This window comes from Sulfitobacter sp. HI0027, from assembly GCF_001634775.1.
In the GTDB taxonomy this organism is placed as follows: domain Bacteria; phylum Pseudomonadota; class Alphaproteobacteria; order Rhodobacterales; family Rhodobacteraceae; genus Sulfitobacter.
In genome coordinates, this window is the sequence record NZ_LWER01000149.1 from 57,672 (window position 1) to 101,409 (window position 43,738).

42 protein-coding genes and 1 pseudogene (1 of these 43 running past the window's edge) are annotated in these 43,738 nt (G+C 61.4%); 23 read left to right on the plus strand and 20 right to left on the minus strand.

Annotated features, from left to right (window positions below; translation table 11 throughout):
• The 5 genes from A3722_RS09220 to A3722_RS09240 all read left to right on the plus strand — a co-directional run.
• Positions 1-842: the 3' portion of a phosphoadenosine phosphosulfate reductase gene (locus A3722_RS09220; protein ID WP_067629110.1), read on the plus strand. It extends 118 nt beyond the left edge of the window; only the last 842 of its 960 coding nucleotides appear in the window; its start codon lies off the left edge, out of view; it ends in the stop codon at positions 840-842.
• A gap of 46 nt (positions 843-888) precedes the next feature.
• Complete coding sequence (gene pyrC / locus A3722_RS09225) at positions 889-1,920, plus strand: dihydroorotase (RefSeq protein ID WP_067629112.1); 1,032 nt, start codon at positions 889-891, stop codon at positions 1,918-1,920.
• 55 nt (positions 1,921-1,975) lie between these two features.
• Positions 1,976-2,653: an orotate phosphoribosyltransferase gene (locus tag A3722_RS09230; RefSeq protein WP_067629114.1), complete on the plus strand. Its 678-nt coding sequence runs from the start codon at positions 1,976-1,978 to the stop codon at positions 2,651-2,653.
• 151 nt (positions 2,654-2,804) lie between these two features.
• Positions 2,805-4,304 carry a replicative DNA helicase gene (locus tag A3722_RS09235; protein ID WP_067629172.1) on the plus strand — a complete coding sequence of 500 codons (1,500 nt, stop codon included), beginning with the start codon at positions 2,805-2,807 and terminating at the stop codon, positions 4,302-4,304.
• A gap of 175 nt (positions 4,305-4,479) precedes the next feature.
• Positions 4,480-4,935, plus strand: coding sequence for a DsrE family protein (locus tag A3722_RS09240; RefSeq protein WP_067629116.1), 456 nt, complete (start codon positions 4,480-4,482; stop codon positions 4,933-4,935).
• A gap of 48 nt (positions 4,936-4,983) precedes the next feature.
• Here A3722_RS09240 and A3722_RS09245 read toward each other — a convergent pair whose 3' ends face one another.
• Both A3722_RS09245 and A3722_RS09250 read right to left on the minus strand, forming a co-directional pair.
• Positions 4,984-6,291: an alpha/beta hydrolase family protein gene (locus tag A3722_RS09245; protein WP_067629118.1), complete on the minus strand. Its 1,308-nt coding sequence runs from the start codon at positions 6,289-6,291 to the stop codon at positions 4,984-4,986.
• Between the two features lie 100 nt (positions 6,292-6,391).
• Entirely contained in the window at positions 6,392-7,117 is a 726-nt protein-coding gene (locus tag A3722_RS09250) for a sterol desaturase family protein (protein ID WP_067629121.1), read from the minus strand.
• 129 nt (positions 7,118-7,246) lie between these two features.
• Here A3722_RS09250 and alr point away from each other — a divergent pair, with 129 nt between their 5' ends.
• The 5 genes from alr (at position 7,247) to purF (ending at position 13,150) form a co-directional block, all read left to right on the plus strand.
• Complete coding sequence (gene alr / locus A3722_RS09255; RefSeq protein ID WP_067629123.1) at positions 7,247-8,290, plus strand: alanine racemase; 1,044 nt, start codon at positions 7,247-7,249, stop codon at positions 8,288-8,290.
• Between the two features lie 280 nt (positions 8,291-8,570).
• Positions 8,571-9,368, plus strand: a complete 798-nt coding sequence (locus A3722_RS09260) for a DNA repair protein (RefSeq protein ID WP_067629125.1) — start codon at positions 8,571-8,573, stop codon at positions 9,366-9,368.
• A gap of 104 nt (positions 9,369-9,472) precedes the next feature.
• A complete protein-coding gene (gene radA / locus A3722_RS09265; protein ID WP_067629128.1) occupies positions 9,473-10,840 on the plus strand; it encodes a DNA repair protein RadA in 1,368 nt (455 codons plus the stop codon).
• Positions 10,841-10,869: 29 nt separating this feature from the next.
• Positions 10,870-11,424 carry a CvpA family protein gene (locus A3722_RS09270; protein WP_067629130.1) on the plus strand — a complete coding sequence of 185 codons (555 nt, stop codon included), beginning with the start codon at positions 10,870-10,872 and terminating at the stop codon, positions 11,422-11,424.
• A gap of 241 nt (positions 11,425-11,665) precedes the next feature.
• On the plus strand, positions 11,666-13,150 hold the full coding sequence (gene purF, locus A3722_RS09275; protein WP_067629132.1) for an amidophosphoribosyltransferase: 1,485 nt from the start codon (positions 11,666-11,668) through the stop codon (positions 13,148-13,150).
• 88 nt (positions 13,151-13,238) lie between these two features.
• Here purF and A3722_RS09280 read toward each other — a convergent pair whose 3' ends face one another.
• Positions 13,239-13,508 (minus strand): hypothetical protein, encoded by a 270-nt coding sequence (locus tag A3722_RS09280; RefSeq protein ID WP_067629134.1) that lies wholly within the window; start codon positions 13,506-13,508, stop codon positions 13,239-13,241.
• 286 nt (positions 13,509-13,794) lie between these two features.
• On the opposite strand from A3722_RS09280, the gene infC reads away from it, so the two are divergent.
• The gene (gene infC / locus A3722_RS09285; RefSeq protein ID WP_236627379.1) at positions 13,795-14,256 is read left to right on the plus strand and encodes a translation initiation factor IF-3; all 462 of its coding nucleotides are present in this window, start codon (positions 13,795-13,797) and stop codon (positions 14,254-14,256) included.
• A 111-nt stretch (positions 14,257-14,367) separates the two neighbouring features.
• Here infC and A3722_RS09290 read toward each other — a convergent pair whose 3' ends face one another.
• The 6 genes from A3722_RS09290 to A3722_RS09315 all read right to left on the minus strand — a co-directional run bounded on the left by A3722_RS09290 (position 14,368) and on the right by A3722_RS09315 (position 22,341).
• Positions 14,368-16,296, minus strand: coding sequence for an OmpA family protein (locus A3722_RS09290; protein WP_067629138.1), 1,929 nt, complete (start codon positions 16,294-16,296; stop codon positions 14,368-14,370).
• A 162-nt stretch (positions 16,297-16,458) separates the two neighbouring features.
• Positions 16,459-17,247 carry an FAD binding domain-containing protein gene (locus tag A3722_RS09295; RefSeq protein ID WP_067629140.1) on the minus strand — a complete coding sequence of 263 codons (789 nt, stop codon included), beginning with the start codon at positions 17,245-17,247 and terminating at the stop codon, positions 16,459-16,461.
• A 70-nt stretch (positions 17,248-17,317) separates the two neighbouring features.
• Positions 17,318-19,693 carry a xanthine dehydrogenase family protein molybdopterin-binding subunit gene (locus A3722_RS09300; protein WP_067629142.1) on the minus strand — a complete coding sequence of 792 codons (2,376 nt, stop codon included), beginning with the start codon at positions 19,691-19,693 and terminating at the stop codon, positions 17,318-17,320.
• A 118-nt stretch (positions 19,694-19,811) separates the two neighbouring features.
• Entirely contained in the window at positions 19,812-20,297 is a 486-nt protein-coding gene (locus tag A3722_RS09305; RefSeq protein WP_067629144.1) for a (2Fe-2S)-binding protein, read from the minus strand.
• An 86-nt stretch (positions 20,298-20,383) separates the two neighbouring features.
• A complete protein-coding gene (locus A3722_RS09310) occupies positions 20,384-21,385 on the minus strand; it encodes a molybdopterin-binding protein (protein WP_067629146.1) in 1,002 nt (333 codons plus the stop codon).
• Positions 21,382-22,341, minus strand: a complete 960-nt coding sequence (locus tag A3722_RS09315) for an XdhC family protein (RefSeq protein ID WP_067629148.1) — start codon at positions 22,339-22,341, stop codon at positions 21,382-21,384. Before A3722_RS09315 ends, A3722_RS09310 begins: the two co-directional genes overlap by 4 nt.
• A 144-nt stretch (positions 22,342-22,485) precedes the next feature.
• On the opposite strand from A3722_RS09315, the gene A3722_RS09320 reads away from it, so the two are divergent.
• Genes A3722_RS09320 through grxD form a run of 3 tightly spaced genes read left to right on the plus strand, consistent with a single transcriptional unit; the run spans position 22,486 to position 23,433 of the window.
• The gene (locus A3722_RS09320) at positions 22,486-22,722 is read left to right on the plus strand and encodes a BolA family protein (RefSeq protein ID WP_067629149.1); all 237 of its coding nucleotides are present in this window, start codon (positions 22,486-22,488) and stop codon (positions 22,720-22,722) included.
• A 2-nt stretch (positions 22,723-22,724) separates the two neighbouring features.
• Complete coding sequence (locus tag A3722_RS09325) at positions 22,725-23,069, plus strand: hypothetical protein (protein ID WP_082849428.1); 345 nt, start codon at positions 22,725-22,727, stop codon at positions 23,067-23,069.
• A gap of 1 nt (position 23,070) precedes the next feature.
• Positions 23,071-23,433, plus strand: coding sequence for a Grx4 family monothiol glutaredoxin (gene grxD / locus A3722_RS09330; protein ID WP_067629150.1), 363 nt, complete (start codon positions 23,071-23,073; stop codon positions 23,431-23,433).
• Positions 23,434-23,608: 175 nt separating this feature from the next.
• Here the strand turns inward: grxD and rpiB are convergent, their stop codons facing one another.
• The 4 genes from rpiB to A3722_RS09350 all read right to left on the minus strand — a co-directional run bounded on the left by rpiB (position 23,609) and on the right by A3722_RS09350 (position 25,415).
• On the minus strand, positions 23,609-24,058 hold the full coding sequence (rpiB, locus tag A3722_RS09335; RefSeq protein ID WP_067629151.1) for a ribose 5-phosphate isomerase B: 450 nt from the start codon (positions 24,056-24,058) through the stop codon (positions 23,609-23,611).
• A 102-nt stretch (positions 24,059-24,160) separates the two neighbouring features.
• On the minus strand, positions 24,161-24,496 hold the full coding sequence (locus A3722_RS09340; RefSeq protein ID WP_082849429.1) for an MliC family protein: 336 nt from the start codon (positions 24,494-24,496) through the stop codon (positions 24,161-24,163).
• A complete protein-coding gene (locus A3722_RS09345) occupies positions 24,493-24,885 on the minus strand; it encodes a cell division protein ZapA (protein WP_067629152.1) in 393 nt (130 codons plus the stop codon). Before A3722_RS09345 ends, A3722_RS09340 begins: the two co-directional genes overlap by 4 nt.
• Entirely contained in the window at positions 24,885-25,415 is a 531-nt protein-coding gene (locus A3722_RS09350) for a hypothetical protein (RefSeq protein WP_067629153.1), read from the minus strand. The genes A3722_RS09345 and A3722_RS09350 overlap by 1 nt, the downstream gene beginning before the upstream one ends.
• A 329-nt stretch (positions 25,416-25,744) precedes the next feature.
• Between A3722_RS09350 and tkt the strand changes: the two genes are divergently transcribed.
• Positions 25,745-27,760, plus strand: coding sequence for a transketolase (tkt, locus tag A3722_RS09355; RefSeq protein WP_067629154.1), 2,016 nt, complete (start codon positions 25,745-25,747; stop codon positions 27,758-27,760).
• 83 nt (positions 27,761-27,843) lie between these two features.
• On the opposite strand, the gene A3722_RS09360 is transcribed toward tkt, so the two are convergent.
• Entirely contained in the window at positions 27,844-28,818 is a 975-nt protein-coding gene (locus A3722_RS09360) for a DUF808 domain-containing protein (protein ID WP_067629156.1), read from the minus strand.
• 217 nt (positions 28,819-29,035) lie between these two features.
• On the opposite strand from A3722_RS09360, the gene gap reads away from it, so the two are divergent.
• Positions 29,036-30,037, plus strand: coding sequence for a type I glyceraldehyde-3-phosphate dehydrogenase (gene gap / locus A3722_RS09365; RefSeq protein ID WP_067629158.1), 1,002 nt, complete (start codon positions 29,036-29,038; stop codon positions 30,035-30,037).
• Positions 30,038-30,095: 58 nt separating this feature from the next.
• The gene (locus A3722_RS24550) at positions 30,096-30,239 is read left to right on the plus strand and encodes a hypothetical protein (protein ID WP_201721995.1); all 144 of its coding nucleotides are present in this window, start codon (positions 30,096-30,098) and stop codon (positions 30,237-30,239) included.
• Between the two features lie 326 nt (positions 30,240-30,565).
• Here A3722_RS24550 and coaD read toward each other — a convergent pair whose 3' ends face one another.
• The 3 genes from coaD to A3722_RS09380 form a co-directional block, all read right to left on the minus strand.
• Positions 30,566-31,063 (minus strand): pantetheine-phosphate adenylyltransferase, encoded by a 498-nt coding sequence (gene coaD / locus A3722_RS09370; RefSeq protein WP_067629160.1) that lies wholly within the window; start codon positions 31,061-31,063, stop codon positions 30,566-30,568.
• Between the two features lie 132 nt (positions 31,064-31,195).
• Positions 31,196-31,630 carry a CBS domain-containing protein gene (locus A3722_RS09375; RefSeq protein ID WP_067629162.1) on the minus strand — a complete coding sequence of 145 codons (435 nt, stop codon included), beginning with the start codon at positions 31,628-31,630 and terminating at the stop codon, positions 31,196-31,198.
• A gap of 61 nt (positions 31,631-31,691) precedes the next feature.
• A complete protein-coding gene (locus A3722_RS09380) occupies positions 31,692-32,612 on the minus strand; it encodes a LysR family transcriptional regulator (protein WP_067629178.1) in 921 nt (306 codons plus the stop codon).
• A gap of 110 nt (positions 32,613-32,722) precedes the next feature.
• On the opposite strand from A3722_RS09380, the gene A3722_RS09385 reads away from it, so the two are divergent.
• From A3722_RS09385 to A3722_RS09410, 6 genes are all read left to right on the plus strand, one after another.
• Positions 32,723-34,222: a CoA-acylating methylmalonate-semialdehyde dehydrogenase gene (locus tag A3722_RS09385; protein ID WP_067629164.1), complete on the plus strand. Its 1,500-nt coding sequence runs from the start codon at positions 32,723-32,725 to the stop codon at positions 34,220-34,222.
• A 54-nt stretch (positions 34,223-34,276) separates the two neighbouring features.
• Positions 34,277-35,386, plus strand: coding sequence for a carboxylate-amine ligase (locus A3722_RS09390; RefSeq protein ID WP_067629166.1), 1,110 nt, complete (start codon positions 34,277-34,279; stop codon positions 35,384-35,386).
• An 81-nt stretch (positions 35,387-35,467) separates the two neighbouring features.
• Entirely contained in the window at positions 35,468-36,610 is a 1,143-nt protein-coding gene (locus A3722_RS09395; RefSeq protein WP_067629167.1) for an acyl-CoA dehydrogenase family protein, read from the plus strand.
• Between the two features lie 7 nt (positions 36,611-36,617).
• The gene (locus tag A3722_RS09400; RefSeq protein ID WP_067916084.1) at positions 36,618-37,661 is read left to right on the plus strand and encodes an enoyl-CoA hydratase/isomerase family protein; all 1,044 of its coding nucleotides are present in this window, start codon (positions 36,618-36,620) and stop codon (positions 37,659-37,661) included.
• Positions 37,565-38,542 (plus strand): 3-hydroxyisobutyrate dehydrogenase, encoded by a 978-nt coding sequence (mmsB, locus tag A3722_RS09405; protein ID WP_236627378.1) that lies wholly within the window; start codon positions 37,565-37,567, stop codon positions 38,540-38,542. Before A3722_RS09400 ends, mmsB begins: the two co-directional genes overlap by 97 nt.
• An 80-nt stretch (positions 38,543-38,622) precedes the next feature.
• A complete protein-coding gene (locus A3722_RS09410; protein ID WP_201721996.1) occupies positions 38,623-39,696 on the plus strand; it encodes a transketolase in 1,074 nt (357 codons plus the stop codon).
• Positions 39,697-39,733: 37 nt separating this feature from the next.
• Here the strand turns inward: A3722_RS09410 and uvrA are convergent, their stop codons facing one another.
• The 3 genes and pseudogenes from uvrA to A3722_RS23270 form a co-directional block, all read right to left on the minus strand.
• Positions 39,734-42,619 (minus strand): excinuclease ABC subunit UvrA, encoded by a 2,886-nt coding sequence (gene uvrA, locus A3722_RS09415; RefSeq protein WP_067623199.1) that lies wholly within the window; start codon positions 42,617-42,619, stop codon positions 39,734-39,736.
• Positions 42,620-42,685: 66 nt separating this feature from the next.
• Positions 42,686-43,273, minus strand: coding sequence for a hypothetical protein (locus A3722_RS09420; protein WP_201721997.1), 588 nt, complete (start codon positions 43,271-43,273; stop codon positions 42,686-42,688).
• Between the two features lie 266 nt (positions 43,274-43,539).
• Positions 43,540-43,738, minus strand: a pseudogene (locus A3722_RS23270) (IS110 family transposase); the annotation flags it as partial.

Consider the following 43,738-nt stretch of genomic DNA (forward strand, 5'->3'; position numbering starts at 1 on the left):
GCCATTTCTCTGCCTTCATTGAGCGTGAGACCACCCTGCTGGTCACGTTTGAGACCTATCAAGGCATGCACGCCCTTTCCGACAAGGCGCAGCCCTTGGGCTGGGACATGGTTCGCAATCACGACTGGTCGCATCTCTGCCTTGCCAGCGATGGCGACACGTGGTTCCGCGCCGAAGAGGTCTATGCCTATTTCGACAGGTTAATCGACGACGGATTCTTTGATGAATTTGATCAAGTGTTGTTCTACGGCGCTGGCCCCTGCGCCTATGCCGCCGCCGCCTACTCCGTCGCCTCCCCCGGTGCGGCAGTCGTAGCGATCCAACCACAGGCCACGCTGAACCCGCGCATCACCGATTGGGACGACCGTTTCACCGATATGCGGATCCTCGATTTCACTTCCCGCTATGGTTATGCGCCCGATATGCTTGACGCCGCAGAACGGGTCTTTGTGCTCTACGACCCGCGAGAAAAACTCGACGCGATGCATGCCGCGCTATTTACCCGCGCCAATGTCACCAAACTGCGCATGCCCTTCATGGGCGATGCGCTGCAAACCGACCTGCTGGAGATCGACCAGCTTGACCCGCTGCTGCAAGCCGCCGCCGACGGCACGCTGGATGCGGCCCGTTTCGCCGCCCTCTTCCGCGCGCGACGCGACTACCTGCCCTACCTGCGCAACCTCAGCCAAGCGGTCAACGCCCAAGGCCGCGAGAGACTGCTCGAAGCGGTCTGCGCCAATGTCAGCGCGCGGATGAGCGCCCCACGCTTTGCCCGCCGCCTTGAACGCATTCGCGCCCGCCGAGAAGCCGCCGTGACAGAGGTGGCGACCGCCACCGGATAGGTTTTCAATCTGGCGCGCGCCCCCGCTCTGTGCTAGCCCCGCGGCCATGACACAAAGCTTCACGATCCGCCGTCCCGACGACTGGCACCTGCACCTGCGCGACGGCGACATGCTGCGCGCCGTGTTGCCCCATAGCGCCCGCGACTTTGCCCGCGCCATCATCATGCCAAATCTCGTGCCCCCGGTGGTCACCGGCGCACAAGCCGCCGCCTACCGCGACCGCATCATGGCGGCCCTGCCCGAAGGCGCGGATTTCACCCCGCTGATGACCCTCTACCTGACCGAGGACACAGACCCAGACGATGTAGCCCGCGCGCATGCGGATGGACTGATCCACGCGGTCAAACTCTACCCTGCGGGCGCTACCACCAACTCCGCCAGCGGCGTGTCCAACTTCGACAATGTCGCCCCGGTACTCGACCGAATGGCCGAAATCGGCCTGCCGCTTTGCACCCACGGCGAGGTCACCGACAGCGAGATCGACATCTTCGACCGCGAGGCCGTCTTCATCGACCGCGTGCTCGACCCAATTCGCCGCGCGCATCCTGCGCTGCGCGTGATCATGGAACATATCACCACCGCAGATGCGGCCGACTACGTGCGCAGCAACGACAGCGGCCTTGCGGCCACGATCACCACGCATCACCTCGTGATCAACCGCAACCACATCCTCGCTGGCGGCATCCGCCCGCATTACTACTGCCTGCCCGTGGCCAAACGCGAGACCCACCGCCGCGCCCTGCGCCAAGCGGCCACCTCTGGCGATCCGCGCTTCTTCCTCGGCACCGACAGCGCGCCCCATACCGATGGCGCCAAGCTGCAGCCCTGCGGCTGCGCCGGCTGCTTCACCGCGCCCAACACAATGTCGATCCTCGCACAGGTTTTCGAAGAGGACGGCGCCCTCGACAAGCTCGAAGCCTTCACCTCGCTCAACGGTCCCGCCTTCTACAGCCTGTCGCCAAACGAAACGCAGATCACCCTGCGCCGCGAAACACCGACACACCCAGCCAGCATCGACACCCCCGACGGCCCGGTCACGGTCTTCGACCCCGGCTTCGATCTGCACTGGACCACCTAATCTTCATCCTTTCTTAAATACCGATCCGACCTCTCCCCAGCCAAGGACGCCTGCCATGATCCCCACCAGCCACCCCAGCCCCGAAGAAATGGCCCGCCTAACCGCGCGCATGTTGCTGGAGATCGGCGCGGTGCATTTCAACGCGGATGACCCCTTCACGCTGGCCTCCGGCCTGCCCAGCCCGACTTACATCGACTGCCGCAAGCTGATCTCCCACCCGCGCATCCGTTCGACGCTGATGGATTTCTTGACCGTCACCGTGATGCGCAACGCGGGGTTTGAGGCCTTTGACAACATCGCCGGTGGCGAGACGGCGGGCATCCCTTTCGCCGCGATGGTCGCCGAGCGTATGGCGCTGCCGATGACCTATGTCCGCAAAAAGCCCAAAGGCTACGGTCGCAACGCGCGGATCGAAGGTGACATGACCGAAGGCCAGCGCGTGCTGCTGGTTGAGGATCTGACCACGGATGGCGGCTCAAAGCTCAGCTTTGTCGACGCGATTCGGGAAACCGGGGCGACTTGCGCCCACACGGCAGTGATCTTTCACTACGGCATTTTCCCGCAGACTGAAAAGACCCTTGGCGACCATGGCGTTACGCTCCACGCGCTTTGTACTTGGTGGGATGTACTGGCTGAAGCCCGCGCCCAAAACGCCTTCGATACGGCCACGCTGACAGAAGTCGAAGCCTTCTTGAACGCCCCGCGTGAGTGGCAGGAATCCCGCAAAAGATAAGCGTTTTTCCGCAAGATGTTGACCCAAAGCCCCACCACAAGGCAAAATGTGGTGGGGCCTTTTTGTTGATAAAGATATCCACAAAAGATACAATTTGCGCCGGACGACCCCACTGGCTATGACGACCATCTGGGTAGAAATGGGTGAGGTCATGAACGAAATTACATCGCTGAACGCGAACCAATTGGCCGTGCAGGCACCGGAATCGATGCCGCATTCGATCGAGGCCGAGCAGCAGTTGCTGGGCGCGATCCTCACCAACAACGACGTATATGACCGCGTGGCCTCTGTCATTGGCCCCAAGCATTTCTACGAGCCAGTCCACGCGCGCATCTTCGACATCGCCTCCCAGCGGATCGCCAAGAACAACCTCGCCTCTCCGGTCACGCTCAAAGCCTTTATGGAGGACGATGAGGGGCTGAAAGAACTCGGCGGCCCGGCCTATCTCGCCCGTCTTGCGGGGGCTGCGATCAGCGCTTTTGCGGTGCGCGACTACGCGCAGATGATCTATGACCTCGCCGTACGCCGCGACCTGATCCAACTTGGCCGCGACATTTCTGCTAAGGCCGCGCAGGTCGATGTCGCCTCCGAGCCGCGCGAGCAGATCGTCGAGGCCGAGCAAGAACTCTACAAGCTGGCCGAACAGGGTCAGGTCGAAAGCGGTTTCCAGTCTTTTCTCAAGGCCGTGACAGATGCGGTCAACGTGGCCAATGCCGCCTACCAGCGCGACGGGGGTCTTTCAGGCGTCTCCACCGGGCTGATCGACATGGACAAGAAACTGGGCGGTCTGCACCGCTCTGACCTTCTGATCCTTGCGGGCCGTCCGTCGATGGGGAAAACCTCGCTTGCGACCAACATCGCCTTCAACGTGGCCAAAGCCTACAAACGCGGGATGAAGCCCGACGGCACCGAAGGCGCGGTCGACGGCGGCGTGGTGGGCTTCTACAGCCTTGAGATGAGCGCCGAACAGCTTGCCGCGCGGATCCTGTCGGAAGCCGCCGAGATCCCCAGCCAACAGATCCGTTCGGGCGACATGACCGAGACAGAGTTCCGCCGCTTCGTCGATGCCGCCAAGGCATTGGAAGCCTGCCCGCTGTTCATCGACGACACGCCCGCCCTGCCGATCAGCCAGCTTGCCGCCCGCGCGCGGCGCCTCAAGCGGACGCACGGGCTTGATGTATTGATAATCGACTACCTGCAGCTGGTGCGCGGCACCGGCAAATCCGAAAACCGGGTGAACGAGATTTCGGAAATCACCATGGGTCTCAAGGCCATCGCCAAGGAACTCGACATTCCGGTGATCGCCCTGTCCCAGCTTTCTCGTCAGGTGGAAAGCCGCGACGATAAACGCCCCCAGCTGTCGGACCTGCGTGAATCGGGCTCGATCGAGCAGGACGCCGATGTGGTGATGTTCGTCTACCGCGAGGAATACTACAAAGAACGCGAAAAACCGGGCGATCATGAGCTCGACAAAATGGCGGTCTGGCAAGAAGAGATGGAGCGCCTGCACGGCCGCGCCGAGGTGGTCATCGGCAAGCAGCGTCACGGGCCGATCGGCACGGTGGACCTCAGCTTTGAGGGCCGGTTTACCCGTTTTGGCAACCTTGTGCAGCCTTGGCAGCAGGGTGGCGGCGACGAACAGGAATTTTGATCCTCCTCGGCTGAAGGCATCGCTTTTTGCGGGCGGTGACCCTCAGCCGATCGCGCCCATCCCCATCGAATTCACAGTCTTGAATAAATGATTTGGATTGCCCCCCATTGCCGTTAGGCTAGATGGGCGGTTCTGCGCATCGCGCCAGTACCGTCACTCACCTTGGGAGGACCAAATGACCAATATCATCCGCGCGATCTGTCTGATGCTCGCCACCAGCTTTGCCTTCGCGCTCCACGCCGAAGAGACCGAGCGTTTCGGCAAGCAGAAAGTCGTCTATCACATCAACTATAACGGCGGCGAAGGCTCCAAAGCGCATCTGGGGGCCATGCGCAACATTCAGAACCACATCAATGCCGTCGGGGCCGAGAATATCGACGTGAAGGTCGTGCTGCATGGCAATGGGCTGAGCCTCTTGGCCGATGCCAAGGGCAACGACAAGATGCAGACAACCGTATCATCGCTCAAAGGGCAGAACGTCAGCTTTCACGTCTGCAACAACACCCTGCGCGGCCGCGAGATCAGCTATGAGGATGATCTCTATGATGTGTGGGAGGAAGACATCGTGCCCTCCGGCGTGGCGGAACTGTCGCGCCTGCAACAGATGGGCTACACCTACATCAAACCTTGAACCCTACCGCCCGGGAGGGGGGAACACTCCCCCCGGGCGTTCGTTTTGTCACTCTCCCGCTGCGCGGGTCTCATACATCAGCCCCTTGGCGCTGCCTTGGGCGAAACCCTTCCAATAGCTGTGGTCGTCCTTTTTGGTCCCGTCGTCTTCGACAGACCAGACGCCAGCGTTGGAATCCTCTACCAGATCAAGGTAGCCCCCCTTCTCGGCATCATTCTTCAGATGGCTATCCATCCATGCGGTCACGAAATGCTGGGCGATATTGTTCATCCGCGCCGTGTCCCAAACCGCATCGGTGTAATGTTCTGAAATGTTGAACCCTTTGTCCTCGCTGAAGTAATAGGACTCCGTGGGCGCGGGCATCGGCGCGCCGGCGTTATGGCCTGCGTTCATATAGGTCAGCAGCGCACGGTCGACGTTTGAGGTGTTTTGCCAGATGGCGCGAATGCCGTCTTCGTAAAGCGATGTGTCATCCTGCGATCCGGCGATAAAGAGCATCGGGATCTGCACACCCGCCAGACCTTCGGCATCCCAAAAGCCCCGGTTCATGCCCCAAGGGCCAAAGGCCACGGCCGTCTTGATGCGCGGATCAGGCAGCGCGTCGTGGGTGTCTGACCCGGCCTGATGAATGCCCAATGTGCCATGCGGCCCACCCCATGTGTAGCCTACAGAAGCCTCGGTCACGCCGCCGCCTGCGGTGATAATCGCGCCATAGCCGCCCATGGAATAGCCGATCAACCCGGTGTTCTCGGCGTCATAAAGCCCTGCAAAATCGCCACCCTCCGCGGCTTTTTGCGCCATCTGCTCCAGCACAAAGAGTTGGTCCAGCGAGCGGTTCACCAGCGTCGAGCCAAAGGCCGCCTGCGTGCGGTAGGTGCTGTCGGTGTGGTCGATGGAGGCCACGACATAGCCCTTGGAGGCGAGGTTCTCGGCCAGATGCGACAGCAGATAGCGGTTGCCCGGATAGCCGTGGCTGATCAGGACCAGCGGAAAGGTCTCGCCCGAGGCCGGATCGACATCGCGCATCGCCTGTCCCTGCAACGTGACCTCGGTGGTGCCGTCGCGCAGATAGGCTTTGAAGGCGGTTTCGCCCTGCGCGCCCTCGGCGGCAGGGTAATACATCTCAACGGTCAAAGGCCGGTCATAGCGCGGCATCTCATCGGGCTTATCGGCGGCCGGGTCGATGGCGAGTATGTCGATCTGATCGGGGTTGACCATCTCAAGCGTGCGCACGCCCACCGCGTGGTCGCCATAGGCCGCGAGCTCGGGCGCGTTCGGCAATTGTCGGTCGATCCGATTCTCCGCCTGCGCCGCCCCTGCGGTAAGGCTGGCGGCAAGCAGGGCCGTGGTGGTCATATGTCTATGCATGGTTCGTCCTCCCTTGGATAGGCCCGAGCCTACCTGCGTTGCGGAGGCAAGCAAGCGCCCTACCCGTGACGTTACGGAAGTTTCACATTCACCCCCGCGCGGCGCGGGCCACTTCGACCTCGGAAAGCCCATGTTTCCCGGCGAATTTAGCGCGGGCGGCCAACAGCCTTGGGTCATCGGGTTTCATGCCCAAGGTGCGGATAAAGGCGATGCGCTGCTGCTGTTTCAAGGCTTCGGTGTCGATATCCGTGCCCATGGCGCGGTCGATAATCTCTCCGCCGGGGCTGACATGGAACCACTTGTTGAAGTCGCGGAAATGATGCTGGTTGTGCAGCCGCGTGACATGTCGCTCGACCGCCGTTTTGGGGACCGTCAGATGCGCCGTCATGTGGAACCACTCATAGCCCAGAAAGGTCAGTACCCCGCCAAGGGGCACAATTGCCGTGGCGATCCAAACAGCCGCTTCAAACCCCAGCAGCGCCGCAAAGCTCCAAACCAAAAGAAAATTCCCCACCAGCATCGGCAAAGCGACCCAAAGCGGCACAAAGAACAGCCCGTGATTGGTGGGAAAATCATGGTGCCCGTAATGCGCGCGGTAGAGCAGATCAAAGGCCCATTGCCGTTTCGGCGGATCAAGGTGAAAGACATGCCGGTGCAGGTTGTATTCATTGAGCATCTGCGCCGCGATCCCCAGCGGCACCAGCGCCCAGCACCACAGCGGCGCCCCCCAGAGCATCGCGCCAACGGCAACCACACAGGCCAGCGCCATGAGCATTACCCCCGCGTGGCCAAACATGATCCTGATCCGTGACATCCGCCTGACCTCCCCATCCTGCGCATCCGGTAGGCAAAAGTGTAACAAATCCCCCTCGCCCCTGTCGCGCATGACGTTAGGTGCGCTTGGCCGCTTGACCTCCCCCCGCATTCTGGCCCACATCCGCGCATGAGCAAAGCAACCCTGACCATCGACCTGCAAGCCATCGCCGACAACTGGCGCGCCCTTGACCGCATGACGGAGGCCGAGACCGGCGCGGTCGTCAAAGCCGACTGTTATGGGTTGGGCGCAGCCCGCGTGGCGACAGCCTTGGCCGAGGCTGGCGCGCGGCAGTTCTTTGTGGCCTTGGCCGAAGAAGGCGTAGCACTGCGGCAGGCTTTGGGCGAAGGCCCGGTGATCAACGTCTTTTCCGGCCACATGGCAGGCGACGCCGAGGCAATTGCCGGTGCCGCCTTGACGCCGATGGTCAACTCGACCGAGCAGCTTTTGCGCCAGCTTGAGACCCTGCCCGGCCATGGCTTTGGCATCCAACTCGACAGCGGCATGAACCGGCTGGGGATGGAGCCTGCGGAATGGGCGGCCCTGCGCGACATCGCACTCAGCCAGAACCCCTCGCTGATCATGTCGCATCTGGCCTGCTCAGACGAACCGGGACACGAGATGAACGACGCGCAGCTGCGCAGCTTTCACGAGATGACCCAAGGGATCGACGTGCCCCGCTCGCTCTCTGCCACGGGGGGCATCCTGCTGGGCTCCGATTATCACTTCGATGTGACGCGGCCCGGGATTGGCCTTTATGGCGGGCGGCCCTTCACCGATGCGCGGCCTGTGGTCACCCTCGATGTGCCGGTGATCCAAACCCGCAACGTCACCCCGGGAGAGACTGTGGGATATGGCAACACATGGACGGCAGAGAGCACGGTGAAGCTCGCCACCGTCGCTGCGGGCTACGCCGACGGGCTCCAGCGCGCCATGGGAAATGCAGTCGGCGCGGCCTCATTCCAACATGACGGCATTTCGCTGCCGATTGTCGGGCGCGTGTCGATGGATCTGATCACGGTGGATGTCTCTACGTTGGATGAAGTCCCCGCGACTTTGCAATTGCTGGGGCCAAAGCAGGGTGTCGATGATCTGGCGGATTGGGCCGGGACGATCGGCTACGAAATGCTCACCTCGCTCGGGGCGAGATACGCGCGGACCTACGCCGAATAGATCGGCGATTTTCCCCCATCTCTTATTGGCTGGGCACCAAGGCGGCGCCGTTTAGCGTGGCTATTTTCCCACAGGTCTATCCCCGCCCGTCTCGGCCTTTCACGCGATAAATCCCCCCAATCACTGCAAAAAGTTTACGAAAAACCTGAGGTTGTGCCATAATGTCGGCAAAACTGCGTTAAATCCTCAGCATAATTCCGCACTGAATGGGAACCAAGAAGGATAAAGAGGCGTTGGTCGGCAGAAACTTGCTTAGTAGCTCTTCCAGGGGGGAGAAAGTATGTCCCAGCTTCGTTCATTCGCCTACCTCATCCAATTCGCCTTTCAAAGGCTTGCCGTTGTGGTCTTTGCCCTCGCGGCCCTTGCCCTCACCGTAGCCAGCATCATGGCCGGGATCGGCCTTTGGGATTGGATCAGCCTTGACCTTCGATATGGCGGTGAGCCTGTTGAAAACGCCGGGATGTACGCCCAGCTAACCTTGACCGCTCTTGCCGTGGGCCTGTGTTTTTTCCTGCCCACCAACCGTCGCGTCATGCAGCTTGAAACCTCGCACCGCCAGTTCAATGTTGGCATGCAGGACGTGGCCCGCGCCTATGGCGCCGTGCACGCCGCCGACCGTGCGGAAACCTTTCAGATGAGTTCGGAATTTGATTCGGTGCGCGAACGTCTGGCCTATCTGCGCGATCACCCCGACCTCAGCACGCTGGAACCCGCTGTGCTGGAAATGGCCGCACAGATGAGCCACGTGGCCCGCGATCTGGCCGAAGTTTACTCGGATGAGAAACTGGCCCGTGCACGCAGCTTCTTGAAACAGCGCCAAGAAGAGGTCGAGTTGTTCAACAGCCGTCTGGATCAGGCCAAAGCCATCTCGACAGAGATGAAACATTGGCTGCACGAGGTCGAACTCGAAGAGAGCGTCGCCGTGGCCCAGCTTGAGCGCTTGCGTGACGAGATGCGTGAGATCATGCCGGAACTTGGCCTTGAGCGTGTGGTGCAGACTGAAGCCCCCGAGCGCCAGCCGGAGCCGACATCGCTCGACAATATCGTGATCGATCTGCCTCCCAAAGCTGCCGAATAGCACCGGCGGCAGCATCCGGCCCATTGGGTTCCCCCCCGGGATCATCACCCAAGGGCCGGATGCTTTTCCTTTGACGCCATCCGGCACCTGCGCGAAAAGGGCCCATGGCTAAAACCTCCTCAAGTTTTTCTTGCACCGAATGCGGCGCAAAACATTCCAAATGGTCCGGGCGCTGTGACGCCTGTGGCGCTTGGAATTCGATCGTCGAAGACAAGGGCATCTCCGCAGGCCCGCCCAGCAAATCCTTGGGCGCACGGCGCGGCTCTGCCATTGAACTCACCGACCTTGCCACCCAAGAAACCCCGCCACCGCGCGCGCAATCCGGTATTGCCGAGTTGGACCGCGTTCTGGGCGGCGGCTTGGTGCCCGCCTCGGCGATCCTTGTTGGCGGCGATCCGGGCATCGGCAAATCTACCCTTCTGCTTCAAGCTGCCGCGCATTTTGCGAATTCGGGTCTAAAGACGATTTACGTCAGTGGAGAGGAAGCCAGCGCGCAGGTCCGCATGCGCGCCCAACGGCTGGGCCTTTCCGAAGCGCCGGTCAAACTGGCCGCGGAAACCAATCTGCGCGATATCCTCACCACACTGGAAGCCGAACGGCCACAGCTTGCCATCATCGATTCCATTCAAACCATGTGGGCCGATAACGTTGAAAGCGCGCCGGGCTCGGTCAGTCAGGTGCGCGCCGCGGCGCATGAGTTGACCAGTTTCGCCAAACGGCGCGGGGTTGCCGTGATCCTCGTTGGCCACGTCACCAAAGAAGGCCAGATCGCAGGCCCGCGGGTGGTGGAGCATATGGTCGACACCGTGCTTTATTTCGAAGGCGAACGGGGCCACCAATTCCGCATCCTGCGCGCGGTCAAAAACCGTTTTGGCCCGGCGGATGAAATCGGCGTGTTCGAGATGACGGGCGGCGGTCTGTCTGAGGTCCTAAACCCCTCGGCGTTGTTTTTGTCGGAGCGCGGCCAACCCTCCCCCGGGTCGGTGGTCTTTGCGGGCATCGAAGGCACGCGCCCTGTCTTGGTCGAGCTTCAGGCGCTCGTTGCCCCCTCGCCCCATTCCCAAGCGCGCCGCACCGTGGTGGGGTGGGATTCGGGCCGCTTGGCGATGATCCTCGCGGTGTTGGAGGCGCGCTGCGGGATTCCTTTTGCGGGGCTGGATGTCTATCTCAATGTGGCCGGCGGCATGAAAATCTCAGAGCCTGCCGCCGATCTGGCCGTGGCAGCCGCGATCCTTTCGGCCCGAGAAGACGCGGCCCTGCCCGCCGAAACCGTTGTTTTCGGGGAAATCAGCCTGTCCGGTGCGCTGCGCCCCGCCAGCCAGACGGAAAACAGGTTGAAAGAGGCGCAAAAACTTGGTTTTACGAGCGCTATTGCACCGCGCGGCGGGAAAGCCGTGGGTGCGACCGGAATTGCGCTGAATACGATGAGCGATCTGACCGGATTTGTTGGCGAAATTTTCGGGGCGGGCTGATCCCCCGTTAGACGAGGGCGAGAACGCGCATGGACGGTTTTACCATTATTGACGGGGTGGTCGCGGTGGTCATCGTGCTATCGGCACTGCTGGCCTATGGCCGCGGGCTGGTGCGCGAGCTGATGGCGATTGTCGGCTGGATTGCAGCGGCAGTACTGGCCTTTCTCTTTGCGCCGCAGGTTGAGCCGCTGGTGCGTGAGCTGCCCTATGTTGGCGAATTCCTTGCCGACAGTTGCGAATTGTCGGTGATCGGTGCATTCGCATTGGTCTTTGCCGCCGCGTTGATCGTGGTCTCACTTTTCACCCCGCTGTTCTCTTCGTTGGTGCATCGTTCGATGCTGGGCGGCCTTGATCAAGGGCTTGGTTTTATTTTCGGCGTCGTGCGCGGCGTGCTTTTGGTGGCGATTGCCTTCTTCGTTTACGACACCGTGATCACGGGTGAGCGCACGACAATGGTCGAAAACAGCCGCTCCGCTGCTGTATTCTCGCGCTTTACCGGCCAGATCGAAGAAAAAGACCCGCAAGAAGCGCTTGGTTGGATCACCAACCGTTATGAGGCGCTCGTCGGGAAATGTAGCGCCTAAAGCCTTCACAAACTTTTAACACTATCGTTTTAGACAGGCGGCCAGAACAACGGGCCGCCTGTTTTGCGTTTGGCATATCCGAGACTGGCAGGTGCACCCGCTGCCCAGTTCTCGACCCCTTGGCACGCTTTATCGCGCCTGTCGCTCCTCGCGGGCGACATGCGGGGTGACAGTCGGGTGCGAAGCCCCTACATAGGCACCGACCCCACCCGGATTCGGAGTTGCCCCGTTGTCCAAGCTCATGCCACCCGCCCATCCCTTTGACACATCCTACCTGCGCGACAGCGGAGATGAGGATAAACTGAAGGAGGAATGCGGCGTTTTCGGCGTGGTTGGCGTTGCTGATGCCGCCACTTTCGTGGCCCTTGGCCTCCACGCCCTCCAGCACCGCGGACAAGAAGCAGGCGGCATCGTCAGCTATGATCCCGAAGCTGGTTTCCAATCGGCCCGCCGCTTTGGCTATGTCCGTGATAACTTCACCTCGCAGGATATCATGCAGACCCTGCCCGGCGAATTGTCCATCGGCCATGTGCGCTATTCCACGTCCGGCAACAAAGGCCCCACCGCGATCCGCGATGTGCAGCCTTTCTTTGGCGAGTTTGCCATGGGCGGTGCCGCAATTGCGCATAACGGCAACATCACCAATGCCAACGCGCTGCGCCGCGAGTTGATCGAGCGCGGTTCGATCTTTCAGTCTTCCTCGGACAGTGAGTGCATCATTCACCTGATGGCGCGGTCGTTGCAGCGCAACATCCCCGAACGCATGGAAGATGCCCTGCGCCGGGTCGAAGGGGCCTTTTCTGTCGTGGCAATGACGCGCACCAAGTTGATTGGCGTGCGCGATCCGCTGGGGGTTCGCCCGCTGGTTCTGGGCCGTGTCGGCGATGGCTGGGCGCTGAGCTCTGAAACCTGCGCGCTTGACATCATCGGCGCCGAATTCGTGCGCGAGATCGAGCCGGGCGAGATGGTCGTGATCACTGAGAAAGGCGTCGAAAGCCACTTCCCCTTCCGGCGCGTCGCCTCGCGTTTCTGCATTTTTGAGCACGTGTATTTCAGCCGCCCCGACAGCATCCTCGGCGGTCGCTCGGTCTATGAAACACGCGAGAATATTGGCCGTGAACTGGCCAAGGAAAGCCCGGTTGACGCCGATCTCGTCTGCCCCGTGCCCGACAGTGGCACCCCGGCAGCGATTGGTTTCAGTCTTGAATCCGGCATTCCCTACGCGATGGGCATCATCCGCAACCAATATATGGGCCGGACCTTCATCGAGCCGACAGAGCAGATCCGCAACATGGGTGTGCGTCTCAAGCTCAACGTCAACCGTGCGCTTATCAAGGGCAAGCGGGTGATCTTGGTCGACGACTCCGTGGTGCGCGGCACGACCTCGCGCAAGATCAAAGAGATGATCCTCGACGCTGGCGCCGCCGAGGTTCACTTCCGCATCGCCTCCCCGCCCACGGCTTGGCCTTGTTTCTACGGCGTCGACACCCCGCAGCGCGAAAAGCTGCTGGCGGCGACCATGTCCGAGGATGAGATGCGCGATCACCTACAGGTCGACAGCCTCAAGTTCATCTCGCTCGACGGTCTGTACCGCGCGGTGGGCGAAGCCGAAGGCCGCAAGGCCGAGTGCCCGCAGTATTGCGACGCCTGCTTCTCGGGCGACTACCCGGTTACCCCTGCCGATCAGGTCAAGGAAGGGTTCCAGATGAAGCCCGCCGCCGAATAACCTGCCAAGCGGACTGCACCAAAGCAAAGGCCGCGCCCGGAACCCCGGGCGCGGCCTTGTTTTTTGCCACCCTCGCGGGATCGCTTGATTAGTTCTGCGCCGCAGGCTCGGCCGCATCATTGGCGCTGTCCGTCGCATCATCCACGGCGTCGCTGATCGCCTCTCCGGCGGCGTCGACCGTGTCGGTGATCGCCTCTGCCGCGTCTTCGGCGGCGTTGGTCACATCCTCGGCCACCTCTGGCGCATTGATCGCCTCAGAGGCTTCGATGGCCACTTCCTGCGGCCCTTTGCCGGTGAAAAGCATATAGCCCGCCAGCGCAATCAACGCCGCCACGACCAACCAGACCAGATTCTTCATTCCATTCCCCTTAATCTACGCCCCGCGACGTTAGAGATTACCCCCGGGGCCGCATAGCCGTCAATTGCGCCACATTCGCCCCAGATCAAGGGTAAATCGCCGCAAAGCCCACGCATAGCGCGATTTTGCGGCTTGAAGATGCCCCCCTGCGGGTTTACCTTGCATTCTCGAATTAGGTAACAATCAAAGGACCATCACCATCGCTCGCAGACCTCATAACGCGCCGCCCCAACGTGACACCGGCCCGCGCGTCAACGACAAGATCCGCTCCAATGAAATCCGCCTGATCGGGGCGGACGGCGAAAACGTCGGCGTTGTGACGCCTCAGCGTGCCATGGAAATGGCCGATGAAGCTGGGCTCGACCTTGTCGAAATTTCGCCCAATGCCAAGCCGCCCGTGTGCAAGATCATGGATTTCGGCAAGTTCAAATATGAACAGCAAAAGCGCGAGAGCGAAGCCCGCAAGAAACAGAAGATCATCGAGATCAAAGAGGTAAAGTTCCGTCCCAATACGGATACGAACGACTACGATGTGAAGATGCGTAACGTCTTCAAGTTTCTCGAAAATGGCGACAAGGTGAAGGTCACCCTACGGTTCCGTGGCCGTGAGATGGCGCACCAGAACCTGGGTCGTGAGCTTTTGGAGCGCGTTGCTGCGGATACCAAAGACATCGGCCGGGTTGAGAACTTCCCCAAGATGGAAGGCCGCCAGATGGTCATGGTGATCGGGCCCCTGCCCAACAAGTGATCCGCTCTATGTCGGGTCCGCACGGCGGGCCCGATTGATCAACTTACAGCCCATAACGCAAAACGCCCCCGGATCGCTCTGGGGGCGTTTTCATTTTAGGGGTAGGTCTGCTTAACGCAGCAGACCGGTAATATTCCTCACGACCGCACGGCGGTTCGCAGGTTCCGCTGACGTCGTCGGCACGCGCAGCTGGCTTTCGCCGTAGCCCTGCGTGATCAGGTTGGCAGGCGGTACATCGAAGTACTCCGTTAGAGCCAGTGCAACGGTCTCTGCACGGCGGTCCGACAGGGCGAGGTTGTAGCTCGCATCGCCAACCGCATCCGTATGCCCTTCGACAAGGATCACGGTGCGCGGATCCTTTTGGATCAGGTCACGCAGTGTGGTGCCGATATTGGCAAGCGAACGGGCCTGCTCGGGCTGGATCGCAGCAGAGCCTGTGGGGAAGCGCACAGCGTCCAGTTCCAACTGCGGCGCGAGAGAGCGCACCTCACGGATTTCGCGCACCTGACGCAGGGAGAATGTCCGCCCCTGGTCGTTGCGCAATTCCGTTTGCAGTGCCTGACGCAGCGCCGCTTCGTCTTGCGTGCTGGCGCGCTGAGCCTGCTGGGTTTCCTGAACCTGCGGCAGGTCGTTCACCACAACTTCGCGCTCTTCGACAAGGTCATCAACGAGCACGTACTCGCGGCCCTGTGCGTCAAAGTTGGTGCGGCGCAGCACGGTACCATCGCGCGAACGAATGGTCTCGACCCGGCTGCCATCGTTCTTGGTCACGATGGTACGGGTGGAGCCGTCGTCAAAGGTCTGCGTTTGCACTTCATCGCCGGGGCGACGCAGCAGCGCATTGTCGTCCTTCAGAACACGCAACTCACCAGTATCGTCCTGAACAACCACACGGTCACCGGAACGGCTGACGATCTTTTCACCGTTGTTCAGCACCGACCCCACGGCCACGGCGCCAAGGCCAAGCAGCAAGGCTTTCTCGAAGTCCGACAGACCGCTGTCGTCATCGTTTGAGGCCGCTGCTTCGGCTTCGCCAGCGGCGGTCACTTTGGTGTCGAAATCTTCGTCCGAGGTACGCACGTCCTCTTCGGTGACTTCTTCGGTTACTACTTCTGCTTCCGCATCGCTTTCGGCAGCAGCGGCAGCCGCAGCTGCGGCGGCCTCACGCTCGGCACGGCGTTCCTCGCGACGCTCTTCGCGGCGCTCGGCACGGCGGGCTTCGCGGCGCTCTTCACGGGCTTGGATCTGCTCTTCGGTCAGACCAGCGTTGTCTTCTTCGCCCACCGCTTCGCCGCTCATTTCGGCTTCGGTTTCGGCATCCTGCGCGGTAGTGGCAGTAGCATCGTCATTCTGGACCGCTTCTGCTTCGGTCGCAGTTTCGGCCTCCAACTCGCTTTCGGTGGTTTCTACGGGCTCGGTGGTCTCGGCCGCTGTATCAGCAGTTGCTTCGGCTTCTGCAGTGGTTTCGGCCTCAACTTCCGCGTCCTGCATGGTCTCGGCTTCGACTTCAGCCTCTTGCTCGACGACGGGTTCGGCTTCGACCTCTTGCTCAACCTCTGCTTCTGCTTCCGCTTCGGCCTCTACCTCTTCGTCAACTTCGGCTTCAGCAGTCGCCTCGGCCTCGGCTTCCGACGCAGCTTCGGCGGCAGCTTCAGCTTGCGCCTCTTCGGCATCAGCCGCTTCGTCGGCCTGTTCAACCGCGCTGTCTACAGCGGCAGCGGCGGCATCGCCAGTGGACTCAACCGCATCGGCAGCTTGGTCCAAGACAGAACCGGGTTCCGCTTCGGCCTCGGTTTCAACTTCAGCTTCCGCTTCGGCTTCCACTTCCGCCGAAGCTTCCGCATCAGCGCTCAGCCCGGCGATGACGCGCAACTCTTCGGCGTTCTCTACCGTTTGATCGTCAAATGCGCAGGGAAACTCTGTCGCTTCGCCCACGGGGCCGCATTCGGCCAGATTCTGCTCCTGAGCGAAAGCGCCATGCGGGAAGGCCAATGCAAGGCTCAGACCCAGCGAAGTCGTAGATCTCAGTAGGTTTTTCATGTTCACGTCCTCATTATTACGGGAACGCCGTTCGGGCAGCGCTTGTCACCCAACGCATAATGGGGGCGCTGGTTCCGCTATCCAATATCAATACCTTATCCCATGAAAATACCGCGCCCCCATCCGGGGACGCGGCAAAGGTTTACAAAGTGTTATCGACTATCAGGCGATGGCTGCGACAGCGCGGCGGGTCATCACGCCGCAAAGATGCGCGCGGTAGGCGCCGCTGCCGTGCAGATCACTGATCATATCATCCGAACCGAGGGTGAGCCCCTCTAAGGCACCAGCCTCAAACCGGCCAGACAAAGCGGCTTCGGCCTCCGTCCAGCGGAAGACACCATCATTCGACGCGCCGGTGATCGCCACGCGCACCCCATCACCGAACCGGGCGACATAGGCCGCGACCAGCGGAAAGCGTGAGGCGGGTTGGATGAACTTCTCGTAATGCGCGGCCTGCGGAATGGGAAAGCGCACGCCGGTCACGATCTCCCCTTCTTCCAAGGCGGTGGTGAACATGCCCTGAAAATAGTCATCCGCCGCAATTTCGCGCCGGTCGGTTTCAATCGTCGCCCCGCTGGCCAAGGCCCCGGCGGGATAGCAGGCAGAGGGATCATTATTGGCAAGCGATCCGCCGATCGTGCCGCGGTTGCGCACCGCCGGGTCACCGATCCGCGCGGCGAGGCTGGCCAAGGCGGGATAGCTCTCCGCGGCCTCGCGCATGACGGTCGCGTGGGTCGTGCCGCCGCCAATCCAAAGCGCGCCATCGCGCATTTCCACGCCTTTCAACGCATCAATCCCCGCCAGCGACACCAGAACCGAGGGCATCGCCAGCCGCGCCTTCAGCGTGGGGATCAGCGTCTGCCCCCCGCTCAGCGGTTGCGCGTCTTCCTGCCCCAAGGCTTTGACCGCATCCGCCACGCTGCTGGGGCGCTCTACTTCGAATTCATACATCTTTCATCCTTCCCAGAGGCCGCAAAGCGTCGCCTCTTTGTCCAATACACTTTTCAGTAGGCCAAGGCGCTCAGCCATTCATCGCCTCCCAAACCCGCGCGGGGCTCACCGGCATGTCGATATGGCCGATGTCCTTGCCGCCCGAGCGCATGGCGTCGAGGACCGCGTTTACCACGGCAGGCGGCGAGCCAATCGCCCCCGCCTCCCCGCAGCCTTTGACGCCCAAGGGGTTGTGGGTGCAGGGCGTCTGGCAGGAATGATCCACGTCATAGAACGGCAGATCGCTGGCGCGGGGCATGGCGTAATCCATGTAAGACGCGCTGAGCAATTGGCCGTCTTCGTCATAGGCGCAGTTCTCCAACAAAGCCTGACCGATCCCTTGGGCCAAGCCGCCATGCACTTGGCCGGTAACGATCATCGGGTTCACCACATTGCCAAAGTCATCGGCAGCTGTGAACCGCTCAACGATGACATGGCCGGTTTCGGGATCAAGCTCGACCTCGCAGGCATAGGCCCCCGCCGGATAGGTAAAGTTTGACGGGTCATAAAAGGCGGTTTCCTCAAGACCCGGTTCGATCTCCTCTAGCGGATAGTTATGCGGCACGTAAGCCGCGAGCGTAACATCGCCCCAAGCCACGGATTTGTCTGTGCCCGCGACGCTGAAGGCCCCATCCTTCAACTCGATATCCCCTTCCGACGCTTCGAGCAGGTGGCTGGCGATCTTTTTGGCCTTGGCGATGATCTTTTCCGTCGCGCGCACCATGGCACTGCCGCCCACAGCCAGCGAGCGTGAGCCATAGGTGCCCATGCCCATCGGTGTGCGCGCCGTGTCGCCATGGACGATCTCGACCATATTCTCATCAATGCCAATCATATCGGCCACCACTTGCGCAAAAGAGGTCTCATGCCCCTGCCCGTGGCTGTGGCTGCCGGTCATGACAACCAGCCCGCCGGTCGCGTTCACCCGCACCGTGGCGCTTTCATACAGGCCCGCACGTGCACCCAGTTGGCCGACAAGGTTCGACGGCGCGATGCCGCAAGCCTCGATATAGCAGTTCACGCCGAAACCGCGCAGCTTGCCTTTGGCTTCGCTTTCCTTGCGACGGGCTTCGAAACCGGCGTGGTCGGCAATCTCCTCTAGCTTGTCCATCGTGGCGTTGTAGTCGCCCGTGTCATATTCCACTGCCACCGGCGTGGCATAGGGAAACTCCGTCACGAAGTTCTGGCGGCGCAGTTTGATCGGGTCGACCTTCAACTCATGCGCGGCCTTGTCGATCAGACGCTCCAATTGATAGGTCGCCTCGGGCCGTCCGGCCCCGCGATAGGCATCTACTGGCACGGTATTGGTAAAGACCGCCTTAACGTTCACATAGATCAGCGGCGTTTTGTAGTTCCCCGCCATTAGCGTGCCATGCAGCCACGTCGGCACCGAGGGCGCAAAGGTCGACAGATAGGCCCCCATATTGGCGTAGGTATCGGTGCGCAGGGCGGTGAAATTGTTGTCGGCATCCAGCGCCAGTTCGATCTTGGTCACATGGTCCCGGCCATGGGCATCCGACATGAAAGCCTCCGACCGGCTGGAGGTCCATTTCACCGGACGCCCCACCGCCTTGGCGGCAAAGGTGCAAAAGGCTTCTTCTTGGTAGTGGAAAATCTTGGTGCCGAAACCGCCGCCCACATCCGGGGCCACAACGCGCAGCTTATGCTCGGGGATGCCCAGCACAAAGGCGCCCATCAGCAGGCGGATCACATGCGGGTTCTGGCTGGTGGTATAGAGCGTATAATCGCCAGCCGAGCGGTCGTACTCGCCGATGGCCACGCGCGGCTCCATCGGGTTGGCCACAAGGCGGTTGTTGACCAGTTCCAGCGTGGTGACATGGTGGGCCTCCTCAAAGGCCTTGTTAACCGCGTCTTTGTTTTCCTCAACAAAACCCCAATCGTAGCAGAGGTTGCTGGTCAGATCGTCGTGCACCTTAGGCGCATCGTCTTTGACCCCCTCCTTCATGTTGACCACGGCGGGCAGCTCGTCGATGTCGACCACAATCGCCTCGGCGGCGTCTCGCGCCTGTGCCAAAGTCTCGGCCACCACGGCGGCGATTGGTTCCCCCACATGGCGGACCTTTTCATGGGCCAGCACCGGGTGTTTCGGCTCTTGCATCGGTTGGCCGTGTTTGTCGGTGATCTGCCAGCCACAGGGCATGCCGCCGATTTCGGCAAAATCCGCGCCGGTGAAAATCTTCAGCACGCCGGGCATGTCTTCGGCGGCAGAGGTATCGACCCCCGTCAACCGCCCATGCGCCACGTCCGAGCGCAGGAAAAATACATGGGTCTGGCGGCGCAGGTTGATGTCATCGGTATAGCGCCCCGACCCGGTGAGAAAGCGAATGTCCTCCCGCCGTTTGCTGCTGGCCCCAATTCCGCTGCTCGGTTCAAAATCCTTTGGCATAATGTCCTCCCGTTTGGTGGCGGTGCATGCGCACCTTATCTGTCACGCGGCTCCCCGGCCTTGGCGGTCCTCCCTCCGCCAAGGCCAGTCTGCACAGCGCGACGCAATTTCTGGCGTTTTACTCTGCTGCCAGCGCGCTGACGTCCTGACCACTGGCGGCCATGATCGCTTTGACGATGTTGTGGTAGCCGGTGCAGCGGCAGATATTGCCGTCAAGGTAATGGCGCACCTCGGCCTCGCTTGGCTTGGGGTTGTCCTTGAGTAGGGCAGCCGCCGACATCACCATGCCCGGCGTGCAAAATCCGCATTGCAGCCCGTGGTGATCCTGAAACGCCTGCTGGATGGTGTTGAGCGTGCCATCAGGAGCCGCCTGCCCTTCGATGGTGTCCACCTCGGCGCCATCCGCCTCGATCGCGAACATGGTGCAGGCTTTGACCGCATTGCCATTCACATGGACCACGCAGGCTCCGCATTGGCTGGTATCGCAGCCCACATGGGTGCCGGTGAGTTCGAGATCATCGCGCAGGAATTGCACCAGCAGCGTGCGGCCCTCGACCTCTCCCGACGCCGGTTTGCCGTTCACGGTCATCTTGACCTGTGTCATGTTCTTCCTCCCAGTCTGACGCTTGTTAGAGGCAGTTAAGCACGACAAGCCCTAGTTGAGAACATATATTTTCCGAGGGCTTTTTCTCAGCCGCCGCCTGCGCTTTTGCCGGGGTTTCGCGGCTGCGGGCGGGTCGGAATTTCCTTGAGCAATCCGCCCACCCCCATGCCCGCGATATCCGCGCTGGTGACGGGAATGCCGCAGACCAGCCGCGACAGCACCCAATCCGCGCCGTTGAGCGCAGGCGAGCGGGCGCAGCCCGGCAGGCCAATCACGGCGCGGCCCCCAAGGTGGCCGAGAAAGAGCAAATTGCCGGGGTCCACCGGCATGCCAAAGCGCGTCACGTCGCCCCCCGCGGTGCGCAGGGCCATCGGGGCCACGTCATTGATGTCAGAAGTGGCTGAGGCGGTGAGGATCAGGATCAGATCGGTCTGTGCAGCCGCAATGGCTTCGGCCAGCGGGGCGGTGCGATGGGGAACCGTTGTGGCATCTTTCAGCGTCACGTTCAGGGCCTTCAGCCGCCCCTCTACCGCCGCGCGGCCCTTCTCTCCGGCGCCGCCGGGGACATCGGTGATGATGAGCGTCGCATCGCGCAGGACGGGTGGCGCAAGGCGCAGCGCGCCCTCTCCCGCAGCCGCGCAGGCGGTCGCCACCGCCTCGGCAGGCACGGCGTAGGATATGATCTTGATTGTCGCCACCATGCCGTTCTCGCCCATCTGTTGATGGGGCGGTACCGTGGCCAGCGTGATCATCGGATGCACCGCATTAACCGCCTCCAGCGCCGCGCGGTCCATCACCACCACACCCGGCCCATCGGAAAGCAGGTTTACCCGCCCGGTAAAGGGGTTCGACATCCGAAGACCCGGACCACAGAGCGCTTGGGCCAATTTGGCAGCACCGGCGTTTTCGTCAATGTCGCCGGGGTCGAGCCGGGCGACGATCACCTCTTCGATGCCTGCAGCCGAAAGCGCGTCGATATCGGGCTGCTCCAACACCCGCCCCTTGCGCAGACGCCCCTCTGCAACGGCCACGGAATGCGCCAGCGTCGCGTTAAGGGCATCGCTTAAAGGAACCGGGCCGAACCTCATGACCGACGCAGGCTTTGGATCATCTGAGCAAGGATCGAGACGGCGATTTCGGCGGGGCTTGCCGCACCGATATCAAGCCCGACCGGTCCGTTGATCCGCGCCGCTTGCGTTGCCGCCACGCCCGCCTCCTCCAACCGCGCCAGACGGCTGGCTTGCGTTCGGGTCGAGCCGAGCGCGCCGATATAGAACGCATCCGACCCAAGCGCCACATGCAACGCCGGATCGTCGAGTTTGGGGTCATGGGTCAGCAAAACAACGGCAGAGCGGGCATCAAGGCCAATCTCGCGCAGCGCGGCATCGGGCCAGTCATTCACAAGCCGACAGTCGGGGAAGCGCGCAGGAGAGCCGAAGGCCTCGCGCGGGTCAACGACGATGGGGTCAAACCCAGCCTCGCCCGACATGCGCACCAAATGCTGCGCGATATGCACCGCGCCGACGATCACGAGGCGCAGTGGCGGGTTGTGGATGGCGATGAAACGCCCGCTGTCTTCCTCAACGCCAGACCGGTCCCGGCGGAAACGGTCTTGGTGTCCCTCATGCGACAGGTGGCGGTGGCTGCCATCAAGGGCAACCTCATAGGCCACGGCCTGCCGCGCCGCGCGTTTCGCAACGAGTTCCCGCAGCATCTCTAGGGGTAATGCGTCAGGCCCTACCGGTTCCACCAGCACTTTGATCGTGCCGCCGCAGGCCAATCCCACGGCGAAGGCGTCGCCGTCGCTGACGCCGTATTCCAACAGCCGCGTGCGCCCGTCCTCCAGCGCCTCCAGCGCCTCGACCACCACGGCCCCTTCAACACAGCCGCCAGAGACCGAGCCCATCATCGTGCCGTCACCCGCCACGACCAGTTGCGCGCCCGCGCGCCGCGGGGCGGAGCCCCATGTTTCCACCACCGTGGCCAGTGCCACGGGCTGTCCGGCCTCGGCCCAGTCGAGCGCTTGTTCGGGGATCCGGTCCATCTGTCGTCCTTTCGCCGTGAGGGCGCAGAGTGTGTTGCAACGCGGGCAAAGGTCAATGCCCGATGCGGCCACGGCTTCGCCTTGCACGCAGCGCAGTGCGGCACTACATCTAGGCCAAGATATCACAACACCCGGAGCCACCCCATGCCCATGCAAGCCAGCGAAATCGAAGACCTGATCCGCGCTTCCTTTCCGGACGCCAAGATCACCGTCGAAGGCAATGATGGTGTGCATATGGCGGCGATGGTCGTCGACGAAAGCTTTCGCGGTATGAACCGGGTCCAGCAACAACGCGCCGTTTATGCGGCCCTTAAGGGCAAGATGGACGGATCGAACGGCGATTTGCACGCGCTGGCGCTGACCACACGGACGCCGGACTAACGATGTGGGGCTGGGCCGCAGCGGTTGTTCTGGGCGGGATCGTCGCCACCGCCTATGCCCAACACCGTGCGCGACGCGGGCGGCATGTGCCGCTGGCGCAACGCCAGCCTCCGCGCCCTGAGACCGGCAAAGTGCCGCTGGGAATGGAGGCGCTGGATCTGGATGCCGTGGCCAGCACCGCGCGGCGCAATGAGAGCCTTGAGCGCGGGCAGACGAATTGGACGAAGAAACGGGGCGGTTTCTTTCTCGGCGGGGCCGAGTTGGATGTGAAGCCCTGGGCCGACGATGAAACCTATGCGCGGCGCTATCACGCTGCGTTCAAGAAATCAGATACGAAGGACAAATGACATGAGCGATGCCGCCAACCAGATCAAAGAACAAATCACCAAAAACGACGTGGTTCTGTTTATGAAAGGCACCAAGGAAATGCCGCAGTGCGGTTTCTCCAGCCGCGTGGCCGGGGTGCTGAACTACATGGGCGTTAACTTTGCCGATGTGAACGTGCTGGCCGATGAGGGGCTGCGTCAGGGGATCAAGGATTTCTCTGACTGGCCGACCATCCCGCAGCTTTACGTCAAAGGCGAGTTCGTCGGTGGCTGTGACATCATCACCGAGATGACGCTCTCGGGCGAGTTGGACACGCTCTTTGCCGAGAATGGCGTGACCTTTGATAAGGACGCTGCGGACAAGATCCGCGAAGCCAACGGTTAAAGCGACCACAGGTTAGACGAAAACACCCCGGAGCGGCTTGGCCCTCCGGGGTGTTTTTTTGTCCGGCACCTGCAGGCGCCCCGCGCAGCACCACCAGCGATAGCGCCCTGCAAACTCGGTGTCGAAACCGCCCCGAACGCACCCCAAACGGGCGCGCCCCGGCAGCTCCTTAACCTCAGTCTTCAATCGCCGTGATCATATCGACGCGGCGGCCATGACGCCCGCCTTCAAACTCGGTATCGAGGAAGGCATCCACGATCTCAAGCGCAAGCCCGGCCCCAATCACCCGCGCGCCCATCGACAGCATATTCGCGTCGTTATGAGCCCGGATCATCTTGGCCGAAAAGGTATCGGCACAGACGCCGCAGCGAATGCCCTTGACCTTATTCGCCGCCATCATGATGCCCTGCCCCGTGCCGCAGATCAGGATGCCAAGGTCGAATTCCCCCGCAGCGATGCGTCGTGCGGCGGCTTCGCCGTGTTTGGGGTAATCCGTGCTCTCTGCCGTTGCCGGGCCAATGTCTTCGACCTCAAAACCGCGCTCGGCCACATGGCGCGCGATGTCTTGGCGCAGGGCGATGTCGGCATGGTCGCTTGAGATGATGATGCGGGGTTTCACGGTCATGGGAGAGTGTCCTGATTGTTGCGTCGCAAGAGCCAGCGCCCAAGGGGCACTTTTCGCGCCCCCCAGAGCATATTGCCGCCCGCGCCGCAATCCCGCATGGGGTCAATCTTGCGGCACACAGTCCGTATAGATCGGCGTCACCGCGTCGCTGGCCCCCTCGTGCCAGCCAAGGCGCGCACGGCCCTGATGTTCCCACCATTCATAGGACGACCCATCTGAAGGCCAGCCATATCGCGCGCCAGAGCCGGAGGGCATGGTTTGCAAATGGATCAACCGCCCTTCGACATAGAGCACCGCAACAGCGGGATCGGCATCGGGGACATAGACCACCGGCACCGATACCCCACGGTCACAGAGATAGGTCACGGCGGTGGTCTCGGCCCCCGCGGGCGCGGCCCAGAGCAGCGCGCAGAGGGCCGCCCTGATGCCAGTGCTCATTTTCCAGACTTCTCTTCGATCTCGGCGGCCAGCGCTTCGGCCCGTGCGGCGATCTCGGCCAGCGTGTCTTTGACACCCTGCGGCACGACGGGCACTTCGATACGCTCCGGCTCGATCTTGGTGTTGCGCAGGCTGGTCAACTCGGCCTCACGCTCGGCCAATTCGGCGCGCACTTCGGCGATGCGGTCTTCGACGCTGGCGGTTTTGTCGGCCAAAAGCAGCCCGGCCATCAGCAACATCCGCGCCTCGGGCATGCGGCCCACTTGATCGCTCAGCACACGGGCTTCATCGTCCAGCATTTTTGCGGCGGCGTGCAGATAGCTCTCTTCACCTTCCTGACAGGCGACCTCGAACTGGCGGCCGCCAATGGTGATCCGTATTTCGGGCATCAGTCGGCCCCTCCTGACTTGGGTTCTTCTTCGGCGCGGTCATCCTCGGCGGGCGCCTCGGGTTCGGGCTCGCCGTCTTCGACCAGAGGTGCCAGCGCGGTTAACACGGCGTCAATCTCGGCCATCTCAATGGCGCGGGTGGCGCGCAGGCTTTCCAGTTCGGCAATAACGGCGGTGTCGATCAACTTGGGGTCGGCCAGCCCTTCGGCATTGGCCAAGCGCAGCTGTTCACAGGCCGCCGACAACTGCTCATTCGCCTGGCGCAGACGCTGCACGTCCATATCAAGCTGGGTCACCCGGTCATTGTTGAATTCCATCTGATCGCGCAGGGCGGTCAATTCGTCCTGATGGCTTTCCTTCAGGGTTTTGACCCGGTCGGTCAGCTGAGCGTTGGCTTGCCGCTCGTCTTCCAGCGCCTGCACGATATCCTCATCCGGCTCGGCCGGGGCGGCGTTGAGCTGATCCAGCCCCTTCGCCATCCGGTCCATCGCGGCCGTGATGCGGCGTTGATATTCTTCAAGTTCACTCATCCGCATGAAGTCTCCTCGTTCGTCCTGCTCTATCGGCGGCGTTTTCGCCTGCCGTGCCCCGTGGCGGCGGCCCGTTATGGCTGCCATATTCGGCAGATAGCGCGCAGCCCACGCAATGTCACGCGCGCGAATCGCCCGGATCAGCCGGTTTCCGCAATCCTAGCCAAAGCGCAGGCAAATTGCGCCCCCCCTTTCGTTTCAGCGACTTGAGGCGCAGAGTTCACCTCTGCCCGTGCCGCGCACCGCTTCTGGCGCCCGGTTGTGCTTGAACTTTGCCCGATCGCTGGTATGCACAGGCCCAATCTGCCACAGCCGCAAAGGAACGCCCCGTGGATCTGACAGCCCTCGCACGCGCAAACCCCGATCACTGGTCCAAGGCCACCGCCATTCGCGCGCTGACCCTCGATGCCGTCGCCGCCGCCAATTCGGGCCACTCCGGCATGCCGATGGGCATGGCCGATGTGGCAACCGTGCTTTTCGAAAAGCACCTCAAGTTTGACGCGGCGAACCCGCTTTGGCCTGATCGTGACCGCTTCATCCTGTCTGCAGGCCACGGCTCCATGCTGCTGTATTCGCTGCTGCACCTGACAGGCTACGAGCAGTTCCCCATCGAAGAGCTGAAAAACTTCCGCCAGATGGGCGCGCGCACAGCCGGGCACCCGGAGAACTTCCTCGCCGACGCGATTGAGACCACCACCGGCCCGCTCGGCCAAGGCATCGCCAATTCGGTCGGTTTCGCCATGGCCGAAGAGATGCTGCGCGCGCAGTACGGGGCAAAGGTCGTGGATCACCACACCTATGTCATCGCGGGCGACGGCTGCTTGATGGAAGGCGTAAGCCAAGAGGCGATCACGCTGGCGGGCCGTCACAATCTGAGCAAGCTCATCGTGATGTGGGACAACAACAACATCACCATCGACGGCCCGGTGACCCTGTCGGACAACACCGATCAGGTCGCGCGCTTCAAAGCCGCGCAGTGGCATGTGATCGAAATCGACGGCCACAACCCCGATGAGATCGACGCGGCCCTGACCGAGGCGAAAGCCTCTGATCTGCCCACGATGATCGCCTGTAAAACCCATATCGCTCTGGGCCACGCGGCACAGGACACCTCGAAAGGCCACGGCGCTTTGACGGATGCCGACCAGATGGCAGATGCGAAGAAAGCCTATGGCTGGACGACTGGCCCCTTCGAAGTGCCCTCGGATGTGAAATCCGCATGGGAAGAGATCGGCAAACGCGGGGCCGACGCGCGCCGCGCTTGGGAAGAGCGTTTCGACAAAATGCCCCGCGCCAAGCGCGAGACGTTCAACCGTGCGCTGGCACTTGAAGCGCCCAAAAAGATGAGCGCGACCGTCAAAGCCTTCAAAAAGCAGATCACCGAGAGCGCGCCCAAGATGGCGACCCGCGCGGCGAGCGAAAAAGCCCTCGAAGTGCTGAACCCGATCCTGCCCGAAACGGTTGGCGGCTCGGCGGACCTGACCGGCTCGAACAACACCAAGACCTCTGATCTGGGCGTCTTTGACGTGGACAACCGCGGCGGGCGCTATGTCTACTGGGGCATCCGCGAGCACGGCATGGCGGCGGCGATGAACGGTATGGCGCTGCACGGCGGCATCCGTCCCTATGGCGGCACCTTCATGTGTTTCACCGACTACGCGCGTCCGTCGATGCGTCTGGCGGCGCTGATGCAAATCCCCACGGCATTTGTCATGACCCATGACAGCATCGGCCTTGGCGAAGATGGCCCGACCCACCAACCGGTCGAGCATCTGGCGATCAGCCGTGCCACACCCAACACCTATGTCTTCCGCCCCGCCGACGCGGTGGAAACGGCAGAGGCTTGGGAGATTGCCTTCACCTCCAAAACCACGCCATCGGTTCTGTCGTTGACCCGTCAGGGCCTGCCGACCGTGCGTCTTGAGCACAAGAACAACAACCTCACCGAAAAAGGCGCCTATGTGCTGGCCGATGCCGAGGGCAAGCGTCAGGTGATCCTGATCGCCACCGGTTCGGAAGTGCATGTGGCACTGGCCGCGCGTGATCTTTTGCAGGCCGAAGGCATCGGCACCCGCGTCGTCTCCATGCCCTGTATGGAACTTTTCGCCGCGCAGGATGAAGCCTATCGCAAGCGCGTGCTGCCCGGTGGTGCCGTACGTGTTGGTGTTGAAGCAGGCATGCGTCAGGGCTGGGATCAGTGGCTCTTTGGCGAGCGCGGCAAATACGGCAAAGCCGATTTCGTCGGCATGGACCGTTTCGGTGCCTCTGCCCCGGCCGAAGAATTGTTCGAACGGTTCGGCTTTACTGCTGAGAATGTCGCTCAGAAAGCCAAGGCGTTGCTCTGATCCACGGATCACACGGCACAGCAAAAAGGGGCGACGGTTCAACCGTCGCCCCTTTTCTATTGACCTATCACTAAGGCCGCATTTTACACAGCGGCCTTGTGAAAGACCTTGCGCCAAATCGGCGTGACGATCTTTTCCCCGATCGGGATTAGCACCAGACCAAGCGCCAGACCAAAGAGCCCATCAATCCCCGCCGTGGTGATCCACTCGACGGCCCCTTCAAACTGGGCCGGGACCACGTGGCCAACGCTGACCGCGATATCATGGATCCAGTTGTAGGGCGCAGCAAAGCCCATCTGCTCCAACCCGTGAATGATGATCGACCCGCCGACCCACAGCATGGCCGCCGTGCCAACAACGGTGAGCAGTTTCAGGAACCCCGGCATCCCGCGCACCAGCCCGCGGCCCAAGCTGCGCGTCAGGCCAAAACGCCCCCGGTTCGCCATCACCAGCCCCAGATCATCCATCTTGACGATCAAAGCGACGGAGCCATAGACCGCGATAGTGATCATCACCGCCACCGCCGCCAGCGTGGCCGCTTCCATCCAAAAGTTACTCTCGGGGATCGCGGACAGGGCGATGGTCATGATCTCCGCCGAGAGGATAAAGTCGGTCTTGATCGCGCCTGCGGCCTTCTTCTCTTCCAGCTGTGCGGGGTCTTCGACGACCTTCTCCTTATCAGGGTAATCCTCATGCCCGTGCCCCCAGCCAAGCGCATGGGCAACCTTCTCCGCCCCCTCGAAACACAGGTATGCCCCGCCCAGCATCAACAAAGGCGGGATCGCCCATGGCGCGAAATTCGCCAACAGCAGCCCCACTGGCAGCAGATACACCAATTTGTTGCGCAACGATCCTTTGGTGATCCGCCATATCACCGGCAGCTCACGTTCGGCCTTGAACCCATGCAGATACTTCGGCGTCACCGCTGCGTCGTCAATCACCGCGCCCGCCGCCTTCGAGCCCGCTTTGGCCGCCTGCCCGATCACATCATCCACGCTCGCCGCCGCAACTTTGGCGATCGCCGCCACGTCATCCACAAGTGCCAGTAAACCGCTCATTTCGTGCCCCTTTTTGCGTGTTGCAACCGAAGTAGCATGTGCAGCCCATCTGGCAAGTCCGAAGCCGGAACGACCTTTACCGCTAACATGCAGGTTTAACGCTAACATCCGGAAATCATTTGGTTTTGCCCCTTTCCCCTGCCTGCCTTGCGCGGATATAGAACGCGCGACCCCGACATACGGCCCCCGTCGCGCGGCCCATGACAAGGAATGCACCATGACCATCAAAGTTGGCATCAACGGATTTGGCCGCATCGGCCGCTGCACCCTCAGCCATATCGCGGCATCGGGGCGCGATGACATCGAAGTGATCAAGGTGAACGCCACTGGCCCGCTCAGCACCGCCGCGCATCTCATCAAATACGATTCCGTCCATGGCCGTTTTCCCGGCGAAGTCTCTGTCGACGGCGGCTATATGAACCTCGGCCAAAACGACATCGAGATGATGTCGAGCTACAACCTCGAAGAGCTGGACTGGTCCGGCTGCGACGTGGTTTTGGAATGCACCGGCAAGTTCAACGACGGCAACAAAGCCAACGTTCACCTCAAGAACGGTGCCAAGCGCGTACTGCTCTCCGCGCCCGGAAAAAACGTCGACAAAACAATCGTCTACGGCGTGAACGACGATCAGCTCACCGCCTCCGACCGGATGATCTCAAACGGGTCCTGCACCACCAACTGCCTCGCGCCGCTGGCCAAAGTCATGCACGACGCCGTGGGCATCGAAAGCGGCCTGATGACAACGATCCACAGCTACACCGGCGACCAGCCGACGCTCGACCGACGCCACGATGACCTCTACCGCGCCCGCGCCGCTGCCATGGCCCTGATCCCCACCTCCACGGGCGCGGCCAAGGCTCTGGGCGAAGTGCTGCCCGCGCTCAAAGGTAAGCTCGACGGCACCGCCATGCGCGTTCCCACCCCCAACGTCAGCGCCGTTGACCTGACCTTCCAAGCCAGCCGCGACGTGACGGTGGAAGAGATCAACGCCGCCGCCCGTGCCGCGGCCGAAGGTCCAATGAAACGTGTGCTGGCCTATGACCCCGAACAGAAAGTCAGCATCGACTTCAACCACACCGAAGAAAGCTGCATCTTTGCCCCCGACCAGACCATCGTCGTGGCGGGCCGCACCGTGCGCGTGCTGGGCTGGTATGACAACGAATGGGCCTTCTCGGTCCGCATGGCCGATGTCGCCGTCGCCATGGGCAACCTGGGCTAAGGCTTGCACGGCGGGGGCGTGGCTGTAATATCAGGCCAACCCCGCCCGGAGCCGCGCCATGACCAATTCCATCGCCATCGTGCTGGCCCTCGTTATCGCCGGGGCCATGATGGTCGACCTCTATGCCTATGGCGCGGACCATATGATCTATCTCGGCAAAAAGCTCTTTGAATTAATCGAATGGGTTGCCTTCTGGCGCTAAGGCAAGCCGCGGCGCAAATCCCCGCTTTTCTGTCCCATCGCAACCGGCATGCTATCGGTCACCGACCGCAAACTGGTCTCAACCGATTTCCACCACGCCACCAATCAAACGACGCTGCAACAAGGCAGTCTGCTGACGGTCTTACAGGTACGACCACGAATGGGCTTCTCCCACCGCATGCTGGCCCCGGCCGCTATAATAGCCGCCCAAGGCCGCTTAAGACAAAAAGACGCGGCCGCCACTCACGCGCCACGCCCCTCCCCTTCATCCTTTTAAAAATACCGCGCAGAACCGCGCCGCACCCGGTCCGCTCTCTACTCCGGACGCTACTTCCGCGCAAAGCGCTCAATCAGCACTTCGTTCACCGCAGGGGTCACAAATTTGCTGACATCCCCATCAAGCCGCGCAATCTCTTTCACCAGTTTGCTGGCGATGGCCTGATGTGTGGCCTCGGCCATCAGAAAGACCGTCTCGATAGAGTCGTCCAGCTGCCGGTTCATGCCGACCATCTGGAACTCATATTCAAAATCCGACACGGCCCGCAGACCGCGCACGATGGTCTGCGCCCCAACATCGCGCGCGCAGTCGATCAGCAGGTTTTCGAAAGGGTGCACCACGATCTCGACGCCGGTTTCCTCGGCCAATTGCACGCATTCCGCTTCGATCAGCGCGACACGTTCCTCAAGGCTAAAGAGCGGCCCCTTGTCGCGGTTGATCGCTACGCCGATCACCAGCCGGTCGACCATACGGGCGGCGCGGCGGATGATATCGATATGCCCCAGCGTGATCGGGTCGAACGTACCGGGATAGAGGGCTATGCGCATGTAATTGTCCTGCGTATCTGCTGCGTTGCGGCACAGCCAAGCATTTCACTGCCGCAAGCGCAAGTCGGTTAGCGGTAGCACTGCCCCGCGGTCAGCCCGCAGAATCGCCCTGTCGTGGCCCCTGAAAACGCTTCAGTGGCCCATGATCATGCCTTCAAGGGCCTGCTTCTCCATCGACAGTTCCTGCAACTGCGCCTTGACCACGTCGCCGAGAGAGATCAGCCCCACGAGTTCCCCGTCTTCCAACACGGGCATATGGCGAAACCGTCCGTCGGTCATCTGTTGCAACACCGCGTCAGAGCGGTCATCCCGGCTGCAGGTCACCAGCTTGCGGGTCATGATGCTCTCAGCCGCCTGCTGCAGGCAGCCCGCGCCCGAACGGCCCAGTTCGCGCACGATGTCCCGCTCAGACAGAATCCCATCCGGCGTCTTGCCATCGGCCGAGATCACCAGCGTCCCGATCCGCTTTTCAGCCAGCATCGCCGCCGCCTCAGAGATCACCAATCCGGGTTTGGCCGTGACCACCTTGCCATCGGGCTTGGTCTTGAGAATCTGCGATACGAGCATCTGGCGCCTCCTTTGATGCAGGGCAAAGTCCCCTCCAGCGTCACCGCGAAATCCTTTCATGTCAAGCTTTTGGCGCAGTCTTCTGCGCGGCTTCGGCCTCCAGCCGGGCAGTCTCGGCCCGAAGCCCGGCGGCCAGCGCCTCGGCAAAAGCCGCCAGTCGGGCGTTGCGGCGGTCGTCTGCATGGCGGATCAGATAGAAAGCCCGCTTGAGGCTGACGGCCTGCGTCAGAATGCGCCGCACGCCTTGGGTTGCGGCAAGCGAAAAGTCATGTGCGATGCCTATCCCGCCGCCCTGCTGGATCATCCGCACCTGAACGGAGACGGAATTTGACGCCAAGGCCACGCGCCTGATGCCGAGGTCGGCGAGGTAGTCCAACTCCCGATCGAAGATCATATCCGGGATATAGCCAACCATCCGGTGCCCTTGCAGATCGCCGACCGAGGTCACCTCGGGGTGGCGTGCGAGATAGCTTTCCGCGGCCGCAAGATGGAGGTGGTAGTCCGTCACTTTCTGTACCACCAGCCGCCCTGCCGTGGGCGCGCTCACCCCGATCGCCATATCCGCCTCGCGCCGGGACAGGTTAAAGACGCGCGGCAATGCGATGATCTGCACATCCAGATCGGGGTTTTTCGCCGCAATGGCCGCACAGACCTGCGGCAGCAGATAATTCGCCGCCCCATCGGGCGCACCCACGCGGATCTGCCCTGAGAGTTGGTCGCTTTGCACCGGCACCCCGGCGGTGGCGGCGCGCATCGCCTGCTCGGCCCGCTCTGCCCGCTGCATCAGGTCACTGCCAGCCTCGGTCAGCATATAGCCTTGGGGCGATTTGACAAAGAGCACGGTCTGCAGCGCCTTTTCCAAACGCGCCATGCGGCGACCCAGCGTTGCGGGATCAAGCCGCAGCAGCTTGCCCGCGCCCGACAGGCTCTCTTCGCGCGCCACCGCTAGAAACAGCCGCAGGTCGTCCCAATTCTGATCCATTTCGCTGCCTTCCAGAGCTTTGCAAAAATGCAAGACGGTTTTGCCATCCTTCCTCTGTTCCATTGCTTTTTGCAAGGCTATCGTACCGCCAACCAAAGAGGAGACCGATCATGCAAGAGATGACCCACTATCTGAACGGCGAACACGTCAAAGGCACTTCCGGGCGCTTTGCCGATGTGATGAACCCCGCCACCGGCGAAGTGCAGGCGAAGGTGCCGCTGGCCAATGGCGAAGAGCTGAACAAAGCCGTCGAATACGCCGCCGCCGCCCAGCCCGCATGGGCCGCGACCAACCCACAGCGCCGCGCGCGCGTGCTGATGAAGTTCGTCTCCCTGCTGAACCGCGACATGGACAAGCTGGCCGAGGCGCTCAGCCGTGAGCACGGCAAGACCCTGCCCGACGCCGCTGGTGACGTGCAGCGTGGTCTTGAAGTGGTGGAATACTGCATCGGCGCACCCGAACTGCTGAAAGGTGATTTCACCGACAGCGCGGGCCCCGGCATCGACATGTACTCCATGCGCCAAGCGCTTGGTGTCACCGCAGGCATCACACCCTTCAACTTCCCCGCCATGATCCCGATGTGGATGTTCGCCCCCGCCATCGCCTGCGGCAATGCCTTCATCCTCAAGCCTTCCGAGCGTGATCCCTCCGTGCCGCTGATGCTGGCCGAATTGCTGGAAGAAGCCGGTCTGCCCAAGGGCATCATTCAGGTCGTCAACGGCGACAAAGAAGCGGTCGATGCGATCCTGCACCATGACGTGATCCAGTCGGTGGGCTTTGTGGGCTCGACCCCGATTGCCGAATACATCTATGCCACCGGCTGTGCCAACGGCAAGCGCGTGCAGTGTTTCGGTGGCGCCAAGAACCACATGATCATCATGCCCGACGCAGACATGGACCAAGCTGCCGATGCGCTGATCGGCGCGGGCTACGGTGCGGCTGGCGAACGCTGCATGGCGATTTCCGTGGCCGTGCCGGTGGGCGACGAAACTGCCGACCGTCTGATCGAGAAGTTGGTGCCGCGCATCGAAAAGCTGAAAGTCGGCCCCTACACCTCCGGCAATGACGTAGACTACGGCCCGGTTGTGACCGCTGCCGCCAAGGCCAATATCGAACGTCTGGTGCAGTCCGGTATCGACCAAGGTGCAGAACTGGTTGTCGATGGCCGCGACTTCAAACTGCAAGGCTATGAGAACGGCTATTTCGTCGGCCCGCATCTGTTTGACCGCGCGACCAAGGACATGGACATCTACCAGCAGGAAATCTTTGGCCCCGTGCTGACATGTGTGCGTGCCAAGGACTACGAAGAGGCGATCGGCCTTGCGATGGACCACGAGTACGGCAACGGCACCGCGATCTTTACCCGTGACGGTGACGCGGCACGTGACTTTGCCAACCGGATCAACGTCGGCATGGTCGGTGTCAACGTGCCGATCCCGGTGCCGCTGGCCTACCACACCTTCGGCGGCTGGAAGAAATCCGTCTTTGGCGATTTGAACCAGCACGGGCCGGATGCGTTCAAGTTCTACACCCGCACCAAGACCGTGACGGCCCGTTGGCCTTCGGGCATCAAAGAGGGTGGCGAATTCTCCATCCCGGTGATGGAGTAAATCATCACGCCGGCTGCCCCGCGGCAGTCGGCCCTAAAGAACGGGGCCAGCGCCATGCAAAAAGAATTCAGCATCGGAATTGAAGAAGAGTATCTTCTGGTCGACAAGGATTCACTGGCGCTGGCTGACACCCCTGAAGGGTTGATGGAAGATTGCCGCAACGACCTTGGCGATCAGGTCAGCCCCGAATTTCTGCAATGTCAAATCGAGATCGGCAGCAAGCCCTGCAAGACCGTGGGCGAGGCCCGTGAGGACTTAAAGCGTCTGCGCAGCACGATCTCCAGACACGCCGCCAAGCATAATTTGTCCCCCGTGGCCGTCTCCTGCCATCCTTTCTCCGATTGGAAGAACCAAGAGACGACGCATAAGGAACGCTACGACCAGCTTGAGATTGAGTTGGGCGGTGTCGCACGCCGGATGCTAAGCTGTGGGATGCATGTCCATGTGGGCATTGAGGGGGATGACCTGCGCATCGACCTGATGCCGCAATTCGCTTATTTCCTGCCCCACCTGCTCGCACTCTCGGCCTCGTCGCCCTATTGGCAGGGCGAAGACACCGGGCTGGCGTCTTACCGTCTTGCGGTGATGGAGAGCATGCCGCGCACGGGGCTGCCGCCCTTGCTGCATAGTTGGGGGGAGTATGAGCGCAGCACGCAGGCGTTGATTGACCTCGATATCATTCCCGACCAGTCGAAAATCTGGTGGGACCTGCGCCCGTCGACCCATTACCCGACGCTGGAAAGCCGCATTTGCGATGTGCAGCCGCGCCTGTCACACGCGCTTGGGCTGGCGGGGCTGACACAGTCCCTCACCCGCTTCCTGCTGCGCCTGCGCGACAGCAACCTGCGCTGGCGCGAATATGACCGCTTCCTGATCGAGGAAAACCGCTGGCGCGCGCAGCGCTACGGGGTGAACGAGACGCTGATCGATTTCGGGGGGCCGACGCTCAAACCCTTCGACCAGATGTTCGAGGAAATCATCGGCCTGATCGCCGAAGACGCCGAGGCGCTCGGATGTCTCGATGAGATCTGCGCCCTGCGCGACGTGGTGAAGCAGGGCACATCCGCCGACCGTCAGCGCAAAGTCTGGGCCGAAGCGCCCGAGGGCAAGGGCGGCGAGGCCGTCGTGCGCCATCTGATCGAGGAATACCACGCCGATCTGTGACGCTTGTTGCGGCACCTTTCGGCTGATAGAATTAAACAAGTGTTCAGTTCCAAGGACACATGACTTCAGGGAGGAGCCGCGATGGATTTCGCATTGAACGAAGAACAGACCGCCATTTTCGACATGGCCCATGCATTCGGGCAGGAGAATATCGCGCCCCACGCCCACCAATGGGAGAAAGATGGCACCATCCCCAAAGAGCTTTGGCCAGAGGTCGGCGCATTAGGGTTCGGCGGGCTTTATGTCTCTGAAGACACTGGCGGCGCGGGGCTCACACGTCTGGACGCCACGGTGGTCTTTGAGGCGCTGTCGATGGCCTGCCCCTCGGTCGCGGCGTTCCTGTCGATCCACAACATGTGCGCCAAGATGCTCGACACTTTCGCCAGTGACGAGATGAAAGAACGCGTCATGCCCAAGGTGCTCACCATGGAGAAGGTGCTGAGCTACTGCCTAACCGAGCCCGGTTCCGGCTCCGACGCGGCGGCGCTGAAAACCCGCTGCGAGCGCACCAACGAGGGCTATACGCTGAACGGCACCAAGGCGTTCATCTCGGGCGGTGGCTATTCGGATGCCTATGTCACCATGGTCCGCACCTCCGACGACGGCGCGCGCGGCGTCTCCACGGTATACGTCGAAGACGGCACGCCGGGCCTCAGCTTCGGTGGGCTGGAAGACAAGATGGGTTGGCGCAGCCAACCGACGGCGCTGGTGCAGTTTGATGACTGCAAGATCGGGGCGGAGAACCTTGTTGGCGAAGAGGGCAAGGGCTTCAAATACGCCATGGCAGGCCTCGATGGTGGGCGGCTAAACATCTCGGCCTGCTCGCTCGGGGCCGCGCAGACTGCGCTGACCAAGACGCTGGCGTACATGGGCGACCGCAAAGCCTTTGGCCAGAGCATCGACCAGTTCCAAGGGCTGCAATTCCGCCTTGCCGATATGGAGATCGAATTGCAAGCCGCGCGCACCTTCCTGCGCCAAGCGGCGTGGAAGCTCGACACTGGCGCGCCGGATGCGACCAAGTTCTGCGCCATGGCCAAGAAATTCGTGACCGAGACCGGCAGCAAGGTCGTCGACCAATGTCTGCAGTTGCACGGCGGCTATGGCTACCTTGCCGACTACGGGATCGAGAAACTGGTCCGCGACCTGCGGGTGCACCAGATCCTTGAGGGCACGAATGAGATCATGCGCGTGATCGTTGCCCGCGACATGCTCAAGAACCGCTGAGGCCCCCATGAGTGATATCCACATCCGCATAACGGGCCGCGCCGGACGCATCACGTTGACGCGGCCCAATGCGCTGAACGCGCTGAGCTACGACATGTGCATCGCCATCGAAAAGGCGATCGACGACTGGCGCGATGACCCAGAGGTCGCCGTGATCGTGCTGGATGCCGAGGGTGAGAAAGCCTTCTGCGCGGGCGGTGACGTGGCGCAGCTTTACCAAACGGGCAAGGACGGGGATTTCGACTTCGCCCGCCGTTTTTGGGCCGATGAATACCGGCTCAACAACAAACTTCACGGTTTTCCCAAGCCGGTGATCTCCTTCATGCAGGGCTTCACCATGGGCGGCGGGGTCGGCATCGGCTGCCACGGCTCGCACCGGGTGGTGAGCGAGAGCAGCAAGATTGCCATGCCCGAATGCGGCATCGGGCTGGTACCCGATGTGGGCGGTACGCTGCTGCTGGCACAGGCACCGGGACGGATGGGCGAATACCTTGGCCTCACCGGCGCGCGGATGGGCGCAGGCGACGTGCTCCACGCCGGTTTCGCAGATTATTTTATCGCGCAGGCCGAATGGCCCGATCTTATCGCGCAACTGGAAGAGAACGGTGATCCCTTCATCCTCGACCGCGCTGCAAGCTCCCCGCCCCCGTCCACGCTGGCAGAGGTTCAGGAAGAGGTGGACCGCCTCTTTCATGGCGAAAGCCTTAAAGAAATCGACGCGGCGCTTGCGATGTCCGACAGCGGTTTCGCCGCAGAGACAGTGAAAACCCTACGCCGCAACTCCCCCCTGTCGATGGCCTGCACGCTAGAGATGCTGCGCCGCCTGCGCGGCCCCGGCATCGGCATGGTCCCGGCACTGGAACAGGAATATCGCTTTACCGCGCGGTCACTGGAAAAAGGCGATTTCATCGAAGGCGTGCGCGCCGCGATCATCGACAAGGACCGCAGCCCCAATTGGCAACACGCCGACTGGGACGTGCCGCAGGCCGATATCGACGCCATGCTCGCCCCCTTGGGCGGCAACGAATTGAAGTTGGAGGAAAATTTATGAGCAATCTTACAATCGGTTTCATCGGTCTGGGCAATATGGGCGGGCCCATGGCCGCCAATCTCGCCGCCGCGGGCCATACCGTGCGCGGCAATGACGTGGCTGGCACCACCGCCGAAGGGGTCGCCGAGGCCAAGACCATCGCAGAAGCGGTCGGGGATGCCGATGTGGTCATCACCATGCTGCCCAACGGCGCAATCCTGCGCCAAGTGGCCGAAGAAGCGGTCGCACATATGGCAGCGGGCGCGCTGCTGATCGATTGCTCCACCGTCGACGTCGAAAGCGCGCGTTTCGCGGCAGAGGCGGCGCAGAAGGCCGGGTTGCTCTTTGTGGATGCCCCTGTCTCCGGCGGGATCGGCGGCGCACAGGGCGGCACGCTCACCTTTATGGCGGGCGGCGCGGAGGCGGCCTTTGAAAAGGCCAAACCGCTGTTCGACATCATGGGTCAGAAAGCCGTTCATTGCGGTGATGCGGGCGCCGGCCAAGCGGCGAAAATCTGCAACAACATGATCCTTGGCGCCACGATGATCGCCACCTGCGAAGCCTTTGCACTGGCTGACAAACTGGGCCTTGATCGCGAACGGATGTTTGATGTGGTCAGCACGTCTTCGGGCTATTCATGGTCGATGAACGCCTATTGCCCGGCCCCCGGCGTCGGCCCCCAATCTCCCGCCGACAACGACTACAAACCGGGGTTCGCGGCAGAGCTGATGCTCAAAGATCTGGGGCTGTCCCAACAGGCCGCGGAAATGGCCAATGCCGACACGCCGATGGGCGCGCTGGCCAAGGAACTCTACACCCGTTTCGTCGAGGAAGAAGGCGGCAAGGGCAAAGACTTCTCTGCCATGCTGCCCCGTTTTGAGCAGCGCGGCTGGCAAGGTTAAGCCGAACGCTCCCCACGCGGGAACGACATGACCCGAGCAGGCGTTAACTTCAGAATGACCCCATCTGAGGAGATCACCTGATGCGACGCCTGCTCATTACCACAATCCTGACCACCGCCTGTGCGACCGGCCCGCTGGCCGCCGCCGGAACCGGCTTTGCCCCGGCGCAGCCCGCGGTTGCCTTTGATAGCAGCGGCCCTGAAACGCTTTGGCTCGCCAAAGACGACAAGGGCGATAAGGGCAAAGACAAGAAAGACAAAAAGGCCAAGAAGAAGGACAAGCAGGAAAAGAAGGCCGAGAAAAAGAGAGAAAAGCGCGAGGAAAAGGCCGAGAAGCACAAAGAGAAGAAGGCCAAAAAAGACAAGAAAGACGATAAGATCGAGATCAAAATCAACGGTGATAAGGTCAAGATCAAAGGCGATGAGGTCAAACTGCCCAAGGGCATGGACCGCGCCGATTTTGATGAGCGCGTGACCCGATTTACACAGGACCGCGAGACTGTGGTTACCCGTCTTTTGAACACCCCGGCGCCCGAGGGGCGTGACATGGCCGCTATCCTCGGTGCGGCGGCGCTTGCCTTGGCCGCGCCTGAATTGAACGCAGCCGCCGTGCCCGAGGACGAGCTGATTACCTATCGCAACTGCCCCCCCGGTCTGGCCAAGAAGGACCCGCCCTGCGTGCCCCCCGGACTGGCAAAACAGGGCGTGACTTATGAACAATGGGCCAGCTATTCCGACGATGAGCTGGACACTCTGCTGGAAGAGCGCCGCCAACCCTATCTTGAGGCCGATCCGCTGACGGAACGCGAGTTGCTCCTACTGGAGTCCAACCAGATCGCACAGCTCTACAGCCTTGATGCCGCGCCTGCTGGTCATCGCTACGCGCTGATCGATGGCCAGCCGGTGCTGCTGAGCAACGAAGATCACACCGCCCTGCTGCGTATCAACGAATTGGCGCGGGTGCCCACCATTGGCTCAGGTGTGAACATCGCTCCGACCGCCGCGCTGACGCAGGCGGACCTCATCAATCTCTACCGTCTGGCCGAGCCGGAAGAAGGCTATAACTACGCGGTACTGAATGGGCAGGTGATTTCGCTGCGCGATAGCGCTTATGAGACGCTGCAACTGATCCGCATCGCCCGCGCCGTGTTGTAAGGACACGCCGCAGGCCAAGCCAACCAAGTGGCGGCGGTTATTCCGCCGCCACTTTTGTCTGCTTATATAGCATCGGTTTGAGGTACTTCCCGGTATGGCTTTCGGCCACGTCCGCGACCTTTTCGGGCGTCCCTGTAGCCACAACCCGGCCACCGCCGTCACCACCCTCAGGGCCGATATCGATAATATGATCGGCGGTTTTCACCACATCTAGGTTATGCTCAATCACAACCACGGAATTGCCCTGATCGACCAATTCGTGCAGCACTTCCAACAGCTTGCGCACGTCTTCGAAATGCAGACCCGTTGTCGGTTCATCAAGGATATAAAGCGTGCGCCCGGTGGAGCGTTTGCTCAACTCCTTGCTGAGCTTCACCCGCTGCGCCTCACCGCCCGACAGGGTCGTGGCCTGCTGTCCAACCTTGATATAGCCCAGCCCCACGCGCATCAGCGCATCCATCTTTTCACGGATCGAAGGCACGGCGGCAAAGAAGCTTTGCGCATCTTCTACGGTCATATCAAGCACGTCGGCGATGCTCTTACCCTTAAACCGCACCTCCAGCGTCTCGCGGTTATAGCGCGCGCCTTTGCAGGTCTCGCATTCCACGTAAACATCAGGGAGGAAGTGCATCTCGATCTTGATGACCCCGTCACCCTGACAGGCCTCGCAACGCCCGCCTTTGACGTTGAAAGAGAAACGCCCGGGCTTATAGCCGCGCTCTTTCGCTTCGGGCAGACCGGCGAACCAGTCCCGGATCGGGGTGAAAGCCCCGGTGTAAGTCGCTGGATTCGAACGCGGAGTCCGACCGATGGGCCGCTGGTCAATATCAATGACCTTGTCGAGATGTTCCAATCCTTTGATGGTCTGACAGGGCGCAGGTGTCTGCCGCGCGCCGTTCAGGTTCATCGACGCGGTTTTGAACAGGGTTTCGATCGTAAGGGTGGACTTGCCGCCCCCCGACACGCCCGTAACACAGACGAATTTACCCAGCGGGAAATCCACAGTGACATTCTGCAAGTTGTTGCCAGTAGCCTTTACAACCTGCAACTTCTTCTTGTTCCCCTTGCGCCGCTTGGCCGGGACCGAGATTTCACGAACGCCGGTAAGATACTGACCAGTAACAGAATTGGGATCATTCGCCACCTGTTCAGGCGTGCCATGGCTCACCACTTGCCCGCCGTGAACCCCAGCACCCGGCCCGATGTCGAACACATAATCGGCCTCGCGGATGGCCTCTTCGTCATGCTCCACAACGATCACCGTGTTCCCCTGATCTCGCAGGTTCTTTAAGGTATCCAGCAACCGGTCATTATCGCGCTGATGTAGCCCGATCGACGGTTCATCAAGCACGTAAAGCACGCCCGTCAGGCCAGAGCCAATCTGGCTTGCCAAGCGGATACGCTGGCTCTCGCCCCCACTTAAAGTACCACTTGAACGCGACATCGTAAGATACTCAAGACCCACATTATTCAGGAATCCGAGACGTTCCCGGATTTCCTTTAAAATGGCTTTCGCGATTTCATTCTTCTGCGGGGTCAGATGGTCTGGTACCGCCTTGCACCAGTCAAAGGCTTCACGGATCGACATCTCCACCACCTTACCGATGTGGAGCAACTCGTTCTCATTGCCAATCGTGGGGCCAATGCGTACCGCAAGCGCTTCGGGCCGCAGGCGATAGCCACCACAGGTGCCACAGGGGCGGTTGTTCTGATAGCGCTCAAACTCCTCGCGGACCCAGTTGCTGTCCGTTTCGCGGTAGCGGCGCTGCATATTGGGGATCACCCCCTCGAACACGCGCTTGACCTCATAAACGCGCCCGCCTTCGTCATAGCGGAAGGTAATCTCTTCTTTGCCGGAACCACGAAGGAACACCTCTTGCACCTTCTCAGGCAGGTCTTTCCAGCGGGTCTTTTGGTCGAAATTATAATGCTTGGCAATGGCTTCGATGGTTTGCTTAAAGTACGGGGACTTCCCCTTACGCCAAGGCGCCAAAGCCCCGTCATAGATTCTCAGGTTCTGGTCAGGCACCACCAAACGCTCGTCAAAAAAGAGCTCGACCCCAAGGCCATCACAAGAGGGGCAAGCCCCGAACGGCGCGTTGAAGGAGAACAGCCGCGGCTCAATCTCGGGAATGGTGAAGCCACTGACAGGGCAGGCAAATTTTTCCGAAAACGTATGACGCTCGGGCTCGCCTTCACTGGGCGCGGTTTCGAGAATGGCGATCCCATCGGCAAGATCAAGCGCCGTGCGCAGCGAATCCGCCAGGCGCGTTTCCAGCCCTTCGCGCACCACGATCCGGTCGACGACAACATCAATGTCATGGCGGAATTTCTTGTCCAACGTCGGCGGCTCATCCAGATCGTAGAATTCACCGTTCACCTTGACCCGTTGAAAGCCTTGCTTGCGCAACTCAATGAACTCTTTGCGGTATTCGCCTTTGCGGTCGCGAATAATCGGCGCCAGCAGATAAGCCCGCGTGCCCTCTTCCATGGTCATGATCCGGTCGACCATGTCCTGCACCTGCTGGGCTTCGATGGGTTTGCCGGTGGCCGGGCTATAGGGGGTGCCGACGCGGGCGAACAACAGCCGCAGATAGTCGTAAATCTCGGTCACCGTGCCGACTGTGGATCGGGGGTTCTTTGAGGTGGTCTTCTGTTCGATTGAAATCGCAGGGCTGAGACCGGAAATGTGATCCACATCCGGTTTCTGCATCATATCAAGGAACTGCCGCGCGTAGGCCGACAGTGATTCCACATAGCGCCGCTGCCCTTCGGCATAGATCGTGTCGAAGGCAAGGCTCGACTTGCCCGAGCCGGAAAGCCCGGTAATTACAACCAGTTGGTCACGCGGAATATCCACGTCGATGTTCTTTAGATTGTGCTCGCGCGCGCCGCGCACTTCGATGTTCTTCAGCTCAGCCATGACATGCCCCTCTTAACGGTTTGTACATAGGTGCTGATGCAGTGTTTTCCAACGGAAAAGTGAGAACTAAACAGGAACGCGCCGACTGCGGCGTCGGGCCGCACCAAGGAGGAGATGTGCCACCAGCCCCATCGCAAAGGCCCCACCCGCCAATAACGGCAAGGCCGCGCCGCCAAAGCTTGCTAACCCGAACGCCATAACAGGTGTGCCAAGGCTGTTTCCAAGGTTCCCCATTTGGGCCACCGCACCGTTTGCCTGCGCCTGCGCGGCGGGGCCGCTGTTGAGTTGCGCGACCGCGGTAAAACTTGCGCCTTGGATCAACCCCATTGCGGCAGCCAGTGCCAAACAGGCCAACGGCGTGCCGGGGGCGAGCCAGAGCCAAAGCATAGAAAGGGCGGAAAGGGCAAAGCCAGTTTGCACAACAGAGACCGCCGATAGACGGCGGAGCAACGCGACGCCGATGGTCATTGATACCGCGATGCTAGTGAGCGGCATGGCGGCCATTGTGACCGCGCGCCATGCCTCGGAGAGGTAGGGCGGCAGGACAGTGAGGATGGAAACGAAACTGAATGTATAGAACAGCCAGCCCGCCGCCGGGGCGGAAAGGAAGGGAGAGCGGTAGATCGCGACGTGATCACGCAGTATCTGCGGCAAAGAGAATGGCGGCTTCTCTAATTGGGCGTTTGGGTCAAGCTCGTTTTCCTTCTTTCTTGTGGATCATTGTCACTCATCCGGGTCACGCTTCTCTTCGCAGTTTGGTTGATGCCGTCGGGCATCGCTGCACGCATGTGTCGGATTGGCAGCGGAGAGCCTTGCTAAGGGACGCGCTTCTCGTTGCGCAGCAGCCATTTTCGGCTTCTTCCACAGACCTCGTCCGGTGAGGGACGATCCCGTTCGGCTTTTGAGGGTGGCGGATCAGATCATGCTGTGCCCTCCACCTGTGCCGGACGGAACTCGGTGCCATCTGTCCACATTCTATGCAGCAGGACGGCGAGCTTTCTGGCCACCGCGACAACGGCGCGGCGGCGTCCTTTGGTTCGCACCAGTCGCATGCCCCAGGACTTGATCTGAGAGCCTGCTATCGTGCGCATTAGCAGTGCATTCGCGGCCGCATAAAGC

Bases quoted from the DNA above. Each gene is read 5' to 3' on its own strand.
- A3722_RS09315 (WP_067629148.1), bottom strand. From the start codon at position 22,341: ATGGACCGGATCCCCGAACAAGCGCTCGACTGGGCCGAGGCCGGACAG.
- A3722_RS09305 (WP_067629144.1), bottom strand. From the start codon at position 20,297: ATGACACAGGTCAAGATGACCGTGAACGGCAAACCGGCGTCGGGAGAG.
- A3722_RS09250 (WP_067629121.1), bottom strand. From the start codon at position 7,117: ATGTCACGGATCAGGATCATGTTTGGCCACGCGGGGGTAATGCTCATG.
- A3722_RS09360 (WP_067629156.1), bottom strand. From the start codon at position 28,818: ATGAGCGGTTTACTGGCACTTGTGGATGACGTGGCGGCGATCGCCAAA.
- alr (WP_067629123.1), top strand. From the start codon at position 7,247: ATGAGCAAAGCAACCCTGACCATCGACCTGCAAGCCATCGCCGACAAC.
- A3722_RS09290 (WP_067629138.1), bottom strand. From the start codon at position 16,296: ATGAAAAACCTACTGAGATCTACGACTTCGCTGGGTCTGAGCCTTGCA.
- A3722_RS09300 (WP_067629142.1), bottom strand. From the start codon at position 19,693: ATGCCAAAGGATTTTGAACCGAGCAGCGGAATTGGGGCCAGCAGCAAA.
- pyrC (WP_067629112.1), top strand. From the start codon at position 889: ATGACACAAAGCTTCACGATCCGCCGTCCCGACGACTGGCACCTGCAC.
- A3722_RS09235 (WP_067629172.1), top strand. From the start codon at position 2,805: ATGAACGAAATTACATCGCTGAACGCGAACCAATTGGCCGTGCAGGCA.
- A3722_RS09230 (WP_067629114.1), top strand. From the start codon at position 1,976: ATGATCCCCACCAGCCACCCCAGCCCCGAAGAAATGGCCCGCCTAACC.
- A3722_RS09325 (WP_082849428.1), top strand. From the start codon at position 22,725: ATGTGGGGCTGGGCCGCAGCGGTTGTTCTGGGCGGGATCGTCGCCACC.
- uvrA (WP_067623199.1), bottom strand. From the start codon at position 42,619: ATGGCTGAGCTGAAGAACATCGAAGTGCGCGGCGCGCGCGAGCACAAT.
- A3722_RS09260 (WP_067629125.1), top strand. From the start codon at position 8,571: ATGTCCCAGCTTCGTTCATTCGCCTACCTCATCCAATTCGCCTTTCAA.
- coaD (WP_067629160.1), bottom strand. From the start codon at position 31,063: ATGCGCATAGCCCTCTATCCCGGTACGTTCGACCCGATCACGCTGGGG.
- A3722_RS09295 (WP_067629140.1), bottom strand. From the start codon at position 17,247: ATGTATGAATTCGAAGTAGAGCGCCCCAGCAGCGTGGCGGATGCGGTC.
- A3722_RS09340 (WP_082849429.1), bottom strand. From the start codon at position 24,496: ATGAGCACTGGCATCAGGGCGGCCCTCTGCGCGCTGCTCTGGGCCGCG.
- A3722_RS09375 (WP_067629162.1), bottom strand. From the start codon at position 31,630: ATGCTCGTATCGCAGATTCTCAAGACCAAGCCCGATGGCAAGGTGGTC.
- radA (WP_067629128.1), top strand. From the start codon at position 9,473: ATGGCTAAAACCTCCTCAAGTTTTTCTTGCACCGAATGCGGCGCAAAA.
- A3722_RS09385 (WP_067629164.1), top strand. From the start codon at position 32,723: ATGCAAGAGATGACCCACTATCTGAACGGCGAACACGTCAAAGGCACT.
- A3722_RS09395 (WP_067629167.1), top strand. From the start codon at position 35,468: ATGGATTTCGCATTGAACGAAGAACAGACCGCCATTTTCGACATGGCC.
- A3722_RS09320 (WP_067629149.1), top strand. From the start codon at position 22,486: ATGCCCATGCAAGCCAGCGAAATCGAAGACCTGATCCGCGCTTCCTTT.
- rpiB (WP_067629151.1), bottom strand. From the start codon at position 24,058: ATGACCGTGAAACCCCGCATCATCATCTCAAGCGACCATGCCGACATC.
- A3722_RS09310 (WP_067629146.1), bottom strand. From the start codon at position 21,385: ATGAGGTTCGGCCCGGTTCCTTTAAGCGATGCCCTTAACGCGACGCTG.
- A3722_RS24550 (WP_201721995.1), top strand. From the start codon at position 30,096: ATGACCAATTCCATCGCCATCGTGCTGGCCCTCGTTATCGCCGGGGCC.
- A3722_RS09245 (WP_067629118.1), bottom strand. From the start codon at position 6,291: ATGACCACCACGGCCCTGCTTGCCGCCAGCCTTACCGCAGGGGCGGCG.
- A3722_RS09280 (WP_067629134.1), bottom strand. From the start codon at position 13,508: ATGAAGAATCTGGTCTGGTTGGTCGTGGCGGCGTTGATTGCGCTGGCG.
- A3722_RS09380 (WP_067629178.1), bottom strand. From the start codon at position 32,612: ATGGATCAGAATTGGGACGACCTGCGGCTGTTTCTAGCGGTGGCGCGC.
- A3722_RS09240 (WP_067629116.1), top strand. From the start codon at position 4,480: ATGACCAATATCATCCGCGCGATCTGTCTGATGCTCGCCACCAGCTTT.
- grxD (WP_067629150.1), top strand. From the start codon at position 23,071: ATGAGCGATGCCGCCAACCAGATCAAAGAACAAATCACCAAAAACGAC.
- purF (WP_067629132.1), top strand. From the start codon at position 11,666: ATGCCACCCGCCCATCCCTTTGACACATCCTACCTGCGCGACAGCGGA.
- A3722_RS09390 (WP_067629166.1), top strand. From the start codon at position 34,277: ATGCAAAAAGAATTCAGCATCGGAATTGAAGAAGAGTATCTTCTGGTC.
- A3722_RS09345 (WP_067629152.1), bottom strand. From the start codon at position 24,885: ATGCCCGAAATACGGATCACCATTGGCGGCCGCCAGTTCGAGGTCGCC.
- A3722_RS09400 (WP_067916084.1), top strand. From the start codon at position 36,618: ATGAGTGATATCCACATCCGCATAACGGGCCGCGCCGGACGCATCACG.
- A3722_RS09350 (WP_067629153.1), bottom strand. From the start codon at position 25,415: ATGAGTGAACTTGAAGAATATCAACGCCGCATCACGGCCGCGATGGAC.
- gap (WP_067629158.1), top strand. From the start codon at position 29,036: ATGACCATCAAAGTTGGCATCAACGGATTTGGCCGCATCGGCCGCTGC.
- A3722_RS09410 (WP_201721996.1), top strand. From the start codon at position 38,623: ATGCGACGCCTGCTCATTACCACAATCCTGACCACCGCCTGTGCGACC.
- A3722_RS09270 (WP_067629130.1), top strand. From the start codon at position 10,870: ATGGACGGTTTTACCATTATTGACGGGGTGGTCGCGGTGGTCATCGTG.